The following is a 57,671-nucleotide window of genomic DNA, read 5'->3' as shown; positions in this document are numbered from 1 at the left end:
CCTTCAGCAAATGATTCAGCAACAAAGTTACCACTCCAATCGGGATTGAAGCTAAAGATGGCAACTCGGTCAGCTTGCAACAGCTTGCGTATTTCTTGAGTTGTGGTTTTAAAGATAGTTTCAATATCAAGGGGCGAGCGAATTTCATCGACAATTTTAGCTATTACTTGGTCGCGCTGAACTGCTTGAGCCAATTTTGCAGCTTGCAATTTGACTTCATGAAGATGCTTTGCTTGTTGAATCGCAACAATAAGATGGTCAGCAATTTGACGAATAAACTCAATTTCCGATTCTTTCCATTCACGAGTCTCACTGCACTGATGAATGCAAAGCAATCCCCACAGTTCCTTCTTCCGCGATAGAGGGACAACGAGGTTGGCCTGCACCTGAAATTTGCTCAAAATTTCCAGATGACAATCACTCAGTCCCGCATTGTAAATATCTGCTACTGCTTGCACTCTACCTTGTTGATAACTAGAAGCAAATTGTTCTCCAAAGCAGTGGTCATAAACTTTTATTGCCATTGCTGAGTTCCAGCCAGTTGCAACATCTTCAGAAACAAATTCTCCCTGCCAGTTTTGTTCGCGGTCGAACTGGAAGACTGCTACTCGGTCGGCATTTAGTAACTGACGCACTTGTTTAACAGTCGTTTGAAAAATTGTTTCTAAGTCAAGAGATTCCCGAATTCGGACAATGACACTTGCCAGAGCTTTTTGTTGCTCTAGTTGCTCTTGAAGTTGAGCGCTTGATAAAAGAAGTTGATTTTCTGTGAAATTTGAATTGGGTTCCATTGCTCTGGATTATCTCGTTTTTTATACAAAGGTTCCTCACACCAAACTTCATGGGGTTAACAAGTGTCAAAAATATGACAAACTGCAAAGTTTTACAGTCTTCAACTGGCCGCGTCCAGGATTCACCAATTTCAGATGGATAGCAACTTGTTGGGGTAGGGACGAATGGGCGCTTTGGGACTGAGTACTGGGTACTAGGGAATAAAATATGAGTAAGATTTGTTTGGGATTCAAATCTCGCCCGATATCCAGTCTCTAGTCTCCAATCCCCAATCCTTAGTTCAACTATTTCCCAGAAGATGGTTATTGTTATAGTTCCCCTTTCTCGATCTATCCTTGTAATGGATTAAAAAATAATTTTGGCTTGTACACAATAGAGGAGATAACTAAGTACGCAATTGTGTAAATTCGTCGTCAATTGAGGGTTTAATTGAAACACAGAGGAGCGCAAAGTTTATTTGGGTATATTCACTACAAACTTAAAGCTTGGCTGTCACTAAGTTAGTGTTGTCAAGGCAAATCAGAAAATCCGTCTGACCCCTTTGAAATCGCGATCTAACTAACTTGTAATTCGCTGTATTATAGCAATTCAGGAATTTAATTTTGAGCGTAGGCGAGCATTTACCGTAGATATCGCTTTGCCTTTGCCGTTGGCGTAGGCATTTATAGCAAAGTGCTGAGTTCTGAGTGCTGTTAGCGTCAGCGGGGCGTTTAGCCGGTGCTGAGTATAGACCCAGTTGCTTCATGGCTTTGAGCAATCAACACTGTCCTAACCTATGTGACTACAGCTATAAAATTACTAATTTGTCAAAATTTACCTGACAGACTGCGGAATTTCGGGTTAAATGTTTTAAAGTATGCACTCTGCAAGAGCTGTCGGGTATTATTCGTGACACAACAAGATCAAAAACCCTCTCGTTCCTTCGCTGGAATTGCTGGCATTGTTGCCGCAGCCACATTAATTAGTAAAGTCTTCGGTTTAGTGCGGCAGCAAGCGATCGCTGCCGCATTTGGTGTTGGTGCTGCTGCTACGGCTTATAGTTATGCCTATATTATCCCTGGCTTTCTATTGATCTTACTCGGTGGCGTAAATGGGCCATTACACAGTGCGCTCGTCAGCGTTTTAGCCAAGCGGCGGCGAGAAGAAGCGGCTCCCCTTGTGGAAACCGTGACAACGCTGGTAGGTGGAGTGCTGTTGCTGGTGACAGTGGCTCAAGTTCTATTTGCAGATGCGATCGTTGATTTAGTCGGTCATGGTTTGGAGGAAACAACCAGAGCGATCGCTATTCAACAACTCCGCATTATGGCCCCGATGGCTTTATTTGCCGGTTTAATTGGCATTGGCTTTGGTACTCTCAATACAGCCAATCAATATTGGTTACTCTCCATTAGTCCCCTATTATCTAGTATTACTGTTGTTGGCGGTCTTGCTATCTTAGCGATGCAACTGGGCAAGAATATTATTAAACCGGAGTACGCTTTAATCGGGGGAATGGTCTTAGCTTGGGGAACCTTGGCAGGAGCAATTCTCCAGTGGGTAGTGCAGCTAATTGTCCAGTGGCGGTTAGGATTAGGCACATTACGCCTGCGGTTTGATTTTAAATCCCCAGGCGTTCAAGAAGTTATCAAAATCATGACTCCGGCAACAGTTTCCTCTGGAATGATGCCAATTAATGTTGCCACTGACCTTTATTTTGCTAGTCCTATCCCTGGTGCGGCGGCAGGATTTAACTATGCCAATCTATTAGTCCAAACTCCCTTGGGGATTATTTCTAATATCATTTTACTGCCTCTATTACCGATATTTGCCAAACTATCTAGCCCCGAAAATTGGCAGGATTTAAAATTACGGATTCGCCAAGGACTTCTACTCACTGCTTTTACCATGCTACCGCTAGGAGCGTTGATGGTGTCGCTATCAGTACCCATTGTACAGGTGGTATATGAGCGCGGTGCTTTCAAGCCAGAAGCCACACAGCTAGTTTCATCCTTACTAGTAGCTTATGGAATTGGGATGTTTGTCTATTTGGGGCGTGATGTTTTGGTGCGGGTATTCTATGCTTTAGGCGATGGACAGACACCTTTTCGCATCAGTATTTTTAACATCTTGCTTAATATTTTATTAGATTGGTTTTTCGTTAAACCTTTTGGCGCTCCCGGTTTGGTATTAGCAACAGTGGGTGTAAATTGTAGCTCAATGTTAATGCTGTTATGGTTGCTCGATCGCAAACTCAATGGTTTACCTTGGCGCGAGTGGAGTTTGCCGATTCTGGGTTTGGCTGGTGGTAGCGTGGTAGCTGGGGTAGCAAGCTATGGGACTTTGGTTGGTTCTCAGCAGTTGTTAGGTAAAACGGGTTTACTGATTCTGGTGTTGCAATTGTGTATATCTGGCTTCGTGGGGATTGCAGTGTTTGCGGCGATCGCTTCCTGGCTGAAAATACCAGAAGTAAATATTTTTATCTCTCGTCTACGTCAGCGCTTTTTAAAGAAATAACTGTTATAGCACAAGCCAACGTGGTTAGGACATTAACAGATGATAAAACTTAGACACAACAAGACTTTTCACCCAATCCCCAGTCACCAGTCCCCAGTCCCTTGCTATATCTAAATATTTCAGTTGTTACACCCAGGTGGGTGAGAAATAATTCAGCCACTTGGGTGAACCAGGTGCGTGAGGTTACATTTTGTAAAAAAAGAGATTCTAGTACTAGAGAACATTGATTTTACCTAACTCTAGTGAGAATAACTTTATGAAACTGACAAAATTAGCTGCCTCTTTCTTTGCTGCTGCTTCCATTGTCCTCTCAGCCGGGATTGCATCTGCTCAAACAGCAGTTACTAACGGTACTAACGGTAATTACATCGGTGCTGGTGTTGCTGTTGGTGCAACCAGTGGCGGACAAGGAAACGATGAAGCACAAATTGGTGGTAATATTCAAGGACGATACGCCGTACCGAATGCGCCTGTTTCACTGCGGGGTTCTGTGCTGTATGGTGGTGATGCTGCTGCAATTATGCCCATAGTGACTTATGATGCACCCATCGCCAAAAATACTAACGTTTACTTCGGTGGTGGTTATTCCTTTGTAACTGACGAAGGTCAAAAAACTCCATTGGGCAATCGGAATTCACCTGTAGTCACCCTTGGGATTGAATCAGAAGTTAGCAAAAATGTCATTGCCTACGGCGATACTAAATGGGGTATTGACGCTTACAGAAATAGTGATGCTGATGCTGTCAGCTTCCAAGCCGGATTAGGCTATCGCTTCTAGTAATTACGAGCTAGAAAACGGCCTATTCACAAGCTAAAGCAATGCTGTTTACCAGCCGTAATAGTAATTCATTCTTTCATACCTGAGTATTCTATTCAGGTATGAATAATTTTTATTGATGATTTTGATAAAAAATGATATTGGCTAGTATTGATACTTTCTTTTAAAGTGAAATGAGTAATTGAGAATACACGTATAAGATATTACTCATGAAAAAGATTAATCCCACTCCAGAAATAGTTGGTGAAACAACTGACGTAGAATCTTGGCTGATGCGAGCGGGGCTAAGATTTTCCGACTTAGGTAACGATGCTGCAAGTATTGCAATCCGTAGGCAATGGCGAGAATACCAAGCCGCAGTTCACAGATGTTGTGTAACCCTACATCAACCACCATCACGCGTTCAACTAAGCGGCGACTATGCCAGCTTGAGAATACCTGGCGCGGCATTAACTAATTGTGAGATCGATCGCCTGTCGAGTCGTCCCTAGTCCTTAGACTAATAATCCTGTTGTACGCCGTTTACTACTGGCTTAACTTGCGAAAATGGATCGGTGCCGCCACCCCAGTTAAAATCACTAATTCGGAAGCTGATGCCGCCTAACTCCAACACCGGATTGTAACGTAAGGTGATGCCATAGGTGCGACGGCTATATTCCAAAATGTAGTCGGTGCTAGTTTCCTTACCAGTATCCAAGTTAACAGATGTTTGAAAGCCTAAGCGAAAAGGGCCGTAGATTTGCTGTGATATTCCAGCGGTCAATACTTTGTTATCAACGGAGCGGTCAAACAAAAAGGGTGATAATCCGCTATTTAAGCCTTGAGAGTAACTGATATTAAAGGCGGTATAGTCGAAAAAAGGTCGGGAAAAATGGCCAATTTGCCCTTGTAAGCCAATTGTACTAGTTAGAGTACTTTGGTTATCACCATTGGTGTAATAGCTGGTAGTGCCTGTGAGGCTAGCGATCGCTAGCAAGTAAGGAACTACAGGAGTAGCGGTGTATCGTAACCCCTCACTGGCAGTGGGTGGTAATGGTTTTCCCTGCCACAGCAACAGCCCTCTACTGAGAGTCGCACTGCCTTGTAAACGACCAAGCGAAATGCGATTGTTTTCCCGCACTGGTTCTAGCAAGTCTAGGCGATCGGTGTTGGCATCGATATACTGGGCACTTGCCTGGTAGTTGAGGTTGATACCACTTTTTCCTAAAGGAATCACCGGAGAGGTAATAATGCCGCCAAAACTGCTCTGGACAGTTTGAAAACCCAGAGTACCGTTGTAGAGACGATTGCGGTAGTTATATTGCACATTCAAAGTGTGGGGAAGAGAAGTGCCTAATATCTGACGCAATCCTAAATTCACCCGCAAATTATCTTCCACGTCATTCAAGTTAAAACTAGTTAATTCCCCATTTCCCTGAATTATCGTCCGTGGACTCAAAACAGAATTTATCTTGGTCTTCACAGCAAACAGTGAGCCTAAGTCACCCACGCCTTCTTGCACACCTCTCTGTAATAATAACTGGGGCGTAATTGTCCAGCGTGTCTGCTCTGTATCGATTAGTGGAAAGCCACGCTCAATATATAAACCACCCCGATCTTCTCCATCGTAGCCGGGGGAGACTATTGCAGGTGAAGCGTCCCGCTCTCGGCGGTCAATAGTACGCTCATTCAAAGGAATTGGTAAGGAGACTGTTTGATCCAATACCAAACGCTGTCGCTGTGTCCTGATGCGGTCTACCAAAGGTGATTCTCGCGTCAAAGTTACTTTATCTGCGCGTAATTCTAATTCCGGGGGCGAAAAAGGATCGTTGGTGATGCGGACATTGCTTGCTTGCCAGCCTTGCGGATAAAAATCAATTTGTTCAGCTTCAAACCTCAGCCGATTGACTACACCCCCTGTTTTCGATCGCGGGATGTTGCTAGCATCTGACTGACCACCAAATGTCACATTAATTCCTCCAGGGCTACTCACACCGGAAAGGGGCTGATCGGCTCGAATGCGATCGCTAGGCGGAAGTCTTGAAACTCCACCAGCACTTATAGCTGTGGGTGAAAAAGCAAAATCTGTTTGGGCTGAGGGTACGTAAATTTCTCCTCTACCATTTTCCAGTTCCCCACGATCTTGAACGAAGTTATAGGTGAAGCGTTGTCCGCGTAGTATCTGATCGCCCCGGGTTAAGGTGACGTTGCCTTCACCCGCAGCAATCAAGTTGTCCAAATTAACTTGTAAGCGATCGGCATCCACCACTGCCCCATCAAATCGCACAACTACATTACCTACAGCTGTAATAATTCGCTGTTTCTCGTCATACTCTTGCCGATCTGAAGTGACTTCTACAGTTCTTGGCCCGGCTGGCGGTGTGGTAGCTGGCGCAGTTGTACCAGATGGTTGAGCTTGTGGCTGAGTGGTATTTACTTGTGGTGTAGGCGTTGGTACTTGGCTTTGTTGCTGGACTTGAGACTTAAATTCTACAGCGATCGGCGCTGAGAGTTTGTTTGTCGGGTTACGAGACTTAAATGTTATAAGATTTTGTACTGATTGAGAACTCGGTGCAAGATCGGCAGCAGATACAGAGATATTGTCTTTTTTTAGAGACTGTTGTGCAGTAATATCGCGTTGCTGTTTTTGTTGAGTTAACTTCTCAGCTAAAATTTCCGCCTTGGATTTAACTAATTTATTGCTGTTTGTGACAGTTGGGGCAATTTGCAGAGGGCGTGGAGATTGGGCGACAAGTGGGCTTGGAGAAACTTTATAGCTAAAGCTAGAAGAGTCCAAAAAGGTTGATTTTGCTCCACCACTAGAGTTTGGAGGTAGCGTAGACGCAAAGCAGCTTGTCGTCAGACATCGCTGACCGAGTTTTTGAGAAGCTTCACCCTTTGCGTCTTCGTCTAAAGCCTCCGCTCCAACTTTTCTTTGCAAGGCAACGGCTTCTCTTTGCATCTCCCGTTTGCGCAGTGCCGACATCAGAAGTTCCGAGTGGCGGGGTTCGACGCTCGGGCTTGTCTTTGTGTCTTTTTTAACTTGGCGATTAGAGGTTGTAACCTCTTGCGTGGGATAACCAACAACCAGCGGCTGCCCCAAAAGCCCAGCAGTTGCAGAACCGGGGAGTGGGGAACTTTCTGGTGGAAAGGTTTCTGGTGAATGAGGTGCAGAAGAAGTTTCAGCAACTACCAAGCGATCTTGAGTTGAGTTTATCGGAGTTGACAATAAAAGATCGCTCTTAGTGTTACCCGAAATTGCCAACTGAGCCAAATTCTTGGGCTGCTTGGATTTGTCTGTCTTTTCGTGTGTTCCAGTATCTACACCTGAAAGAAACTTTGTATGACTAGCAGACGAGGCGAGATTTACAGGTTGTAAAGATTCAACGATAGGAGGCGGATTAGGTGGCAGAACTGGATGAAGCATAAGTGAGCAAAATCGGGCTAACAAACAGCCAAATGACAAAGGGAAGGATAAACATACATTTTGCCTTCCGACTGTCGCCTTCTGCTACCTACAGCAAGCTACTTGGAGAAAGAAACTTACTAAATTTTCGCTTAGTAAGTTTCCGTGGCGTTTAGTATTTTCCGCCTTCCAAAGCCGCGGATAATTTATCGCCCTTTTACTCTAAGTCCCGACGGCCGGGGTTACGAGCTGGATCGTTCGACAAAAATCCAAAGATGAAGATAGTTACGAAGAAGGCAACAACAATATAAACAGCGATTTTTAAAGTCAGCATAGAAATATCTCCAACGGGTAAAACAAAGAAAGCTGTTCTTTCACTATCTGCAATGCAGAAAAGATAGCTACTTTATATTACCCAAATCTCGTCCCTTTTTTAGAGGACTCTGGGGACTCAAGACTAGGAATGTCTACCCTACGGTTATTGATAATGTACAAGATGTCAGTTGTCTGACTTGTAGATGCCCTTAAGAAAGATAACTCAGAGGCGTTTACCCTTGTGACGTTGACTGATGGCAAAGGTTTCCCAAAAAAGGCAACAGCTTACAGGGGATAGTTACTATTCCCCATGCCTTTCAGCAGTGCTGAGTTAGGAGTGCTGAGTTAGGAGTTATTATTTCTCCCCTGCTCCCCTGCCCCTCTGCCTCTTATACCCCATGCCCTATTTCTCAACTTGAAGCTTTGCTATATCTTTGCCAATTCGGTTTTTGATTACTCGTGCAGGTGTGCCGACAGCAACGGAAAAAGCAGGAATATCTTTATTAACAACTGCTCCTGCACCAATAACACTGCCTTTGCCGATAGTAACGCCATCTAATACTGTTACTCCATGTCCTAGCCAACAATCATCTTCAATCACAATTCCCTTGCGAGTAACACCTTGGTATTTAATCAGCTCCATCGGATCGGCAAAATTATGATTATTGGCATATATCCCTGAATGGGCAGCAATCATGCAGTGTTTACCAATTTTAATGTCTCCTGGCCCCTCAATACACACGTTAGGAGCAATGAAGGTGTCTTCATCAATATGTATATACGTATCTTCTAAAGACCCGATATCAACGTTACGTTCAATCGCAACTCTATTTCCTAGATGAATTCTATTATTTTTATGTCCTCTCGCATCCATCCGCACACCCTTGAAAATATAGACTCCTGTGCCGATCTCAATACAAGAAGTACCGTTAAATTCAACACCATTTTGAATATATACTGGGCTGTCTATCTGGCCAAAAATACTACGATATCCTAAATTACGCAACTTTGGGCCGAGAAGAAGTGTTGGAATATCTCCTAATACTGTAGTTACTAAAAGTTCTTGCACGCGCTGCAATTTGGAAAAATATTGCTCGTTCTGCATGGCTACATATCTCGTTAATCAATTGTTGTTGACAGTGTTTAAAGTTGTTTTGACTGTATTCTAATCTTCTACCAATACCAATAGACTATGTATGTATTAATACATAAGCTAAGGTAGCAATATCACCAAAATTTCCCAAGATTTTTAGATGGTTTTACATTGAAAAACCAAAGTCTGGCTTTGACTATGCGAACAATTCTTGAGGTTAGATATGTAAAATTACTCAAGTAATATGCACAATTGCATTAAGTCGATAGCAGATTTTGTACTATATGCACGTAAAATTTTGGCTTATGTTTCACAAAATCAATTAACAAAACAATTTCAGTGCATTGCTGTGTCAAAACTTAGACTCTAAATTGTCTGATGGAAAATTTGCTGGTTTAGATAGACTACTGTTTTGGTTCTCTGGCAAATTTGAAAAGCTTGCTACCGCTAACAGCACTCCTAAAGCAAATAGGGATAGTGTTGTTTGTCTTGAGGCTATTTACTCTCAAGCGGTTTTAGTTTTTTGAAACAATTCAGTTTCACAAACTATTTTGCAACAAAAAATACATTTAACTAGACTATATTCAAAGTTTAAATAAAATTTTTGCCTAGCATAACAATGTAATTATTGTTGGATTTTTCTGGGTATTGATGCCCAAATAAAATCCAATTAGGGTGGATTATCTCCCACATCAGCCATCACATTGAAGTTAACCATCGGTGCAAACAAGTAAGCGCTTCCCCGACTGCTATGACGGCTTTCTTGCAACGAATTTCTAGAGTATGCTGCTCCAATCATGTTGCACACGGATGATTTACAGACTAGCCAATTCACGTTTGTAATGACATGAATGGTTTTTAAGAACAATTGTTTTTAACAATAGCACATTTTATTTTTAGTGGAACACTCTTATTAAATAAGTTGATTTCCAGATTTATTGTTGATGATAATACTGGAAATAAGTTAACTTTTTTACTAGGGCGATTTCTCCGGCAGGCAAAGCCTATGCTACTCTAAAATATTTTTATACACTTAGATAGCATCCATTAAGGAGGGAGATTTAAAAATGCTGTAAGTAGTTATTGGCATTTTGGTCTATATTGTTATCGTTACTATTTTATAATTGGGCGTTAAACTCAGAATGACATTTACTATACTTGTGACACCCTCTTCGTTAAAAAGCCAAAGTAGCTGAAATTTTTTCTCTTCGCTATTACTTGTATCTAAAAATTTATAAATCACCCATTCGGGTGAGCCAAGCGGGTGATGCGTGCTTGGTACTACTCATTATAAATTTTATTAGAAGAAAGCTAAAAGTAGCTTATTTTCGAGGATAAATCTGCAAAAAAACATCTAACTTCCCAAATTGAGGTATCGATTTTAACTCACACACTTGGTTCAAATTATGGCTTTAATTAAAGAAATTGTACAAGAAGCTCTAACTATCGGCTCTTTGAGTGTTGTAGCCGAAGATCAACTGCGATCGCAGCTTCAAGGTAATTATGACTCAGAAGACCTAGATGCCTGGATCATTTTACAGCGAGCTATTGCAGCAGGTGATGTAAAACTTGAGTCGCGCCGAAAAAAAGCTTCCCCATCTCCTAAAGCCAAGGACACTTCATCAAGTATCAAACTTGCTTATCAAATGGCAGCAGAACTCGCTTATGCAGCAGCCGTAGCTCTGACAATGACAAAAAATACTAAAGATCAGCCTTCACTAGGTGCATAAAATAACACCTTTATAAGTTATCTTCCTGATTTAGTACTAAATATTTCATACCAAGTAGTTAGCATAGGTGTAGCCCGCCCCAGGCATCGCTTTTCTTGATTAACTGCTTGGTAGAGCTTTCATCCGATTAATTATTTATGGGGTTTCCCTTCTGCTTCCTGGCTTGAGAGTGCTAAGTGTTGTTAGCGTCAGCGGGGCATTTAGCCCGTGCTGAGTATAAAATCCCAGTCTTTAGAAGATTTTCATGCAAGGCTTTTGAAACTCCTTTCATCGGGACTCCCTTCATTGACAGCGCAATTTTATTAAAAAATAATTAAAAAATTTCACCTTACCGGACACAGCTATAGGGAATTTTTACCCTCAGCCAAGACTCTCGAATTGATCCCCGGAAGCAATACTAAAATAAATATAAATTATTTATTCAAAACTAAATTTTTTTCAGTCATACATACCAGCCAGTGATTAAATCTTAATATACCAAGTACATGGCTCAGAGTAAGGCATAGAATTAGAAACACCTTGGTGTAAACTTTAGCAACGAGGTTAAAAATAATTCTCAATGCTTAACAAAGTCATCGCTTTTTCACAAACTACAGTATAAAGAATTGGCAACATTGGTAAAGAGAGTAAACAATAACCATAGCTAAACTTGGAGTTTTGCCAACCTATGCAGCCAATTCGCACATTTAACGTATCCCCTTCACTACCGCCGCGACTCGAACCATTACGGCGGCTGGCATATAACTTGCACTGGGATTGGAACGTTGACACTAAAGATTTATTCCGTCGCTTAGACTCCGATCTCTGGGAGTCTAGCCATCACAACCCAGTGTTAATGTTAGGTACTATCTCTCAATCGCGGCTTCTGGAAGTTGTCGAAGATGAAGGCTTTTTAGCGCAAATGGATCGAGCTGACCGTCAGTTAGACGATTATTTGCAAGAGCGCACTTGGTATCAGAAACAACGGGAACAGAAACCCAAAGAATGCTATGCCTATTTTTCGGCAGAATTTGGACTTGTAGATTGTTTGCCCGTCTATTCTGGAGGCTTGGGCGTTCTGGCAGGGGATCACCTCAAATCTGCCAGTGACTTGGGGCTACCGCTTGTAGGTGTAGGTTTGCTGTATCAGCAAGGCTACTTTGCCCAATATCTCAATGCTGATGGCTGGCAGCAAGAACGCTATCTGCTCAACGATTTCTATAATATGCCCTTGCATCTAGAGCGCAATGCCGATGGTTCTGAACTGCGGATTGCGGTAGATTATCCAGGACGCAAGGTGTATGCCAGAGTTTGGCGCGTACAGGTGGGAACGGTTCCCCTGTATTTGATGGACACCAACATTGAACCGAACAACACTTACGACCACGACATCACAGATCAGCTATACGGTGGCGACATCGATATGCGTATCCACCAGGAAATTATGCTGGGGATCGGTGGTGTGCAAATGCTCAAAGCTTTAGGGCTGAAAGTCACCGCTTACCACATGAATGAAGGCCACGCCGCCTTCTCTGCCCTAGAACGCATCCGCTTGCTGATTCAGGAAGAGGGACTGAATTATCCCCAAGCTAGACAGGTGGTGGCTTCCAGTAATATCTTTACTACCCACACGCCAGTACCAGCAGGGATTGACTTGTTTGCTCCCGAAAAAATGTTGTACTACCTGGGGTATTATGCAGAGATATTTGGGTTGCCCAAAGAGCAATTTTTAGGACTGGGGCGCGAGAATACAGGCGATTTATCTGGGCCTTTCAGTATGGCGGTGCTGGCGCTGAAAATGGCAACATTTTCTAACGGTGTCGCCCAACTCCACGGTGTGGTGTCGCGGCAAATGTTCCAGGGCTTGTGGCAGAAAGTGCCAGTGGAGGAAGTGCCGATCGCTGCAATTACCAACGGTGTCCATGCTCGGAGTTGTGTGGCGAAATCGACTCAAGAATTGTACGATCGCTACCTCGGCCCAAATTGGTCATCAGCACCACCAGATAGCCCATTGTGGGATCGGATGGACGCCATACCCGATGAGGAATTGTGGCGCAATCACGAACGCTGCCGTTTAGATATGATTTTGTATGTGCGGGATCATTTAGTTAAACATTTGACCGATCGCGGCGCTTCTGCCTCTGAAATTTCCCAGGCACAAGAAGTTTTAGATCCTTACGCTTTCACCATTGGCTTTGCTCGTCGCTTTGCCACCTACAAACGCGCCACCCTCTGGATGCGCGATTTGGATCGGATTAAGCGGCTTCTACTGGCTAATAAAGACCGGAAAGTGCAATTCGTGATTGCTGGTAAGGCACATCCTAAAGATATCCCCGGTAAAGAACTGATCCGCGAGATCAATCACTTTATCCGCGAACAGCATTTAGAAAAACAGGTAGTGTTTGTTCCCAATTACGACATTCACATCTCCCGGTTGATGGTTGCGGGTTGCGATATTTGGTTGAACACACCGCGTCGTCCACGGGAAGCCTCTGGTACTAGTGGCATGAAAGCGGCAATGAATGGCTTGCCAAATTTAAGTGTGCTAGATGGCTGGTGGGATGAAGCTGATTACGTCCGCACAGGCTGGGCGATTGGACATGGAGAGAATTACGACGATCCCAACTATCAAGATGAAGTAGAAGCAAATGCTCTCTACGAGTTGTTAGAGAAGGAAGTTGTGCCTTTATTTTATGAACATCGGGATACTGATGGTTTACCCCGTCCGTGGGTTGCCAAAATGAAGGATGCAATTCGGTTGAATTGTCCCTTCTTTAATACAGCGCGGATGGTCGGAGAATATGCTGGGAGGGCTTATTTCCCAGCTAGCGATCGCTATCATACCCTGACTGTTGATAACTATGCTCCAGCGAAAGAACTAGCCGCTTGGAAAGAAAAACTTAGCGAACACTGGTTCAACATCAGAATCAAAGATGTTGACGTATCGGCAGCTTCAGACATTGAAGTTAACCAAACCGTTGCTGTCAAAGCCAAGGTTGACTTGGCAACTTTGACCAATAATGATGTGCAAGTGGAGTTATATCAAGGTGCGATCGATGCCAATGGTGAGATTGTCAACGCTGTGCCAGTGGTGATGGATTACCAAGGCGAAGATGGACAGCAATTGAGTATTTACACTGGTAATATCATCTATACCGCTTCTGGTTTACAAGGTTTGTCTTTGCGTGTATTGCCGAAAAATAAAAATCTGGCTAATGCTTATGAACCAAGGTTGATTGCTTGGGCAGAGTAAGAGTGCTGAGTAGTTATTAAATATTCAAGATTAGGCGTTGCTAAACTTAAATTAGCAACGCCTTTTATTATGCGATGCAGTCACGCCCAAAAAATAATTATTGCTAAAATTCCTCGTAATTTTAAGGGAAATACAATTTGGCTGGAATAAGTAGGTCGGCGTAATAATTATTGTTGGGATAAGGCAGGGGACAGGGGGAAAAAGAGTTTGATGGTAGTGCATCTGAGTTTACTCAGGTATAATTTGCACAACTATCTACTGGATTGTCACTAACCAACAACAATTTTGTGTTTTTTAATCCTAATTAGCGCTCTGCCATTACCAAGCGATACGGTTTGCGGAATGCTATTTTTAGCATCAGCAAGGACTCTAAAGCAGCAAAGGCTTTGCCTTTGCTCAAATTCTTTGGGGAATGATAATGTATCCAGTAGTGCGATCGCCTAATACCAAATTACGTTTTTCTCCCCAATACCACCAGTATGCAGCAACATAGGCGCAAATTAAGCTATCTAGTTTATCTTCGGTTGCTTTGAGAGCTGCACCTGTGGTGGGGATTTCCAGAAGGAACAAACCGCACAGGCGCAGAGGAGGAGAGAAGGAGGGGAGAATATCAAGAAGATAATTTTGGAGTTTAATTAGTTCTAGACGGCGCTCATTGAGCCGTCCTTTTTTGTATTTGAGGATGCGTTCTAAGTTGAATAGGTTAACGATTGCTGGGTGGGGGAAGACTTCTATTTGATATCTGCTGAGTTTTTGCGGTTCTATGGTGGGGGCGTGGGCAAAGCCGCGTGATTCTAATTCTAAGCCAAAGTTGATGGTGCCATCGGCGAAGGGTAAGTTTTGATTAGCTGGATAGCATCCCGCATGATATTTGCCAAAGTATTTGTGGCTGAGTTTATCGGGGAGACGACTCCCGGTAGCGTTGGGTATAAGGGTAGGTGCATCTACGGCAATAATGGCTGGCTCATCTGGTTGGACGCTGCGATCGATCCAGGTGAGGATGTCTGCAATGGCATCTTTGCGGTCTAGATCGAGTAGTTGCAGTTGTCCATCTATCCATTCTAAACAGCACAATCCACTTGGTTGAGATTTCCAGCCCAAATCAATGCCAATAAATTTCATGATTATAACACGAATTTGCGATTATTTTCGCATTTTCGGGGAAGCATTTATCTAAGTTTACTTGCTAAAAGTTGTGATAAATAATCTTATAATCTTAAGCAGCTTGTCTTAATTTATTTTATCTGGTAATAATTTAATCAAGATTATTCCAATGAAAGTTTTATTTTTACATCCCAATTTTCCCTCACAATTTCGCAACCTAGCGATGGTTTTGGGTAAAGATCCTAATTGCCAAGTTGTCTTTGGGACAAATCGTCGGGAAGGGGAAATACCCGGCGTTTTTAAAGCTATTTATACTCCTTCTCGTGAAGCTGCACCTCAAACTCACCACTACGTTCGCAACCTGGAAAATGCTGTTCTCACCGCTCAAGCTGTCTATCGCGTAGCAGAAAAATTAAAATCCGAGGGTTTCTTTCCAGATATAGTTTATGGTCATTCTGGTTGGGGGCCAACTTTATTTATGAAAGATGTTTTCCCCAAAGCCGAATTATTGTGTTATTTCGAGTGGTTTTATCACGCTCACGGTTCCGATGCAGATTTCGATCCCAACGATCCGGTGAATGTTGATGATGAATGCCGCATCAGGGTCAAAAATGCGCCGATTTTAACGGATTTATATAGCTGCGATCGCGGTCTTTCTCCAACTAATTGGCAGCGTCAGCAGTTTCCCAAAGAATATCATAGCAAACTCACTGTAATTCATGATGGTGTTGATACCAATTATTTTGTTCCCAAACCAGGTGCAAAGTTAGTTTTACCAAGAATAAATCTGGATCTTTCTCATGTCGAAGAGTTGGTAACTTATGTAGGACGAGGAATGGAACCTTATAGAGGTTTTCCACAGTTTATGGAAACGGTAGCGCTACTTCAGCAGCGACGACCTAAATGCCACGTGGTAGTTGTCGGAGAAAATCGAGTTGCTTATGGTAAAAATCTCCCTGATGGTCAGACTTATAAACAATTAATGCTAGAAAAATTAAAATCATCTTTGGATTTATCGAGGCTGCACTTTACAGATAGGCTACCTTACAATGAGTACCTTCAGGTTTTGCAAGCTTCTTCTGCTCATGTTTATTTAACCCGTCCTTTTGTATTATCCTGGTCAATGTTAGAAGTAATGGCAGCAGGATGTTTACTAGTAGCGTCTAAGACTGCGCCAGTTTTGGAAGTCGTACAAGATGGGATGAATGGACTGTTGGTAGATTTCTTTTCTCCTCAGAATATTGCTAATAGGGTTGAAGAGGCCCTGAATAATCCCCAAGAGATGCAAGCAATTCGTGCGAAGGCGCGAGAGACAATCATCAAGCGTTATGATTTGGCAAAACTGTTACCACAGCATTTGCAATGGATGTTCGCTGGTAAAAGTTCTGATAGTTTAAAAAAACGCCCAGTTTCTAAAGGATTTGGCAAAAATTAGTCATTGATCGTTAATCATTGGTCATTGGTCATTAGTCATTGATCATTAGCCTCTTGCATAAATATTTTTGCCTCCAGCAAAGGTGCAAATAAAAGTGTTAAAATAACTAATTTTGTAAGAATTATATTAATTATTATTTATTGGTTAATGACAAATGACAAATGACAAATGACAAAGAAATATAAAAGCGATATGTAAAATGCGAATTATTTTTACCATTGCCCATTTTTTCAAACCTAGCGGTGAGGGTCGTCATGCTTCCCAACGCAAAGACCCGCAACCCCGCTTGCAGGCGTTAACTAATAGCCTTACCGCCTTACACCAATTATTTGGTAAATCTCAAAGTATTATTAACATTGCTCAACGAATAGCTTTTCCTGCTAACCAGCCGCAATCGCATGAACTAGATATTGTTATTTGTACAACCCAAGATAATCATATTTTAAACCAGCTTCCCTTACCATCCCATTTATATAAGCATCATTCTACTAATATAGAACCTCTGCTTTTGGGTTTTGAGTGCCAAGCTGTTCTGCAAAGTTGTCTCGGTCAATATGATTATTACTGCTTCTTAGAAGATGACTTAATTATCCACGATCCCTGGTTTTTTATAAAATTAAATTGGTTTACTCAACAAGCAGGTGATTTAAATTTGCTCCAGCCAAATCGTTATGAAATCTCCCCTTACGGTTTGGTTCATAAAGCTTACATTGATGGAGATTTGGCTTTGCGAGTAACTGCTCCTTTTCAAAATGTGCAGGAGCAACCAGAACTCAAGGGTACAATTATGAATGCACCAATTACCTTTTGTCGTGCCCTCAATCCTCATGCAGGCTGCTATTTTTTGAATGCAAATCAGATGGCTCACTGGGCTAATCAAACTTATTTCCTTGACCGGGATATTAGTTTTGTTGGGCCTCTAGAAAGTGCTGCCACCTTGGGAATTATGAAGACATTTCGGATTTACAAAACCTCACCGGAGCAAGCAAGCTTTTTGGATATTCAACACTTTGGAACTGGATTTCTAGGGTTAATTGGAGGACAGGTAAGTTTAGCAAAGAGGTAAATCAAATTTAAGAGTTTGGTTTTTGTGAGCAAAATTAATGCGATCGCTATTTATAAAACATAATAAAAACACATTAGCGATCGGTTGATTGTTGAGCGATCTTAAATTGTGACTAATGGTTTTTCAACAGGGGTAGGCGTAACTAACGGATCAAATCCTAATTGCTCAGTAATGCGCTCTCTAGCTAAAAGGTGGTATTCCCAAAAATGCTTGCCAGCAGCACATAAACCCAAATACATATTTACGAATTGGGGCTTGGTGCGAATGATAGCCCAAAGCTGTTGCCAAAATTGACCCCGAATTTCCTGGCGTTGCCAACCTTGTCGCCAGAGTAACTGTGCAAGTAGCCGCAGTCCTTTGCCAGGTGGAAAATACAGCCACAACAGACGGCTTTGATTTTTTAGGCTGGAACTTTAGGGTTCAGAGCAACGGAAGGAAATCCCTAATTGCGACGTAAATCTGACAGTTCTATTGAGCGATCGCGTTTTTTAGTTTTAGCTTGATAACGATACCGCCACATCACAAAGCTAGTGATAAATAAAATTAAAGGTGCAACCCCGACAAATACATAAAGGATACGGGATGGAAGCCCCCAAAAGGTACCATAGTGGAGAGGAACGAAGGAGTTGAGGACGCGATCGCCCAATGATAACTTCAAAGCATTATCAACACGCAAAACCTTACCACTGTATTGATCGAGATAAACATTACTATTCCCATACTCTATATTTTCCTGGGGCAGTTTCATACGAATTTGTAAAGCATTTTCTGGCCGTTCGGGGAAGTAAATGCTTTTGATAACAGCATTTGGCAAAGCAGCATTAGCAATTTTGAGTTGTTGCGTTAGTTTTAAAGTCGATTGACCAGGAATTGGTTGGGATACTGGTTCGGATAGTTTCGAGGTGAATGTAACAGCGTAAATAATCGGCTCAGTCAAATCGTAGAAGTTCCAGCAAAAGCCAGTAAAGCCAGTAAACAATAAAAAAACCACAGTGATAATGCCAGCCACTTTGTGAATGTCAAAGTTCGCACGTTTAGGATGAGCATCAAACTTGATTTTGAAGCCTGCAATCAATCTGCGCCAACCAGGCCAAAGAACCAAACCTGTGATACTAAGAATACACATTAGCAAGGCAGTAATGCCAACGATAATAATTCCGGTTTGACCTGCCATCAAGGTATAGTGCAAATTAAGCATTATCCCAATCAGGGTTTGATCCCATAGACGTTGACCCATAATTTTCCCTGTATAAGGGTTGACAAAAACCTCTGTTCTTTGACCATCAGTTGATGCCAATTGTCCTATATAGGGAGTATCTGAGGTATCTGGCAAATAAATCCGAAAAAGCTTCAAGTCAGTTCGTGCAGCATACCTAGCCTGAATTGTATCGATCGCGGACTCTGGGGATAACTGCTCTTTTTGGGGCGTAATGTGTCCATATTGTTGAGCGATGGCAAAATGGTCAAAATCTTGCTCGAACACCAACAAGCTACCTGTCAAGCCAACGATAACTAGTACCAGTCCTACTGTTAAACCAAGATAGCGGTGCAAAGTAAATGCTAAATCGCGTATTTTTTTAGAGTTCATGGTAGAAGCTGTGTGATAGTAAACAGGACTTAATCAGTTCAAAAATTGCAGGAATCAAAACTGTACAGAAAACGTTCCCAGGACTGTTAAAGGCGCACCAGGAAGCAGATAATAGCCTTGAGAATCGTAATAGCGAGTATCAAAAAGATTCTTAAAGTTCAGCCCAACCCTCCAGTTATCGCGTTTGTAGAAAATCGTGGCATCTGCACGTACATAGGAAGGTATGAGGTATTCATACTCCAGTGTCAATGTTGTCGCATCACTAATTTTGTAGGTTAATGCTGGTGCGATCGCCAATGTTTCCTGATGATTAAAATCGAGAAAACTACCAAAGTTCTCGTATGCAGCATTCAGGCGGTACAGCAACGTTCTGTCTGAGTTCAGCGGCCCAGAAATATCAATGGAGGGACGATAAGTGCTAAAATTCCCGGCTGTAAATTCAGCAGAGTAGTAAGGCTCACTGAGCGGTTGTTTGGTAATATAATTCACCACACCTCCCGGCTCAAACTGTCCATATAGCACTGAAGCTGGCCCCTTGAGAACTTCGATCCGCTCAATGTTAGTCGGATTCACAAGATCGTCTGCAACGGAAAAACCGTTTCTCAAGTTGTCATAAGTTGTGAATCCCCGAATGTTGTAATTATCTGTAGACCCACCATAGCCCCCTTGCTGAGTCACGCCACTAATATTGCGTGTTGCATCACCAATCCGCGTAATTTGCTGATCCTTAATGACTTGTTGAGGAATAACTTGAATTGACTGAGCTATATCGCGCGTAGGAGTATCAGTTCTAGTCGCAGTTGAGGCATCAGATACGTTATATCCATCCTGTTCGCCCGTCACTACTAGTTCAATCGGTTCATCACCTTCTGCTGATGGTGTTGGCTGTGTCTGAGTTTCTGGCTGACTTGCAGGACTTGGTTGCGTTTGAGGTTGCTGCTGCGATAGCGCAGGAGTTGCAGCATTAGCCACAGCAAATATTAGACCCTCGTTTGGACTGTCAAACAACTCGACAACTGGTACACTCGCTTCGCCCATCACTGTTACTCGAATAGTATTGGCATCAGAGTTGGTAACAGTTATTTCAGTAACACCCGCAATTGGTTTATCTGAGCGGAATGTAAAAGCCTCACCACTAGGTAAACGCAGCTGTGCATTGGGAATATCAGCAATGAAGTTATTACCAGCACTGCGATTTGCGATCTGCAACTGTTCGCCTTTAGATGTCTGTAAAATCACCTCTACACCCTTGTTAGTAGAATTTGCCTTAACTTCCGTCACCTGCACAACTTCTGTTTGTGGCGTTTGGTTTTGTTGTTCTATCTGAGCCAGCCATTCTTTCACTGTTCTTGCAGAGCCGTCTAGCTCTTGTCCACCATGAATTTGAGTTACTTCCTTTGCCTGAGTTGGTTGTATAACGACAGCAATAATCAAACAGCAAATGAACCAAGATTGCGACAGCTTCATAACTCCACACACTCAACCGTATTTCTAAAAACAGAGCCGATTATTTGAGAATTATTATTATCTAACTCTATTTAGGAGAATACGGAAATTTAGGCGTTCGCATATATCTGAAACTGGATTTTTTTCTCGCAATCGGGATTCACCTTTTGCTATCAGCCTTTGCAGCGACGATAATCTCTAGGGGTTACGCCAAATTGTCGCTTAAACAGGTAGCCAAAATGACTTATGCTTTCATATCCCACTTGAGAAGCAATTTCTGCAATGGTTAAATTAGTGCCGAGTAGTAACTGTTGTGCTTGCTCTAGCCGTAAGGATTGCACATACCCACACACCGTAGTGCCAAAAATTTCTCGAAATCCCCGTTTCAGCTTAAAGTCATTGAGTCCGATTTGTCTGGCTAGATTTAGTAGAGAAGGTGGATGCTGGAGCTTTTGATTGAGAATCGCTTTAGCATGATGTAAACGTTCAATTTCATCGGGACGAAAATATAGCGATCGCTCCAATAAAAGATTATTTTCTCTCCACTGAGCAATTTGAAGCGTCAGTAGTTCCAAAACTTTTGCTTCTAAATACATTTGTCTGAGTGTTTCTCGGAACGGACACTGCAATATTTGCTTCAGCACCAATCGCATCGCCGGCGTGATGGCTCCTAATGGCTGATGAAAACGCTCTTTTGTCGGATTTTCGATCAACTGCTGGAGCAGAGTTGGTAATTCCTTGAAGCTACCCTCAAAACTAAAAAGTAAATCAGGATACCAATAAATACTGATACACTGCTTGCGTTGGTTCGCCGTAAAATGCTCAAACTCCCGAATCTCAGGCAAATAAAATAAGTAGTTATAGCCTGCAACTTCTTCATAATCGTCCCTAACTCCAGGCACATTTGGCGTAGTGGTTCTCATTCCACCAGACAGAAAAAATTTAGATGTCAAAAAAGACGAATCATCGTGTTCGCCTTCAAGAACTACTGCTTCCGAATAATCGCTTTCTTGAATTACTAGCTCAAGGCGATCGCGCAGCATAGTCCAGTGACTACTCACTTGACCAAACCAGGTAGAAAATTTTACTTTTCCCTGATAGTGATTAAGCTGTACATCCTCACATAATTGATTAAAGTCTGTCTCGGTTAAACGAATAGTCATGATAATACTCTCAACAAGCAATTGAGAATAGTATCTATTAAGAGGCAAAGCGATAGCAACTGAAAATATTATCTAAAAAGAGTATAAGTAGGTCAGCACAATTAAAGCTAATTGGCTAGGGCTGTTCGGCTGTTCTTTGTCATTAGTCCTACTGAAATCCAGATCAAATCCGCTGTCATTACTAAATCTGTAATTCTGCAACGGCCAGTTGACCTGGAAAATGTCAAAATTAAATGAGTTTTGCGTAGGCGAGTTTGGGTTGATGCAGCCTCTTGTAGATGAAGAAAAGCAAATTGTCACCACACCGCCACTTTACTAGCGTGGATTTGAGATAACTAAGTTGAAATTTATGGGCAAGCAACGTGTTCTTTCTGGAGTTCAACCAACCGGCAATTACCATCTAGGTAACTATTTGGGAGCCATTCGCAACTGGGTAGAAGGTCAGAGCGAATACGAAAATTACCTTTTTGTGGCTGATTTACACGCGATTACAGTGCCACACGACCCAAAACAGTTGGCAGCTGATACCTACACTCTTGCTGCTCTTTATCTAGCTTGTGGTCTTGATTTAAATCACTCCACCATTTTTGTTCAATCCCACGTTTCGGCCCACAGTGAACTCACTTGGTTGCTCAACTGCATTACGCCTCTAAACTGGCTGCAAGATATGATCCAGTTTAAGGAAAAGGCTGTTAAACAAGGAGAAAATGTGAGTGCAGGCTTATTGGATTACCCTGTGCTGATGGCATCTGATATTTTGCTTTACCAAGCCGATAAAGTGCCAGTGGGTGAAGACCAAAAGCAACACTTGGAATTGACACGGGATATTGCAGCTCGGTTAAATCACCAATTTGGTAAACCAGAACAACCAGTTTTGAAGTTACCAGACCCTTTGATTCGCAAAGAAGGGGCAAGGGTGATGAGTTTAGCGGACGGTACACGCAAAATGTCGAAGTCCGATCCTTCAGAGTTAAGCCGAATCAGTTTGCTAGATTCACCAGAGCAGATTCAATACAAAATTAAGCGTTGTAAAACCGATCCGATTCGGGGGCTGACTTTTGACGATCCAGCGCGTCCAGAGTGTAATAATTTGTTAACGCTCTATACATTGCTTTCAGGAAAGAAAAAGGAAGATGTAGCTGTTGAGTGTCAAGATATGGGCTGGGGACAATTCAAGCCATTGTTGACAGACACAATTATTGAGTCTCTGAAACCAATTCAAGAAAAATATCACTCGATAACGGCGGACAAAAGCTATTTGGAATCTGTGTTGCGGGATGGAGGGGAAAAAGCTAGAGCGATCGCCAATCAAACTTTATCACAAGTCAAAACGGCTTTAGGCTATTCTCTTCCTCTATAAGTTTTCACCTTTAGGTGTGATTTGTTATACCATTTAAGAAATTGAAAAGCTTAATGTTATGCATCACACCCACAGCCCCACAGGTTTAAATGACTTTCGCAGAGCTGTACAAGCAGGTAAATTTCTAGTTACTGCCGAGGTAGCACCGCCGAAGGGGGGAGATCCAGCGCACATGATTCAAATGGCGGCGACTCTTAAGGGGAGAGTTCATGCCGTCAATGTTACTGATGGTAGCCGCGCCGTGTTAAGGATGTCTTCGTTAATGGCATCGGTGATTTTATCACAGAATGGCATAGAGCCGATCTGTCAAATTGCTTGCCGCGATCGCAATCGTATCGGTTTACAAGCTGATTTGATGGGCGCTCATGCTTTAGGCATAAATAACATTTTAGCTTTGACTGGCGATCCAGTAAAATCAGGCGATCATCCAGATGCCAAAGCAGTGTTTGACTTAGAAGCGGTGCGATTGCTGCAACTGATTCGGAAGATGAATCAAGGCGTTGATTGCAATGAAAAACCCTTGACTGATGGAGCCTTAGATTTATTTGTTGGTGCAGCAGTAGATCCGCAATGTAAAAGTTGGTCGGGTTTACAAAGTCGATTTGAACGCAAAATCGAAGCCGGAGCGCAGTTTTTTCAAAGTCAATTGATTACCGATTTTGATCTGCTAGAAAAGTTTATGGATACCATTGCTGCTGGTTATAAAAAACCAATTTTGGCAGGAATATTTCTGTTGAAATCAGCAAAAAATGCCCAGTTTATTAATAGATGTGTTCCGGGTGTAAATATTCCCCAACATATTATTGATAGATTGGCAAAAGCCAAAGACCCTTTTGAGGAAGGGATTAAAATTGCCGCCGAGCAAGTGCAGATAGCGCGGCAATTATGTCAAGGAGTTCACATGATGGCGGTGAAGCGTGAAGATGCGATCGCGCCAATTTTAGATTTGGCTGGGATTGCTCCAGTGAATCAATTGGTATCTATGTAAATTAGACAATGAATCTTTTATTAAAGCAGATGGTTATTTCTATCTGCTTTTTTTGTGTTGAAACAGACGCAGTTACACTATTTTTGGTAGACTTTTAATATTCAATGTTCCCTTGACTAAATTTAGGTGCAAACTGACAAAATATTTTATAGCTTATTTCAAGCTTTTCCTAGCATATTTTTTGCCATAATTGGCGACACGACTGCCAATATCAACGCATATCAATTTGTTTCAGTCGAGCTAAAAGAAACTGCTTTCAGGATTGATGGGGTATTCATCCCCACAAGTGAAACCACAAACCAACCACTTTACTTTGTTGAAGTTCAGTTTCAATTAGACGCAAATTTTTATAGACGCTTCTTTGCCGAAATCTTCCTTTACTTACGTCAAAACGAATCAGTCAATTTTTGGCGTGCAGTTGTTATATATCCGCAACGAAGTTTAGATCCAAACGATCGGCTACCGTATCAGCTGCTGCTAGACAGTTCACAAGTGCAACGCATTTATCTAGATGAATTAGATACGAGGGAGAACTCACTTCAAGTTGCGATCGTTAAATTAATTATCGAAAGAGAAGAGACAGCCCTTGACAAAGGTAGAGAATTGATTTTACAAGCAAGGCAACAACTGACAGATGAATCTACCAGCAAGCAAATTGTAGAATTGATAGAGACTATTCTGTTGTACAAATTTACCCGGTTAAGCCGAGAGGAGTTAGCAGAAATGTTGGGTATAGACGACGAATTCAAAAAAACACGGATGTATCAATCAATCAAGGAAGACGGCTTAGAAGAAGGTCGCCAGGAAGGTCGCCAGGAAGCTAAGTTAGAAGCTATTCCCCGATTGTTGGCATTGGGATTGAGTGTAGAACAAGTAGCGGTGGCTCTCGATTTAACGGTGGCGCAAGTAGAGCAAGCAGCCCAGAATTAGTTTATCTTATACTGGGCAGTGCTTGCCTCTAATTTAATCAGCAAGTGTAACGCTCAATAGCCTGTTTTAAACATCGCCTCTTTTTGTTTTAGCTAAACCAGAAGCGATGTCTACGACGGGCTTACGCCTACGAACTCAAAACCTGGGTTACATCTTACCGTGTTGCAGCACTTGTTGTAGATGTTGGCGAATCTCTTGTGCGTGTTCAATATCAGATTGCCGCAATTTTTGGAACAACTCTACACAAGGTTGAGAACCTACTTGTTCTGCATCTTTGATGTAGGTATCGTAAGCTTTAACAGCTTCAGCCTTATTGTGCAAAACGGTGATAAAATCATACTCCAAGTCGCTAATCGCTGTTTGAGATTGTCCGTTACCTGTATTTGTAGCCATTGCTTGAACCTCTTTTAGAATTTCTAATTAACGTTATATTCACCCTTAAAGAGCGATTCATCTTCCAAAAAGAGTATATTTCAATACGTCGGAAGTAACTTGCAAAAATAATTTCCTGATACAGCCTCATACAAAGGAGTGGGGAGTGGGAAAATACTTTTACCCACTCCCCGGTACAGACGTGATTAATCGCATCTCTCCCACTCCCCATTTTCATAACAATTTATCCAAGGGGTTGATTCTCATCACATTGACGTGAATACTGTAATTCCAACTCGTTTTGTCGTTCTCTACCTCCCCTATACACAACCGGACAAAACTTAGTGTTAGCGCTCATACAATCCATGTGTGGTGTCTTAGCGCACACCACGAGTAGTCCACCCAAAACAAATAACAAACCACAAATTGCAAGCGTATTAACCCAAGAAATTTCCAGCGCTCCGTGAACGACTACCTCTCGTAGCAAAGATACTATTGTTACCTCAACTGCTACTCCTACAGAGATACTATGTTCTTGCAAATAGACCATTAATAGTCGAAATAACTCGACTAAAATCAACACAAATAGTATTTTTGCGGTCACATGTTTATAGTCTAGTGGCTGCATGAGGGCGATTGCTATCCCCCACAATTGGATTAGCATGACGGCGAACAAACCCAAACACAAAACAATCACAATTAAGTCTTGAAAGGCTTCCATGTTGCGAACAATTGATTGCCGATCGAGCCAGCGATCGCTAAATAAAAATCGGCTTTTCTGGCGCTTTTGCATGTACATTTTTCCAATCGGGACTAGTTCAGACAACACCAGCGAGTCAACCCAATAGTTTTATCTTATGCAATATTAAGTTTTTCTGCCTCAGCGAGGTTGGTAATTGAAATTTTGTGCTTGTTGTAACAATTGCTCGGCATTTTTCGCCCACTGGGGATTTTTTTGAGCATTGTATAAATCTCTAGCAAATTGTAATACTTGTACTGCATCGCCATATTGCTGTAACTGGATAAAAACTAACCCAGCACCATAATAAGCGTTGGGATAGTTAGAGTTAGCTTCAGCTGATTTTCTAAAAGCCTCTAATGCCTCTTGTAATTTACTTTGTTGAAAAAAAATCGAGCCGAGATTGTAGTAAGCTTCTGGATACTTGGGATTAATTTTTAATGCTTGATAAAATGCACTTCTAGCTTGGTCGAGTTTACCTTGTTGGAGATAACACATCCCTATATGGTAAGGAGGTTCTGGTGCATTTTTGCTATATTCTACGGCTTTTTTAAAAGATGCGATCGCTTTCTCACAATCTCGTTGCTGTTCTCGTACTAACCCCAAGTTATAGTGGGCAAATCCGAGTTTGGGATCGAGTTTTAAGGCGTGTTGCAAGTAATCGTTAGCTAACTTGAAATTATTCCCTTCTAACAACGCTCCGCCTAAATTAGCAAAAGCTGGAGCAAATTTCGGATCGGCTTGCGTCGCTCGATAAAATGCATCCGCAGAGGGTTGTAATTGTCCCGTTTGTCGGAATGCTAACCCTAAATTATAGTGCGCTGGTGCCAATGCTGGATCTAATTTAGCTGCTTGTTTAAAGGCGGCGATCGCATCTTGTACCTTTCCCGCCTGAATTGCTTGTAAGCCTTGGTTTAACCAGTCTACAGCAGTTTTAGGATTAGATTGTGCCAGCTTTGAGGCGATAGGAGGAGATAAAGCAAGAGAGGGGGAGGAAATACTCATAACCAGCATCAAACTTACTAACCCTGCTATGCGATATTTAAAGAATGATAATCTCATTGATTTTCGGACTCACAACACTTTCAGTTAAATTTACTTCATAAAAAGTTTTTTACAAAAGTTTTTGATTTGGGATAAAGATTTGTGATATTTAACTTTTCTTAAGCTAAATCTTACGACAGGCTACAATTTTTTTAACTTTCGATTAAAGGGAGGATAATAACGAATTAAAGAAGGGGTAATTTTGACTCCAGAGAACCATTTTGTTCAAATAGAATTCAGGAGTCAGGAGCCAGAATTCAGCTGGGAATTCTGTACGACTGGCAAAGAAATAAATCGGTTTAAGACCCTCGCGGACTTGCTACTGTCAAGATTTATGAATCCTGAATTCAGAATAGCTGGATTCTTCTTTAACCCTTGATATATACAGAATCATGCGGTTATAAAAGACTTACCGCAAGGGAGGTTTTATGAACGAAAAAGTAAAATCGGGTTCGCGGAACGTTGCAATTGTCGGGCCTTATTTAAGTGGAAAAACCACTTTACTAGAAAGCTTGTTATTTGTCACAGGGGCAATTTCCCGCAAAGGCAGTGTTAAGGACAGCAATACAGTAGGAGATAGTGCAGCCGAGTCGCGCGATCGCCACATGAGTGTAGAAGTCAGCGCCGCTAGCACTGAGTATAACGGCATTCGCTTCACTTTTCTTGACTGTCCGGGAAGCATAGAATTTGCCCAAGAAACGTACAATGCTTTAATCGGAGTCGATGCAGCAATTGTAGTTTGCGAACCCATCCGCGAACGAGTCCTTACCCTCGCCCCTTTATTTAAATTCCTGGACGATTGGGAAATTCCCCACCTCGTCTTCGTCAACAAAATGGATCGGGCAAATATTCACGTCTTAGAAACGTTGCACGCCCTAAAAGCAGTATCTAGCCGTCCCCTGGTAGCACATCAATTTCCGATCGTGAACGGGGAAGAACTCACCGGCTTTATTGATATGGTGAGCGAACAGGCATATCAATATCATCCCGGCGCACCTGCCGATCCCATTCCCTTCCCCGAAAGTTTAAAAGAAGAAGAACATACAGCACGGGCAGAAATGCTCGAAGCCTTAGCAAATTTTGACGACCATTTACTCGAAGAACTTTTAGAAGATATCGAACCTCCTCAAGAGGAAATCCTCAAAGATTTAAAAATGGAATTAGGGGCAGATTTAGTAGTGCCCGTTTTCTTTGGTGTAGCAGAACAAGATTATGGTGTTAGACCTCTATTAGAAGCCTTGTTACGGGAAGCCCCCGAACCAGAAACTACAGCAGAACGTCGTTTAAAAAACATCAAAGGTGATACAGCTTTAGCGCAGGTATTAAAAACTTATTACACTCCCCAAGGTGGCAAACTTTCTCTGGTGCGTGTTTGGCGCGGCAAATTAACTGATGGCATCGTCCTCAATGGCATTCGCACTGGTGGAATTTACCGCCTGATGGGACAACAACAGCAGTCAGTTAACCAAGTTAGTGCTGGTGAAATTGTCGCATTGAGCCGTTTAGAAGGAATTAAGACAGGCGATACAATCTCTATAGAACAGCAGTCGGCAATAAAATTACCCAAAGCTGTAGAGTTGGAACCCGTGTATGCTCTGGCTATTACACCAGAAAAACGCAACGATGAAGTTAAACTCAGCAGTGCCATCACCAAGTTATTAGAAGAAGACTGCTCACTTGCTTGGGAACAACATGGCGATACCCACGAAGTTATTCTTTGGGGTCAAGGCGAGATTCATTTACAAGTCGCCTTAGACAGACTGCGCCGCAAATATAACTTGCCAATGACAACCCACTTGCCGCAAGTGCCTTACAAGGAAACCATCCGCAAAACAGTGGCTTCAGTTCATGGGCGCTACAAACACCAAAGCGGTGGTCACGGACAGTTTGGTGATGTTTTTCTCGAAATCAAGCCCTTACCACGCGGTACAGGTTTTAACTTTAATGAAACCATTGTCGGCGGCGTGGTTCCTAAACAGTACATTCCCGGCGTAGAAATGGGCGTGCGGGAATTTTTGACACACGGGCCTTTAGGCTTCCCAATAGTTGATGTGGCGGTAACTCTGACTAATGGTTCGTATCACAACGTTGACAGTTCCGAACAAGCATTTAAGCAAGCTGCCCGATTGGCAATGCAAACGGGGATAGCCCAAGCAGAACCTACCTTGTTAGAACCGATTTTGCGGGTAGATGTTACCACACCGAGCGAATTTACCTCCAAAGTGCTGCAACTGTTGAGTGGTAGACGGGGGCAAATTTTAGGCTATGAGGGTAGAAACGATTGGCAAGGCTGGGATAATGTCTCTGCATACTTGCCACAAGCAGAGATGCAAAACTTTATTGTAGAGCTGCGATCGCTCACTCTTGGCGTTGGTTCCTTCCACTGGGAATATGACCATCTCCAAGAAGTACCCGAAAAGCTTGCCGAACGCGTCATTCATAGCAATGGCAATGGTAGTAACGGCAACGGCAAGTAATACCAATTTGAAAAAAGAATGCGATAAATAGACCATTTGTAGAGACGCGATTCATGAGCCAGCGCGTTGCGGGGTTCCCCCCGTTGTAGCGACTGGCGTCGCGTCTTTACCCAAAGATGTGTTGCAATCATTAATTGAATTGGTATAATTTTCGATTTTGAATTAATTGTAGAGTAGCGTAAGCTTTGCCCGCCGCAGGCATCGCTTCAAAGCTAAGATTCCTGACTTCTGAGAAAAGTCGGGAATCTTTTTCAATCTATAAAAGAATTCATAAACCTCTAACTTGTGTGAAATGATATAAATTTCATAAAAGCATTTGGGAATTATGTGATTAAGCATATTCGTCTTAACTACACACAAAAAACTCATGGGCTTTATAGTATCTCTTGTAACTAGCCTAATTGCAATTCTCGTCTATCTCAATACAGATAGGATATCTGATGAAAGGTCGCGTTTAGTAATACGCACAATTATGATATTGATTGGCAGCATTGCAGTACTAAATTCTTTTTCTAGGCTTTTGGTGATTGTCCCACCTGGTAATGTCGGTGTCGTCAATTTCTTTGGTGAGGTTTCCGAAACTACTCTTAATCCTGGTGTCCACTTGCTTAACCCCTTTAGCAAGGTGCTGAATTTTTCTACTCGCCTTAAGGATATAAAGGAAAATGTAGATGCAACATCCCAAGAAGGTTTGAGCCTAAATCTTGATGTCAGTCTTCAGTACAAGCTCGATCCACAAAAGGCAGCTACAGTATATAAAACAATTGGAACTGATGAAACACAACTGGTGATTTCCAGATTCCGCTCTACTGTCCGCGCCATCACGGCAAACTACCCAGCCAATGCTATTTACTCTACCAAACGCCAAGAAATCGCCCAAAAAATTGACCAGCAACTCACCCAAGAGATACCAGCTTTGGGTTTCCTCGTTGAGGAAGCTCTTTTACGAAACATCAAAATGCCTGATTCTCTACAAGCTGCAATTCAAAATAAACTGAAGACAGAGCAAGAAAATCAGCAGATGAAATTTGTTTTAGAGAAAGAGCGTCAAGAGGCAGAACGAAAGCTGATTGAAGCGCGAGGTATAGCAGATTCCCAAAAAATTCTCTCAAATGGACTTAGCAACCAAGTGCTGCAATTACGAGCGATTGAAGCTACAGAAAAGCTAGCTCAATCTAATAATTCTAAGCTGGTAATTATTGGTTCTGAAAAAGGCGCAGTACCTATTATGATCCAGCCATAAACAGGAATCTCAAAACCTTAAAAGTTTCCGATCGGGTCAATAGCTTGATATAATTTTAATTATATGCAAAATACACTATACATTATTTGCTACGTTCACTCTTGGCGTTGGTTCTTTCCATCGAAAATATGACCATCTCTAATAGTGCCGGAAAAGCTTACTGAACGAGTTATTCATAGAAAGGGCAGGTAATTTTGGATTTATTTAAAATCAAAGCCATGCACTTAAAGGTGCAGGGCTTTTTGTTAATTAATTTTTAATAGGTTTTGAACGTGCTGTTGAAACGTTAATCCTTTTGTATTCCACCGTTCTTGGAATCCTTGTATATTTTCCAACTTTATTGCTTTTCCATTGGGAGGGAAATTAATATCATAACCAAATACTGTATTCTTATCTGGAGAATGATCCCAATTATCCGTCATCCAAACTACTTGGACAATACGATAAATATTAAATTCATCTTCAGCATTTTTGTCAGGATAAAGTTGATTGTTCAGGATTTGAACAATGTGGGTTACTTTGCTACGTTGTCTTAAAATTATCAGTTCACCTTCTTGTGGGGTTTTGGCATTTATTTCGTCTTTATTTTCTAAATTTCTCCAATGTAAAGCAAAAATCTTTAAGTCTGGATATATGGTAGGTATACTGTGATAAGCCCAATTTTCACCATCTATAGGTTTTACGTTTTTAGTCCAAATTAATCCATTTAAATCCATAATTATTTCTCAATTTTGTTTTAATAGAGAAGTTATAGTTATAGTTTTCCCTGAAATACAGCTCGACTAACAGTGCTTATTTTTTGCATATCTGATCGCAAGTTTAGTAGTACAATATTATTCCTTGCTACGATAGTCTAATATTGGCTTTTGCAAGCTTCAACCTAAAATTTCAATAGTAAGTAATGGTAACACTTCAATTAAGACAATTAAGTGTTCCGCCGGGACATAGAGTAATACTCCACGATGTTAGCTGGCAAGAATTTGAGGCGATTTTAGAAGAACTTGGCGACCATCGAACCACTCGATTGGCTTACAGCCAGGGAACTCTGGAGATGAGAATGCCATTACCAAAGCATGAGAAAGCCAAAATCATCATTGGAGATTTGGTAAAAATTCTTTTGGAAGAGTTAGAAATTGACTGTGAAACATTTGGCTCAACCACTTTCAAGCGTGAAGATATGGCTTTTGGTGTAGAGCCTGATGACTCTTTCTACATTCAAAATCATGCTCAAATGATTGGTAAAGAGCGAATAGACTTGAGGGTTGACCCGCCACCTGACTTAGCAATTGAAGTTGATGTTACTTCTAAAACTCAACTAGATGCTTACGAAGCATTGCGATTTCCTGAACTGTGGCGATATGAAAATGGCAAGCTACAAATTAATATTCTTCAGGATGGCAAATACATTGAGTCTGAAATTAGTTCTATTTTTCCCAACTTGCCCACTGTTGAAGAAATTCCCTGGTTTGTCGAACAAAGCCGAACTTTAGGTAGAAGCCCAACGCTTAGGGCATTTCGTCAATGGGTAAGAAAGCAAATCAACCCAACTTAATCTAACCCTTGCTTTTTTAACAACAAATTAGCGTTGTAATACTTAATACTATTTTTCTCTGCAACATAAGATTCTACGATAAAAAAAGGAGCCTAACTTAGGCTCCTTAATAAAAAAGTGGTAATAGAATTGTGACTACTTAACAGTCACCTTACCGCCAGCTTCTTCGATGCGCTTCTTAGCATCTTCAGCGGCATCCTTAGCAACACCTTCTTTAACTGCCTTGGGCGCAGCTTCCACCAAGTCTTTAGCTTCTTTCAGACCCAAACCGGTCAATTCGCGGACAATCTTCAGTACGGCAATCTTCTTATCAGCTGGGACTGATTCGAGAATGACTTCAAACTCAGTTTGCTCAACAGCTTCTTCAGCAGGAGCAGCAGCAGCACCAGGGCCTGCAAACGCTACGCCAACAGGTGCAGCAGCACTTACACCAAAAGCTTCTTCAATTTGCTTGACTAATTCAGAAGCTTCCAGCAAAGAAAGAGTTTTTAGTTGTTCTAAAATGTTATCGGTTGTAGCAGACATTGATATAACTCCTGTAATTTTGATTATTTATTTGTCATGGGTCATTAGTCTTTAACTATAGACTTTTGACTTTTGACTGATGAACCACGAAGTCTATTCAGCAGCAGTTTCAGTGCTACTATCACCTTCAGCAGTGCTTTCGGTGCCGCTATCTTGCACAGCAGCAGTTTCGGTACTACCACCACTTTGCTCTTGGTCGGCCACAGCCTGCAAAGCACGAGCCAGCGAACCAGGAACTTCGTTGATACCCACAGCAATCTTGGTAGCCAAGGAATTGATAGCCCCAGCAATTTGGGCGATGAGTTGTTCCTTAGATGGCAAGTCTCCTAGTACCTTGACATCAGGTTCTTTGAGTAGGCGACCTTCCAGTACACCACCGCGAAGTTCTGTCTTCTTGGTGACTTTTTGGAATTCTTGGTACGCCTTAATTGCCGATGAAAAATCATCTTTTACCAGCAAAAAGGCGGAAGAACCATTGAGCAATTCCGATAAAGGCTGCCATTTTTCATCGTCTTTGATAGCAATGCCCATTAAAGTGTTTTTCGTCACCTTACAAACAGTGCCACTGGGACGTAACCGCCGCCGTAAGTCTGTGATTTCCGAAACTGTTAGCCCCTGATAGTCAATTACCAGTGCCAGAGTTGACTCACTCAAAGTTTCTTTGAGGTCAGCAACTATTTCTTTTTTATCTTCTACTGTTCTACCCATTCCAATCTCACCTCCTTAAAACAATCGGGGAAGTGCCCTAGTTGTGTGTTTTTTCTCAACCTGAATCCAAACAACAAACCCCGGCTAAGTTAGCCGGGGTTGAGTAGTAAGACTCGTGATGCCATAGTTATCACACCTTTATGGGTGGTAATTCTGACAATTAGAGTTTTAACCTCGGCAGGATATTTAAGCTGTTAGCACCTGCTGTCTCCGGCTTTGCTTATTTAATTTTGTCATTTGTCCTTTGTCATTTGTCCTTTGCCTTTACAAATGACTAATGACTAAAAATTAACTTGCTTGGCTCAGTTTCAAATCTCTTAGGGCACTGATATCAACTTTAATTGATGGCCCCATTGTGGCTGACACATAAAATGTGCGCCAATAACGGCCTTTAGCTCCTGAAGGACGGTTACGGTCAATTGTCTCCTGCAATGCCTTCAGGTTGACTAACAAATCTTCAGGCGAGAAGGTTGTCTTACCAAACATAACATGGACAATACCAGTTCGATCGGCCCGGAATTCTAATTTACCTGCTTTGAATTCTGCGATCGCACTTCCGATATCAAATGTTACGGTTCCACCCTTGGGCGATGGCATCAAACCACGCGGCCCAAGCAACTTACCCAGCTTTGCCACCTGTGGCATCACATCGGGCGTGGCAATCAGCTTGTCAAAATCCATTCTACCTTTCTGGATTTCGTCAATCAGTTCTTCCGATCCAACTATATCAGCACCAGCGTTGCTTGCTTCGTTGACCTTTTCTCCTCTGGCTATCACCGCCACGCGGACGATTTGTCCTGTACCTTTGGGCAGTGCTACCGTTGTCCGCAACTGTTGGTCTGTATACTTGGGGTCAATTCCCAACCGGATATGCGCTTCAGCAGCTTCGGTAAATTTAGCTGTTGCTGTGTCTTTAAGAAGGGCTAAAGCCTCTAGGGGTTGATAATCTTTTTCTTCTACTTTTGCTTGCAGACCCTGCAAACGACGCGATATTTTTGGCATTTGTTCTCCTGGGGTAATTCCGAAGCCTCGCCTCTCCCCCGATAATTTTTAGTTATTTGTCTTTTGTCATTTGTCCTTTGTCATTTGTGATTTGTTGATTTTTTCTAATGACTAATGACCAATGACCAATGACTAATCCGTAACTGTTACACCCATATTTTTAGCCGTTCCTGCCACAATCTTCATTGCCGCGTCGATATCGTTGGCATTGAGGTCGGGGAGTTTGGTTTGGGCTATCTCTTGCAATTGTGCTTTGGTTATTGACCCAACTTTCTTTTTGTTGGGTTCATTTGAGCCTTTTTCAACTTTCGCCGCCTTCCGAATCAGTACTGATGCGGGTGGCGTTTTGAGTACGAATGTAAAACTCCGGTCTTCAAAAACCGAAATTTCTACAGGTATCACCATTCCAGCTTGGTCTGCTGTTTTGGCGTTGTACTCTTTACAAAACATCATGATGTTGACACCATGTTGACCCAAGGCGGGACCAACTGGCGGTGCTGGGTTGGCTTTTCCAGCATTCAGGGCCAGTTTAATGACCGCCACTACTTTCTTCGCCATTTGTATTTAACTCTGTTTCTCTACCTGATTAAATTCCAATTCTACTGGTGTATCCCTGCCGAAAATTGAGAGCAAGGCTTTAAGTTTACTCCGTTCTGGAGAGACTTCAATTACCTCGCCTTCAAAGTCTTTAAATGGACCAGAAAGCACCATTATCTTATCACCAGTAGCCATGTCAATTTTGACAACAGCTTCTTGTTCGCTGGTTTGTTTGAATATACGTTCAACTTCTGAAGAACTTAGTGGTATGGGGTTGACATGACCGCGACCCTTGCTGCTACCACGTTTTTGTTCTGAACCGACAAAGTTAATTACATGAGAGGTGTTGCGTACCACCTGCCAAGTATCATCATCCATCATCATCCGCACCAGCACATAGCCAGGGAAAACTTTTTCTTCTGTATGCTGGCGACTGCCATCTTTGCGGATTTTCACCGCTGGCGTCTGCGGAATTTCTACTTGGATAATTTTGTCAGCGACATCAAAAGTTTGAATGCGTTGCTCTAAGTTAGTCTTTACACGCTTCTCACAGCCTGAAGCTACTTGTACTGCATACCAGCGTGCTTCTTTTGACGCTGCTTCTGCTGCTTCTGCTTCTGCTGTTTCTTCTGACTGCAACATTGAGTTGCGTGGTTCATCTGTTGCAAAACTCATTAGAACACCTGTTTTGCTGCCCAAGCAAACAATCCATCGACCAAGTATATCAAAGATGCGGAAAGTGCCACCATTAACAACACAGCGGCGGATTCGCTCACTATCTGTTTCCGACTGGGCCAAACTACTTTTTCAAGCTCTTCTTTGGTTCCCTGTATGAAGTTGCCAAAGCTAAACCCATTTGCTGTTTCTGGCAATTCTGCTTCACTTTTTTTGGCCACGACCGTTTATCTCCCGTTTCTTATACTAGATCCTGTTTAATTGTCATCTAGGTTTTGCAGTTTCGACTCTATTTCACTTACTGTCAGTAAAACAACTGCAAATACAATAAGTTTACCCGAAATTATTAGCGCTAACTGCTATATTAGCAGTTGCGTAATTATTTCGGGCTTTGTTTTTTTGCTCTTGAGCGCGCCCTGGAGGACTTGAACCCCCGACATCAGGTTTTGGAGACCTGCGTTCTACCAACTGAACTAAGAGCGCACAAGCTGTTTTTTATTCAGTGATTGCGCTGAACTAAATTTCAGTTTAACGCAATATGCGATTTATATCATACCTTAATTTTGCCCTTAAAACAAGTCAGCGGCAGATGCCGCTTGCAGCTTGAGATTTCTCCCATTCCTTTTCTTTTGCAGTCCGAATCACAAAGGGCGGTCAAACCGTTGCTTGATTCGGGTTGCCTTACCTACGCGATCGCGGAGATAATACAGTTTAGCACGGCGGACTTTACCGCGACGTAACACCTTAATGCTGTCAATCCGGGGAGAATGCAACAGAAATACCCGCTCAACGCCCACGCCTTGAAAAACCTTACGAACTGTAATAGTTTCGTTGATGCCGCCGTTGCGCTTGGCAATCACAACTCCCTCATAGGGTTGCACGCGGTATTTTTCGCCTTCCTTGATTTTCACTCCCACTTTTACAGTGTCGCCCACATAAATGTCGGGCACATTCGATTTTATCTGTTCCGCTTCAATGGAGCGGATAATCTCTTGAGCGTTCATAGTCTTTCTGTCTGCTTAAAAAAACTCACGATCATCAATGATAAATCGATAATCCTATTTCAGTCTACTTGTTAGGATTGATAATTGTACTGATACAACAGCTTAAAGATCGAAGCTATATTGCAGAATGCCGTACTACAAAGGAAAAATTTATGAAATTTAGCATCGTCATCAGTACCTATAATCGCTTGAATTTGCTGAAAAGAGCAATTGATTCGGCTCGTAACCAAACAATTGAGTGCGAGGTAGTTGTTGCTGACGATTGTTCTGATGATGACACCCAAACCTATCTCAAAAGCTTAGGGGATAAGGTTGTTTACCATCGTAACGAAGTAAACCTTGGTCATGCAGCAACGGTAAATGCTGGAGTTGCCAAAGCTAGCGGCGACTGGATTAAGTTTTTAGATGATGATGACTATTTAGCGCCCAACTGCATAGAAGAGATGGCAAAGGCGATCGCACTTCGTCCCGATGCTGTAATCTGCTCTTGTGTGGCGGCTCAGGTGGATGGCAATCAAGTTGAACTCTCTCGCACCCCCCAAGTTGGCCCCGGTTTAGCTTTTTATATCCCCCAAGCCGATATTCACTATGGGATGCTTTTAGAGCTTGTACCCTTTGGCACACCTGTACAAGTAGCTTGTCGACGTGATGCTTTCCTACAAAGTGGTGGTTGGGACTCCACACTCGATGCTAACTGTGATGACATCGATTCCTGGATTCGGATTGCTCAGTTTGGCGATGCTATTTTCTTCAATCAGTGTCTTGCTTACCGCACTATTTGGCCGGGTGCGTATAATCAGAAGTTTTCTTTGTCTCAGCGGTTGGCGACAAATATTTTAATGAAGGAAAAAATTTACGCCTTGGTAAATGAGCAACATCGCTCAAAGATTCCTGTCTTTCAGGATATAAAAAATTACCTAAGACTCCATTGGATTTTAGTTGCACTGAAGCAAAAAAATCTCAAGAGTTTTCTTTCCATGATAGATCCATCTATACTTTCTCCTCGGTCTTGGAAGTTTTTGCTAACTGCTATTTCATCACGCCGCTCTCAGGGAAACAATTCTCAGGTTCGTAAACTTGTATTGATTGAGTTGTACTATGATGTCTGGCAAAATGCCCAGAATAAAAGCGCCAGTCTTCAAAATTTAGAATTAGATTCTGTGCCACTGGTGGACTTGCCCATGAGCGCCCAGTCGAACTCTCAGTACTAGATGAGGACGTTACTACCAATTACCAGATCGGTAGCTGTGAAATTCTTCAAAGTTGCCAATGTGGTAGTGTAATCACTCTTACCGTAATTATAATTAACTTGTGTAGAAATACCCGATTGGGCAAATAGTAGGTAGCCATCACTTACGGGATTGCTGCCAGTTTTTTATTCTCTGTTTTGACTGCTGTGTGAAATGGAATTTATATAATCTGCTGTGGGGTACTAGAGTTCGATACCAGAGTATTAAGAAATAGAAAATAAGGTTATAGCAACTTTAAATAGCAGATTCAGCCTTCAGAATTTTGGAGTTTTACCCCGATTTATTGAGCCGTTACTGAATAAGTCTTTAAGCTAAGTAACTGGTTAGAAGCGCTTTTACGCACTACTGACTACTTTTTAGTTGTCGCTGAAGACCTCAATAATTATGTTGATTTCTATTCAGTTACTTATCTTTATTTTTTATACACGTCTCAAAGATTATGCGAATCATACATATTTTGAACCACATTCAAGAAATAGGTAACGGTATTGTGAATGTGGCTGTGGATCTGGCTTGTCTACAGGCAAAATCTGGTTATGAAGTCGCGGTTGTTTCTGCTGGTGGAGAATACGAGGCTTTACTAGATATTTGTGGTGTCAAACATTACCACTTAGACCAAAGCAGGAAACCGCTAAATACGATTAAAGCAGCTATACGTTACCGAGCGATCGCAGCTGAATTTCAGCCGGATATTGTTCATGCTCACATGATGACGGGGGTAATATTAGCACGCATTTTTAAGGGACGCAAATATGCTTTAGTTTCTACAGTCCACAATGAATTTCAGCGTGCTAGCTTGCTGATGGGTTTAGCTGACAGAGTAATTGCTGTCAGTCAAGCTGTATGTGATTCTATGATTAGGCGTGGTATTCCAGAAAACAAGTTGCGAGTGGTATGTAATGGCACTTTAGGCAGTCCTCGCACCCGACAAATACAAGATTATCAACCTTTATCATTACAGCATCCAGCGATCGCCACTGTCGCCGGGATGTATCAACGCAAAGGAATTGCTGAGTTAATTGCTGCCTTTGAACAAATTGCCTCAGATTTTCCCCAAGCCCATCTTTATTTGGTAGGAAATGGCCCTGATAAACAGCTATTTGAGGCACAGGCACAAGCAACTTCTGTACAAGAACGCATTCATTTTGAAGGCTTCCAACCAGAACCTCAACGCTATTTGATATCTTGTGACATATTTGTGCTGGCTTCTCACCGTGACCCGTGCCCTTTGGTGCTTTCGGAAGCTAGAGAAACTGGAACTGCGATCGTCGGCACTCAGGTAGACGGGATTCCTGAAGCTTTAGACAACGGGCGAGCAGGTCTTTTAGTGCCAGCAAAAGATAGTTATGCTTTAGCTGGGGTTTTAGTGCAATTACTGAGTAACGCCGAGATGCTGCAAGAGTGGAAACAGCGGGCAAAGAAAAACTTAGATAGGCTGAGTGTTGCCCGCGTCCATCAGGAAACTATGACAGTGTATCGTGAGTTAATTACAGAATGAGGGCAGGGGCATTGGGCATTGGGCATTGGGCATTGGGCATTGGGCATTGGGTAATAATCAATAATTCTTCTGCCCCTGCTTCCCCTGCTTCCCCTGCTTCCTCTGCTCCCCTGCCCCTCTGCTCCCCTGCCCCTCTGCTCCCCCCAGTCCTCTTAACAGAGCGATCGCTTTAATTTGAAAGCTACACCTAAAGCGCCAAAAACCAGTACGCCCAAAACGTTAGTTGATTCAGGAACAGCGGTGTAATAAGAAGCCACTCTGATGGGCCCGTCTTTATCTTCTTGATCTGCTGGAATTGGTGGAATGATTCCAGCACCTGGCGCTAGATTAGGTAGGCTAGCGAATGGATTGTAAAATAGGCTTCCATTAGGGATTACGCCACCACTAAAAGTGACAGTACTACCCTTGATAGTAATGTCTTTAAAAACATCCTTCAGATCGGGGTTAACAGAGGAACCAATCTTCCCATCTCCATTAACATCTCCCCACTCGACTGGTTCATTATCAAATGGTGGAGTAGAATTCGGATTACTATAGGACAGCGTTTTTAAATCAAAGACCAAGCTATTTATATCGTATCCGGTAGCATTTACAAAGTTATTAGCTACATCTGGAACACCATATTCTATTACTTCCCCTGGTAGAAACCCTGTAAGGGTTCTTGGTTTTTTGATATCGAGTATGGCTTGATTTTTAGTCGTCACAATGGGTTCTACAAAAATGACGGCTCTTGCTGGTGTCGAAGACAAAAAACTAATTCCTGCTGCTCCTAGAGCAGACAAGGCTATTTTTGTGGCAATTCTAGTCATATTTGTGTCCTTCTGATATTTCTTAACAGAATGCTATAACGTGTGAGTTAAATCAAACAGCAAAAACTCACTTTTTAACCGCATCTACTTGCTAGATAAATAGTGGTTAAGGTGTGCCTGTTTACTGAGTTGATATTTACTCATAGGTTGATTTATAAAGCAATTCTTGTAATGCTTTATCATGATAACTAGTAATTTCACGCAATCTTTATAAAAAATCCAAATTAGAACTTATGCATTGACAGATTAGACAAGATGTGAAGCATAAGTAATTATCCTGGCTTTTGATGAACTGTGGTTCATTGCTGTCTTAACGGGACGCTACAACATAGCAGGTTTGAGATGAAATGGTTATAAGATTTAGAGACTATAGCAAACGGCTTTCTGATTTTGAGCAAGAAATTTTAGTATGTTGTCCCCAATGCAATCGCATTGCCAAGGTATTGACTGTAAACTCTGAGCAATCAAGTCTCAGTTCCATGAAAAGAATTACCTGTCAGCACTGTAGCTATACAAAACAACAGTCAAATGCTGCTAAACGAAAATCTGCACTGCTATTGTTGCAGAACAATTACAGGCATAAAAGAAATTCTCGCTATGGAATATTAGACCATTTTTTTGGCTTGCCCTTGTGGCTACAAATCTCTTGTTGCGGTCAGTTGCTATGGGCATATAATGAAGCTCATTTGAACTTCCTGGAAAGCTATGTTCAATCAAGGTTGCGAGAACGCTTGCCAGATGAGTCATTAGGCTGGCACAATGGCAGTCTTGCCAGTCGCCTACCCCGATGGATCAAGCTAACGCAGCATCGGGAAAAAGTTTTACAGAAAATTCAACAGTTAAAGCACAGGTTGTAATCAATGCTTTTACGAATTACGAATTACGAATTACTTTAATCTTGTTGATGAGCAAATTTATAAGCACCCCAGAAAGAAAGAGCGATCGCAACCACCAACAAAATCGGTATGCTGTACCAAGGAAACTGAGACAAGGGTAAATGGGCAGCTGCACGCAGTCCGATGCTGGCGTAGGTTAACGGTAACAGGTAAACTACGACTTTAAGGGCTGCCGGTAATGTACCAGGGTCAAAGAAGGTTGCCCCTAAGAATGACATGGGGATAATAATAAAGTTATTGTAGAGTCCAACTGATTCGAGCGATCGCACACTCAACCCTACAATCACTCCTAATCCAGCAAATACCGCACAATTGAGCACCACTAACAGTAAAAACAGTGGGTTGACAAAATTCCAGTTTCCACTTAGGAGCAACGCTACCAAAATCACGGAACCGGAAGTCATCAAACCCCGCACGACTCCCGCCAGCATTTTACCGATGTACAACGCTAAGGGATTTATGGGAGTTAACAACAATTCCTCAAAGGTTTTGGTAAATAATCTGTCTCCACAAATTGAAAATGTCGTTCCAGCAAAGCTAACTGTCATCGACGACAGCGCCACCATTCCCGGTAATATAAATTCCAAATAGTTGTCATAGTTACCACTAATTCCCGAACTGGGTTTGATGGAACTACCTAAACCCAAGCCAAAAGCTAAAATATATATCAGTGGCGATATTAAACCTGATGCAGCAACTGGTAAAATTCTCACGCGTAAATCTAGCCAATCTCCCCAAAAAATAGTCAGACTATCAGCCAGGAAGATTTGAAGTTGCGAATTGAACCTCTTGCCCGAAGGTAGTGCTCTTTGAGATGTCACTTGCTTTCAATTAGTTATGAAAATTTCATTAAATCTTAATTTACATTGTTTTACACATCAATTACTAGTAGTCTGCGAACCCAAAAATGCGCTTGTGAGGACTGGGGAAAGGGGAAAGGGAAAACGGGTAAGGGATTTAAACCCTTTCCCACTTCCCCTTTAACCTTTACCCCGCCAAGTTCCCTTGGCGTACTATTAGGGTAAACAAAAATATCTCATCCGAAAAATTGAATAATTAACAACAACAGTTAGATAGTTTAAGCATTCTGACTAGATCAATTGTGAAAGTAAATAGCTATATCTGATAACAATTAAAAGTATTAAAATTTTGTTCCAATATCTAGATAAACTAGTATTTTTCTCATTTAACAAGAATATCGCAGAGAAAATCACAGGCAATTACAGTCAAGAATAGGCATACTGAAAGAGGGAGAAAAAACTTTAGACTACTCCCTCCCAAATCGGCGTGAAGGTGATTAAGCAACAATGAAACGTAAATCTACTGGTAGATCGGCTACTACTTCTAAACCCTCTATTTTCCAATCCCCTCTATTTAACTTCACCACCATCGCAATTATGGGAGGGGTGTTGATTTTGGGAATTGGGATTGGCATTGCTTTTAGTTCTACAGCCACATTGTCCCCAGCAAATGTGGCTTCCCGTGACTTCATTGACACCAAAGCACCAAACCCTGAAATTTGTGTGCAGTATGGAGCCAGTGCAATGGTAATGGACGCTAGATTGTTCGTTACTCTCAGCCCCTTTAATGTCTATGTTTCCCAGCCCACTATGCGTCCTGGATGCGTTCTCCGACAAAATAACTGGGCGCTTTTAGAGCAACGTAAGTTAGTGACATCCGATCAGGTAAGAGATTGCAAAAATCGCCTGAACACCTTTGGCTTTACAGGTAACTTGGACAGTGACAAACCTGATATTAGATGTATATATCAGAATGAAGCGGCTCAAAACTTCTTCAACGCTCAACCGGGAGCAGTTGGAACACCTCAGGAAACGGATAGATTTTAGATTTGGGCATTGGGCATTGGGCATTGGGCAAAACAGTTCTGAGTGCTGAGTTAGGAGTTAGAAGTGAGGAATTATTTTCCTTGTCTTCCTTGTCTCCCCAATCCCCAGTTCCCTGCGATCGCATCTGCCTTCATCAGCTCACTCGTACTCGTCACGTATAATTGTTAAACCTAAAGCTTTGTAGGCACTCAGCATATTATTAGATACTGTCGGTGCTGTTACTAGGTAAGTCAGGGCATGAATGGACTCCACGAGATAAGGAGCAGCCGTGTCTAGTTTTTCTGCTGTGACTAATCCGACTACCTCAGCCGATCCAGCAATCATCGCTCGTTTGACATGGGCTTCGTCTAAGTTAGGTACACTAATCCCAACTTCTGGATGCAAACTGCAAACTCCCAACATGCACAAATCTGCACGAATCATCCGTAATGTCTCAATTGTGACAGTACCCACGTTCACCAAGGCTTTTTTGTAGAGTTGTCCACCTAACATCACAACTTCTATATGGGGATGTTCTGCTAAAGCAACTGCTATTGGCGGACTATTTGTGATCACTGTTGCGTGCAAATCTAGGGGCAAATGACGGGTTACTTGGAGAGTTGTTGTACCTCCATCTAAAATCACCACCTGTCCTGTACTAACTAATTTTGCTGCTGTCCGAGCGATCGCTTCCTTTTCTTTTGGCGCTTGCTTTTGGCGATCGGCATAACTGGCGGTAGCTGGAGATTTCAGGAGCGCTCCCCCATGAACGCGTTGCAATAGTCCGGTTTGTGCCAGTTCTCGCAAATCCCGGCGAATCGTATCCTCAGAAACCTTGAGAACAGCACTAAGTTCTGTCGAAAGTACCTTTTTATCACGACGCAGAATTTCTAAGATGAATTGTCGTCGTTCAGCAGTTAGCATAATTAATTTTCCTGAAATTGCGTTTTTGGACTTGAAATTGCACGTTTGTGAGTTTATACTTATTGATATGCAAGTTCTTGTACGGTAATCCGTAACTTCAATTGAATTCAAGCACATTCATGCACAATTGCATGTATTGATTTTGGCATTTGATGAAATCACACGGTTCCACAAAGGTTCTGAGTGGTTAGCTTGAGCTTGGATAATTGTTGCCCAATGAGGGTTTTAACAATTTTTTTGTAATGCGATCGCGCATCCCATCTCAATACGGTTCGGTTAATGTGCTTATTCCTCGAAGATCCCCCCAACCCCCCTTAAAAAGGGGCTTCTGACCCTCTTTTACCCCCTTAAAAAGGGGGTCGCCATAGGCGGGGGGATCTTATCCGAACCGTATTGCATTCCAATCTGTTCAAATTGTTTTTTATTCAATCAATAAACCATGACTACTATTAATACCCAATTTCCAATCGATCTCGGTGCTTACAAACCTTTAGCGCTCAATCCGGCAAATTCGAGCCTGACAGATGAACAGCGAGAGACTCTCAAAGCGAATATTCAACTTTGCCGAGATGCGATCGTCTTTTTTACGGCGACTGGCGCTGCTAGTGGAGTCGGCGGTCATACTGGCGGCCCATACGATACAGTGCCGGAGGTAATGATTCTCGATGCCTTTTTCCGGGGAGCATCGGAGCAATTTGTGCCGATTTTCTTTGATGAAGCAGGACATCGAGTCGCCACCCAATATCTAATGGCAACGTTGCATGGTGACTTACCTGCCGAGCAACTTTTACATTATCGGCAAGCACATTCCAATTTACCGGGACACCCCGAACTAAAACTAACTCCTGGTGTGAAATTTAGTTCTGGGCGCTTGGGGCATATTTGGCCTTACATTAATGGTGTGGCAATGGCAAATCCAGGCAAGGCTGTTTTCTGTCTCGGTTCTGATGGTTCGCAGCAAGAAGGCAACGATGCCGAAGCTGCTCGTTTGGCTGTGGCTCAACATCTCAACGTCAAACTGCTTATTGATGACAACGATGTAACGATCGCCGGACATCCTTCTAAATATTTACCTGGTTTTAATGTCGCCAAAACCTTAGAAGGGCACGGTTTGAAAGTACTTCAGGGAGACGGCGAAGACTTAGACGATTTATACCGTCGGATTTGCGAAGCTGTGAATACTCCTGGAGCGATCGCTATTATCAATAAACGCCCGATGTGTCCTGGTATTGAAGGTTTAGAAGGTTCCATTCATGGTCATGATGTCATTTCTGTAGATTTAGCAGTTAAATATCTAGAATCTCGCGGACAAACTGCGGCTGTCGAATACCTTAAAAGTATTGAGAAACCCAAACAAACATATACGTTTCTGGGTTCGGGTGACAAATGGGGCGCTAACCGCAGCGTATTTGGTGAAGCCGTAGTGGGTGTCCTCAGTCGCATGAGTGAAGCGGAGCGTAAAGAAAAAGTCAAGGTCATTGATAGTGACTTAGAAGGCTCCTGCGGTTTGAAGAAAATTCATGAAACATACCCAGAAATATTTATTTCCTCCGGCATCATGGAACGGAGCAACTTCTCTGCTGCGGCTGGATTCGGGATGGACGAGGGCAAGCAAGGTATTTTTGCGACCTTCAGCGCCTTCTTAGAAATGTGTATCTCAGAAATCACGATGGCACGGCTGAATTATTCCAATGTTCTGTGTCATTTTTCCCATGCGGGTATAGATGACATGGCAGATAACAGCTGCCACTTTGGTATAAATAATATGTTTGCCGACAATGGCTTGGATGATGGCTACCCAACACAGTTGTACTTTCCGGCAGATAATAATCAAATGACAGCTTGTGTAGAAGCTGTATTCCATGAGCCTGGACTGCGGTTTATTTTCTCCACCCGTTCCAAAGTGCCCAATATTCAGGACAGCAACGGCAACGACTTGTTTGGAAGTGGTTACAAATTTGTTCCCGGTAAAGATGAGGTTATACGAGAAGGGACACAAGGCTACATTATCAGTTTTGGCGATGCTCTCTACCGTGCCGTTGATGCTGTAGAACGCCTGAAGCAAGAAGGGCTAGACGTTGGTTTGATTAACAAAGCAACTTTAAACACCATTGATGAAGAAATAATTACCAAAGTTGGTAACGCTCCTTTTGTGCTTGTAGTAGAACCCTTCAACCGTCGCACTGGCTTAGGCAGCCGTTTTGGTTCCTGGCTACTAGAGCGGGGGTTGACTCCCAAATATGCCCATCTTGGAACTTATAAAGAAGGTTGCGGCGGTTTGTGGGAACAGTACCCATATCAAGGTATCGATCCAGTCGGCATCATCAACAAGGTGAAGGAGTTAGTTGGAGGAAAGTAATTCATTTATTAGGGCATAGGGCATAGGGCATAGGGCATAGCAGGGAAGCAGAGGGAGAAATCAATTCAAAATTCAAAATTCAAAATTCAAAATTCAAAAACTTCTGCCTTGTGCCTTCTGCCTCCTCTTTCCCAATGCCCAATGCCCAATGCCCCATGCCCCATACCCAATTCCCAATTTTTATTTAGTTTTAGGTAAAGGTTGACCAAACTCGATTACCTGGGGTTCGGGATCGTTGGGGATTGTTGGAATTGGAAATTCCGACACCCCTAAAGGAGGAATGTTATTTAAATTACTGGGTTGATTTGGGAAAGAAGCAGGGGGAAGACTCGAAGCAGGTTGTTGAGAGGGAGAGGATGTATTTTGATTTAAAGCAGGTACAGTGACAAAAGGCTGCCCTGAGTTAATAGTAGTTGTTGAGGGCAGTTGATTGGATGGAGGCGGAACTGTGAGTAAGGGGGATTGTTGATTAGTAGCGGTTACAGGTTGTTTACTAGGCGGCTTTTGGAGTGTTTGAGGTTGTTTCTTGGCTGAAGGAGGGGAATTTCCTGATTTTACGGCAGCAGTTTTACCAGAAATAACCGGACGTAATACCCAGCGAGTGGAGTTTTTTCGGGAAACTGGTTGCAGTTGTACCTTTTTGGGATTAAAAACAGTCCCTGCTGCTAAATCTAGGACAATACGTGTATCGTTTGCGTTTAGCTGAGAAATGCGAATGCTTTTAATTGCTCCAGAATAATTTTGTTGTGTGGTAACTTTGCCCAACTTAGTATTCGGTAAATCTACAACCAGACGAGAGGGTTGAGCCAGGTAGAAATAACGAGGGGTTGTGCCTGCTGAGAGGGTAATTTCGAGTTGCTGTGTCTTGGGAGAAAAACGCCAATTATTTAGCTTTGCCCCTGGTGTACCAGCATTAGTAAAAGTTTCGAGGGCGATCGCTGCATAAAAACTTAATATACTGATGCTAAATAACTGCTTGCCCCATTGGTAATATTGCTTAGTTTTTAGTTCCCGATTCATTCTGTTTATTTGCTCCATAAAACCCATACAATGCACTTACATTGCTGTTTATTTCGCGCTTTCAATCCTGTAGACGCGATGAATCGCGTCTCTACCCACCCCCAATTCAATTAGCTTTTTGAGGCACAGCAGTAAATTTCAGAGTTTGTGGAATACCATTTACGGTTAATTGACCTGTCATATTACCTTTATCCACAAGTTGCATTTGAATTGTGACTGAGTTTAGAGGATCGTTTTGGGGGCGAGGAATATTACAAAGGATTGATTTACTAACTTTTCCAGATAAATTTAATTGTTGATTTTTGAAGATACCTGCCAGAGAGTGCTTTTCGTCAGTGTCGGCGTTAGCGCTTGCCGGTAATACAGAGGCATTTAAGTAAATACCTGACTGCTCAATGTTTAACGTCAGAGTATCCGATTTTTCACAGTTAGGCAAATTCTCGGCTAGGGTTAGACGATAGCGACCGTTAACTGACGGAGGAGCCTTGAGTTTGTTTTCTCCGTAAACAGTGACAGTTTTAAACAACAGTAGCACTGAAATTATTGCTACTCCGTAAAAACTTAAAGATTTGAAGTTGAAATGATTCATGTTCTCAGTTCCTCAATGTTGGCTCTTGACTGCTAACATCAGGAAGCATGGAAGCCAGATGAGCGGTGACTTGACTGTAACGGCGGGTAATCAGCAGGGAGGAGCAACATTGAATGGCTAGTTGATCTGTATATCTTCCCAAGGTTTGACGCTCGATACCCCAAGCACGACTGGTGCCAGCAATTGTTAGGTCTACATTTTTTGAGGCTTCGACTACAGCTTGGATTGGATCTGGAGCTTGGACAATTTTGATTTCAATGCGATCGCGTACACTGGCGGGCAATTGTTCCATCATCGTATTTAGTTCGTAATTCAATTCTTCCTTGGCGTGATTTGCTACTATCTGTAATATCTGCAACACACAAGTCTCACGATTGATTAGCAGTCTCAAAGCTAGTATTAGTGCTAAATCATCATGGATATTGGCTGAATAAGGTACTAATAAACTTTCTAATTGCTCTTTGCCTTTATCTACAAACACTGCTACATCCACTGGGGCAGTAGTAAGCATTTGTCCGACTCGTCCACCTAAACGATTACTACTAAAAGCTGGTCGATGCCAGCCAACGAGAATTAAATCAGCTTGTTCTAATGTGGCAATCTGTGCTGTTTCGCGGGCAACGTTGCTAGATATGCGAACGATCGGATGCACATGAGTACGTTTTTCTACTGGTTCGAGCGTATTAATCAATTCTTCTAACTGCTGGCGACGCTGGGCGATTAATCGGTCTGCTTCAACTGGCGTACTTTCAAAGGCATAATCTTCTTGAAATTCAATCAGGCTCAGAGGGTTAACAACAGCGGGATATTGAAAGTTGATAGCGATATTTGCTGCCAACTGTACCAAGCCTTTTTGAGTACTTGGATTCGCCACTGGCACTAAAATTCGGTAGGGACGAATATAAGTTTCGGCATCATTAACGCTGGTAGCTGTTTGTGCTTCCAACTCCGGTTCCACCACATCTAACCTGATCAGCTTTTTCGGATATGTCCATTCCAGCAGTGGCGAGGTCATGAATGTAGTTACCAATGCCATAATTACCAGCATGGTAAATATTAAGGGAGAAATTACCTTTAACTCTAAACCAATGTTTAGCACGATCAACTCAGTCAAGCCGCGAGTATTCATTAACCAACCGAGTGCCGAGGCTTCCCGTTTACTAATGCCACTGACACGCGCTGCTACATAAGTACCAACATATTTGCCTGCGATCGCCACAGCTAAAACCAACGCACACAAAAGCCACAATTCGGGACGGTTGAGCAAGCCAATCTGCGTTTTTAAACCACTGTAGGCAAAAAATATTGGCAGCAAGAAAATTAGGACAAAATCTTCTGTTTTTATTGCCAATTCTCGGACTAAATCTTCATTTTTGGGCATGGCTGCTCCCAGCAAAAATGCTCCAAAAATTAAGTGAATCCCAATTAGTTCAGTGATTAGCGCCGATGCAACCACTGCCATATAAATCCCAGCTAGCAGTAATTGGCTGAGTCTTCCCGCACGGAGGTAGTGTTTGGCAAGGCGTTGTAGGAACCAACGACCTGCTGTCAACATCAAGCCAATGTAAACTATGCTGGCGATAATTGTGGGTACAGCACCAGCAAAGTCACCAGTTCGCGCAACTGCGATCGCAACTGCCAAGAGACACCAAGCTGTCACATCATCCACTGCTGCACAAGTTAACGCCAACGTTCCTAAACGCGTTCCTTGTAAATTGTTTTCAGTAATGATTCGCGCCAACACTGGGAAGGCAGTAATCGACATCGCCGCCCCCAAAAACAAAGCAAAGGCGGTGAATGATACACTTGCATTGGAAACTAGGGGATAAAGTACTACCGCTAGCAATGTTCCTAGAGAAAACGGCACCAAAATGCTGACATGAGAAGTTAAAACTGCTACTTCTAATTGACCGCCGAGGTATTTGGGATTTAGTTCTAACCCAATTAGAAACATGAAAAATATTAGTCCCACCTGAGACAAAACATTCAGAAAAGGAAAAGTTTCTGGTGGAAACAAGCTAACTGCTAAATGGGGAGCAACTAACCCAAATAAAGATGGGCCGAGCATAATTCCGGCGACAATTTCACCAATTACTAGCGGTTGCTTAATAGAACGAAATGCTAGCCCTACTAGCCGTGAAAGCCCAATAACAATCAGCACCTCAACCAGAACGAGAATAACGATGTGCATGGTTTCCTCAAAATTAACTATCTGGTTTCCCTAAGATAATTCTTTAAAATACTAGAAAATGTCAAGCTTGTTAGATACACCCAAGAGTAATTTGTGCTTCGTTGTTATATTAATTATTGTTACGATGCCGTTGTAGCCGTTATGGGTAATCAAGTTTGTAGTAAGGACTTTAGTCCTTAATTTTCTCAGCACTAAAGCGCTTACTAAAAACCCTCAAAACTAGCTGAGATATTGTACTAAATACTTAATTAATCTAATATTTAATTTTGCTTAATTCAAAGATTTATCATAGCTTGTACCGTGCAATAAAAAGGCAATCAGTGGTGATGCCATAAGAGTTGTAATAACTGCCATAATAACCATTATAGTGAATAAAGTTGGGGTAATTATACCTTGTTCTAGACCAATATTGAGGATGATTAACTCCATCAAACCACGAGCATTCATCAGAGCGCCGATTGTTGCAGATTCGCGCCAATTTTCCCCGGCCAATTTTGCAGCCAACATACAAGCAACACCTTTACCGAGAATTGCGATCGCAATAATTAACAACGTCACTCCCCACAAAATAGGTGTGTTTACCAATCCAATTTGAGTATTTAATCCAGAGAAAACAAAAAAAATCGGTAACAAAAAAGAAGTAGTTAAAAACTCCGTATATTGGCGAATTTGTTGGGCGAATTCTCCGCGTGGTGTCACTGCTCCCAACACAAAAGCACCGAATATTGCATAGATACCTGTAACATCGGTAAACCATGCACAAAACATCAAAACTATCAACATTAAAGTCAGGGTTTGTCTGTTCACACCTTCGCGTTTTGTCATGCGTGTGAACGCTTTCAGTAGAGGTTGTCCGAGAAAAATCGCAAATAGCACATAGCAAATTCCACCACCAATTGCTAATATGGCTATGCTTAAAGAATTTTTCACGCTAGCAAGCACAATCGCCAGCAAACACCAAGCAACTGCATCATCTACCGATGCTGCACCTAAAGCCAAAGTACCGAAGCGGGTTTGTGTAAGACCGCGTTCGTAAAGAATACGAGCTAACATTGGAAAAGCCGTAATTGTCATCGATGCACCCAAATACAAAGCAGCTGACCAAGGCATAACTTTTGGTTGAAAGAAATCGCCATTGTGATAAAACCAAAAAGATGCGATCGCTCCTAAAATAAAAGGAGTGATAATCCCAGCCGCAGATAGCAAACTTGCACTTTTGATATGATGTTTTAAGAGTTTGGTATTAAAGTCTAAACCAATCAAAAACATATAAATTACCAATCCAATCTGGCTAATAGCATATAAAATCGACATTGATGGATTGGGTATCTTGAGTCCGACAGCAGTGATGATGGGAAGCTTAGGAAATAGCCATTGCTGAAAATCTGGTGCAATCAATCCTAAAAGTGATGGCCCTAGCATTACACCTGCGATCATTTCGCAAACAACATCAGTTTGACCAAGATAGCGGCGTCCTAAAATTGTGACAATGCGACAAGTGGTTAAAATAACTGTAAGTTGTAGAAATAGCCGAATAACCAGATCAAAATTTGACATTGTACTTCCTTGATTGATGTCTCTGCATTCAAGAATCTCCCTAGAGTTTAAAGTTTTCTTGTTTTACTCATATATGACTACCACATCAGCACAAATGCCAATTTTGTAAACATAAGATAGCTGTTTGTAATTTGATGAGATACAACAATAAATGTGTTCCTTTGGTTTCTAAAGTCATCTTGTTCTTAATAACGCACATAACTGTACGTCAATACAACATATTGCATCCAAACTAAAATCGCCATATATGATTTTTTATGATTTGTTAATTTGCGATTTATAGCCCAATACGCTTGGCTTTGTAAAAAATTGTAGGTTGGGTAAAGCAAAGCGCAACCCAACAAAGCTATGAAAATGTTGGGTTACTCTTCTCCTGTCGGAGACGCTACACGAACGAGAAGCCGCTTCGGGTCTACGTTCCTCAAATGCCACTTGCTTCTCCCAAAGAGAGACGCTGCGCGTAGCTTGCTTCCCCGAAGTGGTACAAGTCGGGAAACTGCAAGGGCGCAGTGGTTCCCCAGCCTACACAACTTAAGGTTTTTGGCGCTAACCCAAGCGTATTGATTTATAGCCTTTTTTATCTATTTGAGGCACAATCAACTGTAGGGACGTACAAATGTACGTCCCTACCCTACGGTTGAATTACCTGAAAATTGCTAGAATTTTTGATTAAATTAGTTTCGATAATTTGAAATTTTACAACCACTCCCCGCCCCGAAAACGCCAACGAAGGAAGATAATTCGCATCAGGCTTTGGGAACTAATAAAAACTGCTAGCCACACCATACTATAGTGCAATAAAAAAGCTCCTGGTGAAAGTTCTTCTTTCGGTAAAGGTATTGGTAAAAAGCCAAATAATTTGACTCCACAAAATATAAATATCAATTCCCATATCCCAGCTAAGAGTTGATAAGCTGCGGGCCAATCTCTATCCCAACGGAATTTTTGGAGATAGTCATAAAGTACATCCCAACCTAAGCCAAAAATAGCGACATAAGCAAGTATCCAAAAATAAACCGAGTTTGCACCAGGGCCAATCCAACCCATTGCAAATGGCAAAGATACGAGTACGCCGACAGTTATCAGTAATAATAATCGAGTTTGCCAGCGACCAAATAAAGTTGGTGTCATAGGAGTGCTGAATGCTGAGTGCTGAGTTAGGAGTTAAAAGTTAGGAGTAATGAATAATATAGAAAAATTAGAGTTTTTATAAATAGATTTTGGTGCTTTTTGCGAGGATGGCAAATACGAGAATATCAGCTAGCCCCAAAGCACCAACACATCTATAATTATTAGGATGGTTTAAGGTGATAATCAAATTTAGAATGGTAAGCTGCATTGGCAAAGCTCATTGAAGGTATGGCATCCCAATTGATTACATCTTCTAACAAAGCTTGATAACCTAGTGTATTGGGATGGAGTCCATCTTCACTCAAGCGTTTGAGTCGCCAACTTTCACCGCGTTCCATCCATTGCTCAAAAATATCCAAATAAGGAATCTGCCGTTTGCTGCAAGCAATTCGAGTTGCTTCTTTGTAGCGGTACTGGTCGGCATGATTATAGTAAAAACAATCTAAAAATGGCATCTTGGCTTCATCCACTGGCACCATGCCCACAAATAACACAGGACAGAGTTGCTGTGCTAAATCTAGCAGAGACGCAATTTCCTTTTCAAACAATGTAAAATCTGTGTAACTTCTACCATCGGGATGAGCCAACCGGGCTGAGTCATTCACGCCTACGGATAAAATAATCAAGTCGGGGACACGATTTCGCAGTTCACCGCGGTGGCGAAATTCAACTTCCAGTCTTTGGGCTACTTGTTGCGTGCGATCGCCTCTTACCCCTAAATTATAAAGAATGTGACCGGCACTATCCGGCAACATCCACCATCGCCGTAGTTGCTCAATCCAGCCTCCTTTTTCTGGGTCGCCGAATCCATAAATTAAGCTATCCCCCAGTGCGACAATCTTCATAGGCTGACAGTGATTTGGTGGTAAAGACCGCTGCATTGAGGAAGAAGCGAGAAATGTGTGCATTTAACGACTATATTTTATATCTTTACAAGATTCTATACATTTCTATACCATAGATGGCTATCTTTAGTGTCCAAGCATCTATGGAGTTTCTACTTGTTGAGATGGTTGCAAGGTTAATATTGCCACAGTTGAGCCTCAGAAGGTCAACGTCGAGCCTCAGAAGGTCAACGTCGAGCCTCAGAAGGTCAACGTTGAGCTTCAAAAGGTCAACATTGAGCCTCAGAAGGTCAACATTGAGCCTCAGAAGGTCAACATTGAGCCTCAGAAGGTCAACGTCGAGCCTCAGAAGGTCAAAGTCGAGCCTCAGAAGGTCAACGTCGAGCCTCAGAAGGTCAACGTTGAGGTTTGGAACTCGAAATAGCTGGCGATGTCTACGACGGTCACTGAGCGCAGCCGAAGTGAGGGCTACGTCTACGTGCTTTGGCAATGAGTGTGAAAATCGAACCGCAGAGGCGCAGTATTTCGACTTCGCTCAATAACCGGGCGCGGAGGAAGAGTTTGAGAGGGTGCGTTAGTGCAGCTTATTAAAGGTATCGCTATTATATGTGTGTATTTGCTTAATTTTGGCATCTGTCGTTAGGATAAATTACAGGTGTAAAAATTATTTCTACTGCTAGCAAAGATGAATATTGACCCTGTAGTTAATGTACTTAAAAGTATTGCTAAACCTGCGGCTTCTCTAGTTATTAATCAAGCTCAACGCAATGAAACTGTAGTTAGAACTTTAAAACAATTTAATTTTGACCCAGTACAACCGCCTAAAGATGTTGATGGTGTTTATGTATATTCTTTAATTGAGTATGGTGTAGATAAGCCCGAAGTACTGCTGAATCTTTTTCGAGAAAGAGAAATTAAAAATGCTTTTTGGAGTGCTTATACTTCAAACGATCCATTGGGTTTTTACAAAGAAGTAGAAAAGTTTTTGCAGGGAAAGGACTCAGAATTTGATATCCGATTGATGAAAATTGAACTGCGATCGGAGTTGGAGGAGTTTGGAGAAATATTTATTAAGGTTGCTAAAAGAAGTAAATCAATAGAGTTTCAGCCTTTTCCTAAATGGAATTTAGACGAGTATCCAACAGAATTTAAGTCGTTAATTAGAGAAAAAATTCGCTCGTTTTGTGGTCGTCAGTTTGTTTTTGACGCATTTAAGCAATTTTGCAATAAAAATCGCAGTGGTTATTTTACAGTAGTGGGTGATGCGGGGATGGGGAAGAGTACCATTGCTGCTAAATACGTCTGGGACAATAAATCACCATGCTATTTTAATATTCGCCAAACTAGTAGCAATCGAGCGGAGCTATTTCTTGAAAGTATTCGCCAGCAATTAACTAAGCGTTACCAGTTGCAGAATGTCGAGAAAGCTAATTTAGCTGATTTACTAGAACAAGTTAGTAAAAAAATTCCTGTTAGCGAACGTCTGGTAATTGTAGTTGATGCTTTGGATGAAGTCGAGCAAGAAGCTGGGGGAAATCTTTTAGATTTACCAACGGCGCTACCAGAACGTGTCTATTTTCTGCTGACTAGACGACCATATACTATAGATAAAAAACGCTTGTCTGCACCAGATGTCCCGATGGAGGAGCTAGATTTAAGGGCAAATGACTATGTTAATTTGAGCCGTGAAGATATCAAAAAGTATATTGGGTTATTTTTGAATGTCGATGAAGACCATAAGAAGGCACTTAGACAATGGATTCAAGACCGCAAAATTGATGAGAATGATTTTGTTGAGCAGCTAGCAACTAAGAGTGAAAATAATTTCATGTACCTGCGCTATGTCTTGCCAGGAATTGCTAAAGGTGACTATGAAGACCTGAGTTTAACGCAATTACCCAATGGTCTTAAGGACTATTATCAAGTTCATTGGGAACGTATGGGGATGGATGCAAAGCCCCAAGAAGTAAAAGTATTTATCCTGTTTATTTTAGTGGAGATTGGTACACCAATTACTTGTGAGATGATAGCGGCGATCGCCAAACAGGATGAATATGATGTGCAATTAGTTTTAGAAGAGTGGGTTGAGTATTTGAAGCAGCAGGATATAAAAGGAGAAATCTGCTATAGCATTTATCACGCTAGTTTTTTAGACTTTTTGAAAGCACAACGGCTTTTGGATTCCAAACGGAAGCTATTTCAAGAGGTTAATCAACGCATTGCAGACTACCTTGTAAGGAAGATGGCGTAAAATGGGAGAATTTGCAGACAAATTAGCGGCACAAAGTCCTGCTTTTGTTCGTGCTTACTTGGGTAGTTTAGCGTCAAGCTTGATAAAGTCGGAAAATTTAGAAAAGTATTACCAAACTCTGACTGATTTTGATTTCATCACTGCCAAGATTAACTATCCTGAGTTTGGGGTGCAGCCACTAATTGACGATTATGATTTGATTGATGGTGAAGAGACATTAAATTACTCAGAATACAACTCTGAGAAAGTCAAAAGTCTCAAATTGATTCAAGGGACATTAAGACTTTCAGCGCATATTTTAGTAGTAGATAAGCATCAATTAGCGAGTCAGTTGCATGGACGGTTAGTAAATCAGCAAATGCCAGAGGAAATTCAGGTATTATTAAGGCAAATCAAGCAAAAGACGACTAACCCTTGGCTGCGTCCCTTGACCCCAAGCTTAACGCCACCAGGGGGACGCTTAATCCGCACCCTAATAGGTCATAATTCTGCGGTAATAAAAGTCACTGTTATCCCCAATGGGCAACAGGTAATTTCTGCATCCAGTGACAACACCCGTAATTACACCCTCAAAATCTGGAATCTTGCAACGGGAGAGGAACTATTCACCTTCAATAGTCCTAGTTATGTAACTGCAATAGCCGTCACCCCCAATGGGCAACAGGTGATTTCCGCATCCAATGACAACACCTTCAAAGTTTGGAATCTGGCAGCAGGGGAAGAACAATTCACCCTCACTGGTCATAATTCTTATGTAAATGCAATAGCCGTCACCCCCAATGGGCAACAGGTGATTTCCGCATCCAATGACAACACCCTGAAAGTTTGGAATCTGGCAACCGGGGAGGAACAATTCACCCTCACTGGTCATAATGATTGGGTAAAAGCCGTTGCCATTACCCCCAATGGGCAGCAGGTGATTTCCGCATCCAATGACAACACCCTCAAAGTCTGGAATCTAGCAACCAGGGAGGAACAATTCACCCTAACGGGGCATAATTCTTCGGTAAATGAAGTTGCCATTACCCCCAATGGGCGGCAGGTGATTTCCGCATCCAATGACAACACCCTGAAAGTTTGGAATCTGGCAACCGGGGAGGAACAATTCACCCTAACGGGTCATAATTCTTCGGTAAATGAAGTTGCCATTACCCCCAATGGGCGGCAGGTGATTTCCGCATCCAATGACAACACCCTGAAAGTTTGGAATCTGGCAACCGGGGAGGAACAATTCACCCTAACGGGTCATAATGATTGGGTAAAAGCCGTTGCCATTACCCCCAATGGGCAGCAGGTGATTTCCGCATCCAATGACAACACTCTCAAAGTCTGGAATTTGGCAACTGGGGAGGAACTATTCACTCTCATTGGGCATAATTCTTTGGTAAATGCAGTAGCCGTCACCCCCAATGGGCAGCAGGTGATTTCCGCATCCAATGACAACACCCTCAAAGTCTGGAATCTAGCAACCAGGGAGGAACAATTTACTCTCACTGAGCATAATTCTTCAGTAAATGAAGTTGTGATCATTCCCAATGGACAGCGAGCAATTTCTGCATCCGATGACAATACCCTCAAAATCTGGCATTTACCAACAGGTTTAGAACTCTTTTCTCTAACTAGTCATCCCACCTCAGTACGTGCTGTAGCTGTTACCCCTGATGGCAAGAATTTGGTTTCTGGTTCAGTGGACAATACTCTTAAAATCTGGAATCGTTTAACAGGTCGGGAACTTCTTACTCTTACTGG

50 protein-coding genes, 1 tRNA gene, 1 pseudogene and 1 other annotated feature (1 of these 53 running past the window's edge) are annotated in these 57,671 nt (G+C 42.2%); of the genes and pseudogenes, 20 read left to right on the top strand and 32 right to left on the bottom strand.

The window, feature by feature from the left end; all coding sequences use genetic code 11:
* Positions 1–791: the 5' portion of a GAF domain-containing protein gene (locus tag RMZ95_RS22840; protein WP_322686244.1), read on the bottom strand. 2,227 nt of this gene lie to the left of the window's left edge; the window shows 791 of its 3,018 coding nt (coding positions 1–791); the start codon lies at positions 789–791; its stop codon lies beyond the left edge, outside the window.
* An 889-nt stretch (positions 792–1,680) separates the two neighbouring features.
* Here RMZ95_RS22840 and murJ point away from each other — a divergent pair.
* From murJ to RMZ95_RS22825, 3 genes are all read left to right on the top strand, one after another.
* Positions 1,681–3,285: a murein biosynthesis integral membrane protein MurJ gene (murJ, locus tag RMZ95_RS22835; RefSeq protein ID WP_322686245.1), complete on the top strand. Its 1,605-nt coding sequence runs from the start codon at positions 1,681–1,683 to the stop codon at positions 3,283–3,285.
* 256 nt (positions 3,286–3,541) lie between these two features.
* Positions 3,542–4,063: an outer membrane beta-barrel protein gene (locus RMZ95_RS22830; RefSeq protein WP_322671050.1), complete on the top strand. Its 522-nt coding sequence runs from the start codon at positions 3,542–3,544 to the stop codon at positions 4,061–4,063.
* A 209-nt stretch (positions 4,064–4,272) separates the two neighbouring features.
* Positions 4,273–4,554 carry a hypothetical protein gene (locus RMZ95_RS22825; RefSeq protein ID WP_322686246.1) on the top strand — a complete coding sequence of 94 codons (282 nt, stop codon included), beginning with the start codon at positions 4,273–4,275 and terminating at the stop codon, positions 4,552–4,554.
* A gap of 8 nt (positions 4,555–4,562) precedes the next feature.
* Here RMZ95_RS22825 and RMZ95_RS22820 read toward each other — a convergent pair whose 3' ends face one another.
* The 4 genes from RMZ95_RS22820 to RMZ95_RS22805 form a co-directional block, all read right to left on the bottom strand.
* Positions 4,563–7,469 (bottom strand): DUF3769 domain-containing protein, encoded by a 2,907-nt coding sequence (locus RMZ95_RS22820; RefSeq protein WP_322686247.1) that lies wholly within the window; start codon positions 7,467–7,469, stop codon positions 4,563–4,565.
* Between the two features lie 196 nt (positions 7,470–7,665).
* Positions 7,666–7,782 (bottom strand): photosystem II reaction center protein I, encoded by a 117-nt coding sequence (locus RMZ95_RS22815; RefSeq protein ID WP_041566417.1) that lies wholly within the window; start codon positions 7,780–7,782, stop codon positions 7,666–7,668.
* 384 nt (positions 7,783–8,166) lie between these two features.
* Positions 8,167–8,868: an acyltransferase gene (locus RMZ95_RS22810; protein ID WP_322686248.1), complete on the bottom strand. Its 702-nt coding sequence runs from the start codon at positions 8,866–8,868 to the stop codon at positions 8,167–8,169.
* A gap of 658 nt (positions 8,869–9,526) precedes the next feature.
* A complete protein-coding gene (locus RMZ95_RS22805; RefSeq protein ID WP_179063512.1) occupies positions 9,527–9,691 on the bottom strand; it encodes a hypothetical protein in 165 nt (54 codons plus the stop codon).
* A 571-nt stretch (positions 9,692–10,262) separates the two neighbouring features.
* Between RMZ95_RS22805 and RMZ95_RS22800 the strand changes: the two genes are divergently transcribed.
* Entirely contained in the window at positions 10,263–10,586 is a 324-nt protein-coding gene (locus RMZ95_RS22800) for a hypothetical protein (RefSeq protein WP_322671054.1), read from the top strand.
* Between the two features lie 667 nt (positions 10,587–11,253).
* A complete protein-coding gene (glgP, locus tag RMZ95_RS22795) occupies positions 11,254–13,818 on the top strand; it encodes an alpha-glucan family phosphorylase (RefSeq protein ID WP_322686249.1) in 2,565 nt (854 codons plus the stop codon).
* A 396-nt stretch (positions 13,819–14,214) separates the two neighbouring features.
* Here the strand turns inward: glgP and RMZ95_RS22790 are convergent, their stop codons facing one another.
* Positions 14,215–14,940 carry a DUF429 domain-containing protein gene (locus RMZ95_RS22790; protein ID WP_322686250.1) on the bottom strand — a complete coding sequence of 242 codons (726 nt, stop codon included), beginning with the start codon at positions 14,938–14,940 and terminating at the stop codon, positions 14,215–14,217.
* 151 nt (positions 14,941–15,091) lie between these two features.
* Between RMZ95_RS22790 and RMZ95_RS22785 the strand changes: the two genes are divergently transcribed.
* On the top strand, positions 15,092–16,357 hold the full coding sequence (locus RMZ95_RS22785; protein WP_322671058.1) for a glycosyltransferase family 4 protein: 1,266 nt from the start codon (positions 15,092–15,094) through the stop codon (positions 16,355–16,357).
* 199 nt (positions 16,358–16,556) lie between these two features.
* Positions 16,557–17,423 (top strand): calcium-binding protein, encoded by an 867-nt coding sequence (locus RMZ95_RS22780; RefSeq protein WP_322671059.1) that lies wholly within the window; start codon positions 16,557–16,559, stop codon positions 17,421–17,423.
* 101 nt (positions 17,424–17,524) lie between these two features.
* Here the strand turns inward: RMZ95_RS22780 and RMZ95_RS22775 are convergent.
* From RMZ95_RS22775 to RMZ95_RS22760, 4 genes and pseudogenes are all read right to left on the bottom strand, one after another.
* Positions 17,525–17,800: pseudogene (locus RMZ95_RS22775) on the bottom strand (DUF4070 domain-containing protein); the annotation flags it as partial.
* Positions 17,801–17,865: 65 nt separating this feature from the next.
* On the bottom strand, positions 17,866–19,011 hold the full coding sequence (locus RMZ95_RS22770) for a PepSY-associated TM helix domain-containing protein (RefSeq protein ID WP_322686251.1): 1,146 nt from the start codon (positions 19,009–19,011) through the stop codon (positions 17,866–17,868).
* Positions 19,012–19,065: 54 nt separating this feature from the next.
* Positions 19,066–20,478: a TonB-dependent receptor plug domain-containing protein gene (locus RMZ95_RS22765; protein WP_322686252.1), complete on the bottom strand. Its 1,413-nt coding sequence runs from the start codon at positions 20,476–20,478 to the stop codon at positions 19,066–19,068.
* A 152-nt stretch (positions 20,479–20,630) separates the two neighbouring features.
* Positions 20,631–21,620, bottom strand: coding sequence for an AraC family transcriptional regulator (locus tag RMZ95_RS22760; protein WP_322686253.1), 990 nt, complete (start codon positions 21,618–21,620; stop codon positions 20,631–20,633).
* A gap of 349 nt (positions 21,621–21,969) precedes the next feature.
* Here RMZ95_RS22760 and trpS point away from each other — a divergent pair, with 349 nt between their 5' ends.
* The 3 genes from trpS to RMZ95_RS22745 all read left to right on the top strand — a co-directional run bounded on the left by trpS (position 21,970) and on the right by RMZ95_RS22745 (position 24,898).
* Positions 21,970–22,980 carry a tryptophan--tRNA ligase gene (gene trpS, locus RMZ95_RS22755; protein ID WP_322671063.1) on the top strand — a complete coding sequence of 337 codons (1,011 nt, stop codon included), beginning with the start codon at positions 21,970–21,972 and terminating at the stop codon, positions 22,978–22,980.
* A 58-nt stretch (positions 22,981–23,038) separates the two neighbouring features.
* The gene (locus RMZ95_RS22750) at positions 23,039–23,968 is read left to right on the top strand and encodes a methylenetetrahydrofolate reductase (RefSeq protein ID WP_322686254.1); all 930 of its coding nucleotides are present in this window, start codon (positions 23,039–23,041) and stop codon (positions 23,966–23,968) included.
* Between the two features lie 126 nt (positions 23,969–24,094).
* Positions 24,095–24,898 carry an Rpn family recombination-promoting nuclease/putative transposase gene (locus tag RMZ95_RS22745; protein WP_322686255.1) on the top strand — a complete coding sequence of 268 codons (804 nt, stop codon included), beginning with the start codon at positions 24,095–24,097 and terminating at the stop codon, positions 24,896–24,898.
* Positions 24,899–25,045: 147 nt separating this feature from the next.
* On the opposite strand, the gene RMZ95_RS22740 is transcribed toward RMZ95_RS22745, so the two are convergent.
* The 3 genes from RMZ95_RS22740 to RMZ95_RS22730 all read right to left on the bottom strand — a co-directional run bounded on the left by RMZ95_RS22740 (position 25,046) and on the right by RMZ95_RS22730 (position 27,071).
* A complete protein-coding gene (locus tag RMZ95_RS22740; protein WP_322686256.1) occupies positions 25,046–25,291 on the bottom strand; it encodes a hypothetical protein in 246 nt (81 codons plus the stop codon).
* Between the two features lie 223 nt (positions 25,292–25,514).
* Positions 25,515–26,069 carry a phosphate-starvation-inducible PsiE family protein gene (locus RMZ95_RS22735; protein ID WP_322686257.1) on the bottom strand — a complete coding sequence of 185 codons (555 nt, stop codon included), beginning with the start codon at positions 26,067–26,069 and terminating at the stop codon, positions 25,515–25,517.
* An 81-nt stretch (positions 26,070–26,150) separates the two neighbouring features.
* Positions 26,151–27,071 carry a tetratricopeptide repeat protein gene (locus tag RMZ95_RS22730; RefSeq protein WP_322686258.1) on the bottom strand — a complete coding sequence of 307 codons (921 nt, stop codon included), beginning with the start codon at positions 27,069–27,071 and terminating at the stop codon, positions 26,151–26,153.
* A 410-nt stretch (positions 27,072–27,481) separates the two neighbouring features.
* On the opposite strand from RMZ95_RS22730, the gene RMZ95_RS22725 reads away from it, so the two are divergent.
* The gene (locus RMZ95_RS22725; RefSeq protein ID WP_322686259.1) at positions 27,482–29,530 is read left to right on the top strand and encodes an elongation factor G; all 2,049 of its coding nucleotides are present in this window, start codon (positions 27,482–27,484) and stop codon (positions 29,528–29,530) included.
* 367 nt (positions 29,531–29,897) lie between these two features.
* The gene (locus RMZ95_RS22720) at positions 29,898–30,773 is read left to right on the top strand and encodes a prohibitin family protein (protein ID WP_322686260.1); all 876 of its coding nucleotides are present in this window, start codon (positions 29,898–29,900) and stop codon (positions 30,771–30,773) included.
* 245 nt (positions 30,774–31,018) lie between these two features.
* Here RMZ95_RS22720 and RMZ95_RS22715 read toward each other — a convergent pair whose 3' ends face one another.
* Positions 31,019–31,489 (bottom strand): hypothetical protein, encoded by a 471-nt coding sequence (locus tag RMZ95_RS22715; RefSeq protein ID WP_322686261.1) that lies wholly within the window; start codon positions 31,487–31,489, stop codon positions 31,019–31,021.
* A 185-nt stretch (positions 31,490–31,674) separates the two neighbouring features.
* Here RMZ95_RS22715 and RMZ95_RS22710 point away from each other — a divergent pair, with 185 nt between their 5' ends.
* Positions 31,675–32,325 (top strand): Uma2 family endonuclease, encoded by a 651-nt coding sequence (locus RMZ95_RS22710; RefSeq protein ID WP_322686262.1) that lies wholly within the window; start codon positions 31,675–31,677, stop codon positions 32,323–32,325.
* 135 nt (positions 32,326–32,460) lie between these two features.
* Here RMZ95_RS22710 and rplL read toward each other — a convergent pair whose 3' ends face one another.
* The 8 genes from rplL to rplS all read right to left on the bottom strand — a co-directional run bounded on the left by rplL (position 32,461) and on the right by rplS (position 36,776).
* Complete coding sequence (gene rplL / locus RMZ95_RS22705; protein ID WP_322665357.1) at positions 32,461–32,850, bottom strand: 50S ribosomal protein L7/L12; 390 nt, start codon at positions 32,848–32,850, stop codon at positions 32,461–32,463.
* 93 nt (positions 32,851–32,943) lie between these two features.
* A complete protein-coding gene (gene rplJ, locus RMZ95_RS22700; RefSeq protein WP_322686263.1) occupies positions 32,944–33,558 on the bottom strand; it encodes a 50S ribosomal protein L10 in 615 nt (204 codons plus the stop codon).
* A 63-nt stretch (positions 33,559–33,621) separates the two neighbouring features.
* Positions 33,622–33,790: a sequence feature (ribosomal protein L10 leader region), on the bottom strand.
* 56 nt (positions 33,791–33,846) lie between these two features.
* Complete coding sequence (gene rplA, locus RMZ95_RS22695) at positions 33,847–34,560, bottom strand: 50S ribosomal protein L1 (protein WP_322671075.1); 714 nt, start codon at positions 34,558–34,560, stop codon at positions 33,847–33,849.
* 132 nt (positions 34,561–34,692) lie between these two features.
* Entirely contained in the window at positions 34,693–35,118 is a 426-nt protein-coding gene (gene rplK, locus RMZ95_RS22690; protein WP_094348918.1) for a 50S ribosomal protein L11, read from the bottom strand.
* Between the two features lie 6 nt (positions 35,119–35,124).
* Complete coding sequence (gene nusG / locus RMZ95_RS22685) at positions 35,125–35,772, bottom strand: transcription termination/antitermination protein NusG (protein ID WP_322671076.1); 648 nt, start codon at positions 35,770–35,772, stop codon at positions 35,125–35,127.
* Positions 35,772–35,993, bottom strand: a complete 222-nt coding sequence (gene secE / locus RMZ95_RS22680; protein ID WP_322671077.1) for a preprotein translocase subunit SecE — start codon at positions 35,991–35,993, stop codon at positions 35,772–35,774. The genes nusG and secE overlap by 1 nt, the downstream gene beginning before the upstream one ends.
* 189 nt (positions 35,994–36,182) lie before the next feature.
* Positions 36,183–36,255, bottom strand: a tRNA-Trp gene (locus RMZ95_RS22675).
* A 158-nt stretch (positions 36,256–36,413) separates the two neighbouring features.
* Positions 36,414–36,776 carry a 50S ribosomal protein L19 gene (rplS, locus tag RMZ95_RS22670; RefSeq protein ID WP_322671078.1) on the bottom strand — a complete coding sequence of 121 codons (363 nt, stop codon included), beginning with the start codon at positions 36,774–36,776 and terminating at the stop codon, positions 36,414–36,416.
* Positions 36,777–36,928: 152 nt separating this feature from the next.
* Between rplS and RMZ95_RS22665 the strand changes: the two genes are divergently transcribed.
* On the top strand, positions 36,929–37,987 hold the full coding sequence (locus RMZ95_RS22665; RefSeq protein WP_322686264.1) for a glycosyltransferase family 2 protein: 1,059 nt from the start codon (positions 36,929–36,931) through the stop codon (positions 37,985–37,987).
* Positions 37,988–38,465: 478 nt separating this feature from the next.
* Positions 38,466–39,524, top strand: coding sequence for a glycosyltransferase family 4 protein (locus RMZ95_RS22660; RefSeq protein ID WP_322686265.1), 1,059 nt, complete (start codon positions 38,466–38,468; stop codon positions 39,522–39,524).
* A 152-nt stretch (positions 39,525–39,676) separates the two neighbouring features.
* Here the strand turns inward: RMZ95_RS22660 and RMZ95_RS22655 are convergent, their stop codons facing one another.
* The gene (locus tag RMZ95_RS22655) at positions 39,677–40,333 is read right to left on the bottom strand and encodes a hypothetical protein (RefSeq protein WP_322686266.1); all 657 of its coding nucleotides are present in this window, start codon (positions 40,331–40,333) and stop codon (positions 39,677–39,679) included.
* A gap of 347 nt (positions 40,334–40,680) precedes the next feature.
* Between RMZ95_RS22655 and RMZ95_RS22650 the strand changes: the two genes are divergently transcribed.
* Positions 40,681–41,190, top strand: a complete 510-nt coding sequence (locus RMZ95_RS22650) for a hypothetical protein (protein WP_322686267.1) — start codon at positions 40,681–40,683, stop codon at positions 41,188–41,190.
* Between the two features lie 35 nt (positions 41,191–41,225).
* Here the strand turns inward: RMZ95_RS22650 and RMZ95_RS22645 are convergent, their stop codons facing one another.
* Positions 41,226–42,050 (bottom strand): ABC transporter permease, encoded by an 825-nt coding sequence (locus tag RMZ95_RS22645; RefSeq protein ID WP_322686268.1) that lies wholly within the window; start codon positions 42,048–42,050, stop codon positions 41,226–41,228.
* Positions 42,051–42,536: 486 nt separating this feature from the next.
* Here RMZ95_RS22645 and RMZ95_RS22640 point away from each other — a divergent pair, with 486 nt between their 5' ends.
* On the top strand, positions 42,537–43,076 hold the full coding sequence (locus tag RMZ95_RS22640) for a DUF3172 domain-containing protein (RefSeq protein WP_322671084.1): 540 nt from the start codon (positions 42,537–42,539) through the stop codon (positions 43,074–43,076).
* 138 nt (positions 43,077–43,214) lie between these two features.
* Here RMZ95_RS22640 and RMZ95_RS22635 read toward each other — a convergent pair whose 3' ends face one another.
* The gene (locus tag RMZ95_RS22635; protein WP_322686269.1) at positions 43,215–43,979 is read right to left on the bottom strand and encodes a DeoR/GlpR family DNA-binding transcription regulator; all 765 of its coding nucleotides are present in this window, start codon (positions 43,977–43,979) and stop codon (positions 43,215–43,217) included.
* A 439-nt stretch (positions 43,980–44,418) separates the two neighbouring features.
* Between RMZ95_RS22635 and RMZ95_RS22630 the strand changes: the two genes are divergently transcribed.
* The gene (locus RMZ95_RS22630; RefSeq protein ID WP_322686270.1) at positions 44,419–46,338 is read left to right on the top strand and encodes a transketolase C-terminal domain-containing protein; all 1,920 of its coding nucleotides are present in this window, start codon (positions 44,419–44,421) and stop codon (positions 46,336–46,338) included.
* A gap of 180 nt (positions 46,339–46,518) precedes the next feature.
* Here RMZ95_RS22630 and RMZ95_RS22625 read toward each other — a convergent pair whose 3' ends face one another.
* The 7 genes from RMZ95_RS22625 to RMZ95_RS22595 form a co-directional block, all read right to left on the bottom strand.
* The gene (locus RMZ95_RS22625; protein WP_322686271.1) at positions 46,519–47,358 is read right to left on the bottom strand and encodes an AMIN domain-containing protein; all 840 of its coding nucleotides are present in this window, start codon (positions 47,356–47,358) and stop codon (positions 46,519–46,521) included.
* Positions 47,359–47,464: 106 nt separating this feature from the next.
* Positions 47,465–47,947, bottom strand: a complete 483-nt coding sequence (locus tag RMZ95_RS22620; protein ID WP_322686272.1) for a hypothetical protein — start codon at positions 47,945–47,947, stop codon at positions 47,465–47,467.
* A gap of 4 nt (positions 47,948–47,951) precedes the next feature.
* Positions 47,952–50,138, bottom strand: a complete 2,187-nt coding sequence (locus RMZ95_RS22615) for a cation:proton antiporter (RefSeq protein ID WP_322686273.1) — start codon at positions 50,136–50,138, stop codon at positions 47,952–47,954.
* A 270-nt stretch (positions 50,139–50,408) separates the two neighbouring features.
* Positions 50,409–51,695, bottom strand: coding sequence for a cation:proton antiporter (locus RMZ95_RS22610; RefSeq protein WP_322686274.1), 1,287 nt, complete (start codon positions 51,693–51,695; stop codon positions 50,409–50,411).
* A 696-nt stretch (positions 51,696–52,391) separates the two neighbouring features.
* A complete protein-coding gene (locus RMZ95_RS22605; RefSeq protein ID WP_322686275.1) occupies positions 52,392–52,826 on the bottom strand; it encodes a hypothetical protein in 435 nt (144 codons plus the stop codon).
* Between the two features lie 161 nt (positions 52,827–52,987).
* Positions 52,988–53,734 (bottom strand): GDSL-type esterase/lipase family protein, encoded by a 747-nt coding sequence (locus tag RMZ95_RS22600; protein ID WP_322686276.1) that lies wholly within the window; start codon positions 53,732–53,734, stop codon positions 52,988–52,990.
* Between the two features lie 22 nt (positions 53,735–53,756).
* On the bottom strand, positions 53,757–54,161 hold the full coding sequence (locus RMZ95_RS22595) for a hypothetical protein (RefSeq protein ID WP_322686277.1): 405 nt from the start codon (positions 54,159–54,161) through the stop codon (positions 53,757–53,759).
* A gap of 195 nt (positions 54,162–54,356) precedes the next feature.
* Between RMZ95_RS22595 and RMZ95_RS22590 the strand changes: the two genes are divergently transcribed.
* Positions 54,357–55,922, top strand: coding sequence for a P-loop NTPase fold protein (locus tag RMZ95_RS22590; protein ID WP_322686278.1), 1,566 nt, complete (start codon positions 54,357–54,359; stop codon positions 55,920–55,922).
* A gap of 1 nt (position 55,923) precedes the next feature.
* A partial coding sequence (locus RMZ95_RS22585) for a WD40 repeat domain-containing protein (RefSeq protein WP_409883477.1) occupies positions 55,924–57,671 on the top strand: 1,748 nt, incomplete at its 3' end.

It is taken from the genome of Nostoc sp. DedQUE07 (assembly GCF_034530975.2).
Taxonomy (GTDB): domain Bacteria; phylum Cyanobacteriota; class Cyanobacteriia; order Cyanobacteriales; family Nostocaceae; genus Nostoc.
Note: the sequence above shows the minus strand (reverse complement) of the source record. Positions and strands in the feature narration are given on the sequence as shown.

Excerpts from the sequence above, each read along its gene's own strand:
- RMZ95_RS22655 (WP_322686266.1), bottom strand. The coding sequence starts at position 40,333 with ATGACTAGAATTGCCACAAAAATAGCCTTGTCTGCTCTAGGAGCAGCA.
- RMZ95_RS22665 (WP_322686264.1), top strand. The coding sequence starts at position 36,929 with ATGAAATTTAGCATCGTCATCAGTACCTATAATCGCTTGAATTTGCTG.
- RMZ95_RS22760 (WP_322686253.1), bottom strand. The coding sequence starts at position 21,620 with ATGACTATTCGTTTAACCGAGACAGACTTTAATCAATTATGTGAGGAT.
- RMZ95_RS22790 (WP_322686250.1), bottom strand. The coding sequence starts at position 14,940 with ATGAAATTTATTGGCATTGATTTGGGCTGGAAATCTCAACCAAGTGGA.
- RMZ95_RS22770 (WP_322686251.1), bottom strand. The coding sequence starts at position 19,011 with ATGAACTCTAAAAAAATACGCGATTTAGCATTTACTTTGCACCGCTAT.
- RMZ95_RS22605 (WP_322686275.1), bottom strand. The coding sequence starts at position 52,826 with ATGACACCAACTTTATTTGGTCGCTGGCAAACTCGATTATTATTACTG.
- RMZ95_RS22825 (WP_322686246.1), top strand. The coding sequence starts at position 4,273 with ATGAAAAAGATTAATCCCACTCCAGAAATAGTTGGTGAAACAACTGAC.
- RMZ95_RS22735 (WP_322686257.1), bottom strand. The coding sequence starts at position 26,069 with ATGTACATGCAAAAGCGCCAGAAAAGCCGATTTTTATTTAGCGATCGC.
- RMZ95_RS22750 (WP_322686254.1), top strand. The coding sequence starts at position 23,039 with ATGCATCACACCCACAGCCCCACAGGTTTAAATGACTTTCGCAGAGCT.
- RMZ95_RS22810 (WP_322686248.1), bottom strand. The coding sequence starts at position 8,868 with ATGCAGAACGAGCAATATTTTTCCAAATTGCAGCGCGTGCAAGAACTT.
- RMZ95_RS22785 (WP_322671058.1), top strand. The coding sequence starts at position 15,092 with ATGAAAGTTTTATTTTTACATCCCAATTTTCCCTCACAATTTCGCAAC.
- RMZ95_RS22715 (WP_322686261.1), bottom strand. The coding sequence starts at position 31,489 with ATGGATTTAAATGGATTAATTTGGACTAAAAACGTAAAACCTATAGAT.
- RMZ95_RS22820 (WP_322686247.1), bottom strand. The coding sequence starts at position 7,469 with ATGCTTCATCCAGTTCTGCCACCTAATCCGCCTCCTATCGTTGAATCT.
- RMZ95_RS22640 (WP_322671084.1), top strand. The coding sequence starts at position 42,537 with ATGAAACGTAAATCTACTGGTAGATCGGCTACTACTTCTAAACCCTCT.
- RMZ95_RS22720 (WP_322686260.1), top strand. The coding sequence starts at position 29,898 with ATGGGCTTTATAGTATCTCTTGTAACTAGCCTAATTGCAATTCTCGTC.
- RMZ95_RS22800 (WP_322671054.1), top strand. The coding sequence starts at position 10,263 with ATGGCTTTAATTAAAGAAATTGTACAAGAAGCTCTAACTATCGGCTCT.
- RMZ95_RS22740 (WP_322686256.1), bottom strand. The coding sequence starts at position 25,291 with ATGGCTACAAATACAGGTAACGGACAATCTCAAACAGCGATTAGCGAC.
- RMZ95_RS22590 (WP_322686278.1), top strand. The coding sequence starts at position 54,357 with ATGAATATTGACCCTGTAGTTAATGTACTTAAAAGTATTGCTAAACCT.
- rplJ (WP_322686263.1), bottom strand. The coding sequence starts at position 33,558 with ATGGGTAGAACAGTAGAAGATAAAAAAGAAATAGTTGCTGACCTCAAA.
- nusG (WP_322671076.1), bottom strand. The coding sequence starts at position 35,772 with ATGAGTTTTGCAACAGATGAACCACGCAACTCAATGTTGCAGTCAGAA.
- RMZ95_RS22620 (WP_322686272.1), bottom strand. The coding sequence starts at position 47,947 with ATGAATCATTTCAACTTCAAATCTTTAAGTTTTTACGGAGTAGCAATA.
- rplS (WP_322671078.1), bottom strand. The coding sequence starts at position 36,776 with ATGAACGCTCAAGAGATTATCCGCTCCATTGAAGCGGAACAGATAAAA.
- RMZ95_RS22610 (WP_322686274.1), bottom strand. The coding sequence starts at position 51,695 with ATGTCAAATTTTGATCTGGTTATTCGGCTATTTCTACAACTTACAGTT.
- glgP (WP_322686249.1), top strand. The coding sequence starts at position 11,254 with ATGCAGCCAATTCGCACATTTAACGTATCCCCTTCACTACCGCCGCGA.
- rplL (WP_322665357.1), bottom strand. The coding sequence starts at position 32,850 with ATGTCTGCTACAACCGATAACATTTTAGAACAACTAAAAACTCTTTCT.
- RMZ95_RS22600 (WP_322686276.1), bottom strand. The coding sequence starts at position 53,734 with ATGCACACATTTCTCGCTTCTTCCTCAATGCAGCGGTCTTTACCACCA.
- RMZ95_RS22730 (WP_322686258.1), bottom strand. The coding sequence starts at position 27,071 with ATGAGATTATCATTCTTTAAATATCGCATAGCAGGGTTAGTAAGTTTG.
- RMZ95_RS22625 (WP_322686271.1), bottom strand. The coding sequence starts at position 47,358 with ATGAATCGGGAACTAAAAACTAAGCAATATTACCAATGGGGCAAGCAG.
- RMZ95_RS22650 (WP_322686267.1), top strand. The coding sequence starts at position 40,681 with ATGGTTATAAGATTTAGAGACTATAGCAAACGGCTTTCTGATTTTGAG.
- RMZ95_RS22635 (WP_322686269.1), bottom strand. The coding sequence starts at position 43,979 with ATGCTAACTGCTGAACGACGACAATTCATCTTAGAAATTCTGCGTCGT.
- trpS (WP_322671063.1), top strand. The coding sequence starts at position 21,970 with ATGGGCAAGCAACGTGTTCTTTCTGGAGTTCAACCAACCGGCAATTAC.
- RMZ95_RS22765 (WP_322686252.1), bottom strand. The coding sequence starts at position 20,478 with ATGAAGCTGTCGCAATCTTGGTTCATTTGCTGTTTGATTATTGCTGTC.
- RMZ95_RS22615 (WP_322686273.1), bottom strand. The coding sequence starts at position 50,138 with ATGCACATCGTTATTCTCGTTCTGGTTGAGGTGCTGATTGTTATTGGG.
- RMZ95_RS22815 (WP_041566417.1), bottom strand. The coding sequence starts at position 7,782 with ATGCTGACTTTAAAAATCGCTGTTTATATTGTTGTTGCCTTCTTCGTA.
- RMZ95_RS22780 (WP_322671059.1), top strand. The coding sequence starts at position 16,557 with ATGCGAATTATTTTTACCATTGCCCATTTTTTCAAACCTAGCGGTGAG.
- rplK (WP_094348918.1), bottom strand. The coding sequence starts at position 35,118 with ATGGCGAAGAAAGTAGTGGCGGTCATTAAACTGGCCCTGAATGCTGGA.
- rplA (WP_322671075.1), bottom strand. The coding sequence starts at position 34,560 with ATGCCAAAAATATCGCGTCGTTTGCAGGGTCTGCAAGCAAAAGTAGAA.
- RMZ95_RS22630 (WP_322686270.1), top strand. The coding sequence starts at position 44,419 with ATGACTACTATTAATACCCAATTTCCAATCGATCTCGGTGCTTACAAA.
- RMZ95_RS22725 (WP_322686259.1), top strand. The coding sequence starts at position 27,482 with ATGAACGAAAAAGTAAAATCGGGTTCGCGGAACGTTGCAATTGTCGGG.
- RMZ95_RS22830 (WP_322671050.1), top strand. The coding sequence starts at position 3,542 with ATGAAACTGACAAAATTAGCTGCCTCTTTCTTTGCTGCTGCTTCCATT.
- RMZ95_RS22710 (WP_322686262.1), top strand. The coding sequence starts at position 31,675 with ATGGTAACACTTCAATTAAGACAATTAAGTGTTCCGCCGGGACATAGA.
- RMZ95_RS22660 (WP_322686265.1), top strand. The coding sequence starts at position 38,466 with ATGCGAATCATACATATTTTGAACCACATTCAAGAAATAGGTAACGGT.